Source organism: Delftia sp. WSY_16 (assembly GCF_043104415.1).
GTDB lineage: Bacteria > Pseudomonadota > Gammaproteobacteria > Burkholderiales > Burkholderiaceae_C > Comamonas > Comamonas tsuruhatensis.
The window spans coordinates 221,777-274,161 of the sequence record NZ_JBICKS010000018.1 but is presented as its reverse complement, the minus strand read 5'-3'; the positions used below and the strand labels follow the sequence as shown (position 1 = coordinate 274,161).

Sequence of the window (52,385 nt, the reverse complement as noted above, 5' to 3'; positions counted from 1 at the left end):
CGGTTGCCGTCGTCTGAGAGGAGCAGCTTCTCTTGGCGATATCGATACGCAGCCAGCAATCTCTTGCCGCCCCATCCTGCCGACATCCCGTCATAGCGGCTGCCCAGGCGTTCCCCCTGCCGCCTAGCCACCAACCCCAATACAGCTTTTTTCTCCTGCGCCCGACCGCCGCGAGCAAGCGTGCTCCACGCCAGGATCACTTCAGCAAGATCATCGTCCTCGCAGTAAAGGTAGGCAGTCGGCACTCCGAGGATTTGCGCAATCCGGTGAGACTTTTCCACGGGTGGCCGCCATCGTCGTATCCAAGCCGAAGACAACCATCCTGGCTCGGCTTCCGTTCTACGAATTCCGTAGAGACGCCCCTCGCCGATTCAACGAGCATCGCAGGATGCCTCATCATCCCGATCATTCAACGGCTGCTTCTGCCGCGCCTCGGCTCGCCGACCTCGCCATCGACGCCGTCCTGCACATGGGCGCCGCGCTGGATGTGCTGGACCTGCACGCTCGCCACAAGGTCACGGCCATCAATTGCGTGTGCCGGGACCTGCTGCGCATCTACTACGTGAAGGCCGATCAGGCGCAGTCGCTGGAGCCGCAGGACAAGGAATTGCTGGGCCTGTTGCACGACACGGCGGTGAACCTGGGCTATGCCATCGAGGTGGTGGACCACCTGAATGGCGACGAGGCCGACGACCCCATCCTCTATGCCGTGAGCTATCTGCTCAAGGCGGCCAAGCGGTTTGCGGATGAGGGCTTGTCTGCTGCGGTGTCGTGATGGGTGAGTGCGCGAACATGTTGCCTGCGCTTCACATGCAGGGAATCTGCGTGCGTTGGGAGGCTGCAGTTCGCCGGAGCCATGAATTCGTGCACTGTGGCGACGGAGTTTTGAACAGAGCCATGCTCGTCGCTGCAGGCTCGTACTGATTGGGCTTTTTTTGGCGACGCTAGAGGCTTGGCGTTGGCAACCGTTCCCTATGCAGCTACGCCTTATGTCGGCGCAGAACGGCGAAGCTGCGATGCCGAATCCGTTGGGAAATGTGCTTGTTCTCAGATACCCGAGCCAGCGCTTGAAGCACCTCAGCGTTCACTGGTGCACCTTGCTCCAGCCATTCGATGGCCAAGCCCGGCCAGTAGTCGGAGGCTTCGTAGCCCAGGCCGGCCAGGACGATTTCAACGGGCGATGCACTGCCTGAATAGGCTTGCAGCGGGTGCTCCAGATGCAAAAGCAGGATGCGCGTGTCCATTGGGTTGAATTTCAAAGTTTTGCTGCGGGGCTGCATTCACTGAATCCAGTTGCCACGCCTGGCATGAGTGCGCGTCCATCCGTCATCGATCTTGCCGCCGTTGATCTCGCAGGAAGCTGGCGTCTGCGTCGTGCCCTGCACTCTGGCTCCCGTGTGGTTTGTCATGGAAACGGGGGCGGCAATCACGAGGGTCACCACCCGGCGATCCTTGGTGGCACTCAGGTACGTTGCGCCCGGGGGCAGGCCGGCATTTTTCTGGTACCAGTCAAGACACATGCGCGCTTCTTCCTCCAGCCTGGAGGAGGGCGATACAGCCTGTGGTGCGGGGGCAGACGCGGGCTTGGTGGCGGGCTCGGTCGGCATTGTGTCCCGCAAAGGCCCGGGGGATGCAGGGGGCGGGTCCAGTTGCATGGGCTTGGCGGTGGTGCCTTGCGGGCAAGGGGCATCCTGGTACCAGGTTTTTCCGTCGGCAAGGCATTTCATGACGGCCTGGGCATCGGGGGCCAGGCCGACTGCGGCCGCTATCCACAGCAGGCTTTTCAGCAGAGCGGTCTTGTTTCGGGGTGGCTTGAGGGAAGTGCGCTTTGCAGGTCTGCTGCCGCCAGTGGATGAATGGGCCATTGAGTCTCCAATGAAGTGAACTGGCTGCTGCGAGCCTTTGCCCTCGGCTTTGCCAATGCGCTGCGGGGCTGGAAATGACGGGTTTCCTGACTCTTTTGCGGCCCCGTGCAGCGGTTATACGTCAGCCACTTCAACCCACCAATTCACCTGCCGAGCCAGACTTCCTTGAGCAGGCCTTGTCGGTGGCGTTTGCCATGGACCGCTTGCATTTGAAATAAGTGGTTGCTAAAGTGTCGCCATGCCCGAGAACGACATCTTCAAGGCCCTGGCCGACCCTACGCGCCGCTCCATCTTCGAGAAGCTGGCCGCTGGCAGCATGCATGCCAGCGCGCTGCGCGAGGGGATGGATATCAGCCAGTCGGCCATGTCCCAGCATCTGGCCGTGCTGCGCAATGCGGGGCTGGTGAGCGAGCAGCGGCAGGGGCGCTTCATGCATTACGAGGTCGATCCCGAAGGGCTGGCGCAGATTGCGGGCTGGCTGGCGAAGTACCGCGCCTACTGGCCGCAGCGCGTGGATGCACTCAAGGGCTTGCTCAAGGACATGGACCAATGAACAAGATGAGCGATATGGACACCGGCGATGCGGCCCGCGAGCTGGTGCAGGAGTACGCGCTGGACGCCCCGCCCGAGAAGGTCTGGCGCGCGCTGAGCATTCCCGAGCTGCGCGCGCAGTGGCTGCCGGGCACCGAGCATGCCGAGCCTTTGCGGCAGGTGCCGCAGCAGGAACTGCGCCTGCGGCTGCGCGAGGCGGAACCGCCCTTTCTTGAAAGCACGGTGGACCTGCAGATCAGCCCCGGCGCCGATGGCGGCACGCTGCTGCGCATCGTCCATGTGCTGACCGATGCGCGGGTGCCGCCCGCGAGGGAAGCGGCCAACGACGGCGGCTTCCTGATGTACGCGACCTGATGCACCTGACCTGATACACGTGACCTGATACACGTGACCTGAGGGCCCCGGCAACGGGGCGTGCGGCGCAGGGCCGCAGCCCTTTCTTTTTCACCACCACACACAGGAGTTCGCCCATGCGCGAATCGATGATGCTCGTCCCCATGGTTGTCGAACAGTCGGCGCGCGGAGAGCGGTCCTTCGACATCTACTCGCGCCTGCTGCGCGACCGCGTGATCTTTCTCAACGGCGAGGTGAACGATGCGGTCTCTGCCCTGGTCTGCGCGCAGCTGCTGTTCCTGGAGGCAGAGAACCCCGACAAGCCCATTCACCTCTACATCAACTCGCCCGGCGGGGTGATCACCAGCGGCCTGGCCATGTACGACACCATGCAGTTCATCAAGTCACCCGTGCACACGCTGTGCATGGGCACGGCGCGCTCCATGGGCTCCTTCCTGCTCATGGCCGGCGAGCCCGGCCACCGCATGGCCCTGCCCAACGCCAGCCTGCACGTGCACCAGCCGCTGGGCGGCGTGCAGGGCCAGGCCTCGGACATCCGCATCCATGCCGAGGAAATGCTGCGCACCAAGGACCGCGTGACACGCCTGTACGCCCAGCACTGCGGCCGCAGCTACGAAGAGGTGGAACGCGACCTGGACCGCGACCGCTTCATGACCGCAGAAGAAGCCCGCGAATGGGGCCTGATAGACAAGGTTCTGGACCGACGCACGGTAACCCCCTGAGCCGCAACCGCCACGACGCAGGTTGCCCGCAGCGAAGCGGAGGGTCGCGGACATTCGGGTCGCCTTCTTTGATCTGACCTTTCTTGGCGAATCAAGAAAGGGCAGTCGGCCGCCGGGCCGAAACCCGGCCTCGAAAAACAACCCCCCGGCAGGGGCAAGAAACAGCCCCCTGGCCCACGCCAGAAGCCTGCGAGGGGCACTAACCCCGCCCCCTCATCACCCCCGCCAACAACGGCATCCCCGTCCTCCGAGTGAACTCCTCATAACTGATGGGCGCACTCATCCGCGTATCCGGGCTATTGGCCTGCCAGTGCGCCCAGGCACGCCCCGTGCTCGCGTCGTAGACCAGCTTGAAGATATGGCTGGGCACATGGACCTTGCCCGGCCCGATGGTCAGCGGCTGGCCGTCGAACACCGGCCCGGTGAAGACGTAGACATCGCCCTTGGCGCGCTGGGCGTAGCGGCGCGTGTCCTGCTCGACCTTGCTCCAGACGCCGCCGTTGTGGGTCTGGTCCTGGGGAACCATGTTGGCCAGGCTGAAGCTCTGGGCCATGGCCTCGGGCGAGTACATGTCGCCGGCCGGCGCCATGTGGCCGCGCGAGTAGCCGGAGCGGCGGTAGTCGTCCAGTTCGGCACGCTCGGCGCGGGGCAGGCGGGCATCGGCATAGAACTTGTCGCTGCGCTTGAGGCCCTGGCCCTGCTCCAGCAACTGGCGGTTCAGGCGCTCCACCACGAAGACGGGCGTCTTGGTCTGTCCGCTGTGCAGCACGGCGAAGGCGCTGAAGCACAGCTCGCGCTGAAGGGGCTGGACCTGCAGGGCAGGGGGCTCGCCACCGGGGAAGAAATCGCGGCAGTGCGAAAAGCCCGTGGCCAGGCTGCCGGCAGGCGGGCTGCCACCACCGGAGGCCGTGCCCGAACCTGTCTCCGGCTGCTTGCGCAGGTGCTCCAGCCCGGGGATGGGCAGGGTGGACAGCAGGGGCGGCTCGGGCAGCTTGGGATGCCAGTTCGGGTCCAGGCTGCAGCTGGCGATCTGGAAGGTGCCCGCTGCCGCGACCACGGCGGCGATCACGGAGCGCCACAGTCCGCTGCGGCCGGAGGCTTTCTTCTTGGAGGCGGGGGAGGAACTGCGCTTGCGCGCGGAAGGCTTCTTGTTCTTGACTGTCATTCGGGGGCGGCAGGCGCTGGCCGCAGGGAGGCAAGTCCGCAATGGCGCGGGTTCTGGTTCGGGTCCTAGGAATTCTCCTATGTTTCCAGGCCTCCAAATGTGTCCAGGTGCTCCGAAAGTGAGCCGTGCCCTGCCGGTCCTCAGGCCTTGGGCTGGAGACGGGCCGCCCGGTGTTCGGACGGTGCGCCGAACCAGCACAGCGCCAGCGCCAGCACCGCGATGCCGCCCAGCGAAAGAAAGGCCGCATCAAAGCCGAAGCGCTGCGCGATCCAGCCCGCCAGTGCCGGGCTGGCGGCCGCGCCCAGGCCCTGCAGCGTCATCACGGCGCCCAGGCCTGCGTTGACGTGGCCGGTGCCGCGCAGCGTCTGCGCGACCAGGCCCGGCAGGGCAACGCCCAGCAGCCCGGCGCCCACGCCGTCCAGCACCTGCACGGGGATCAGTGCCCAGTCGGAGTCCCAGGTGGCGGCGACCAGGCCGCGCAGCGGCAGCGACAGCAGGGCCGCCTTGACCAGCAGCCAGTAGCCGCTGCGCTGGGCGTGGCGCCCGGCGAGCAGGGCCATGGGGATCATGACCAGTTGCGCCACGATGATGGTCAGCGCCGTGAAGCCGCTGGGGTTGGCATGGCCGCGCGCCACGGCGGCCTGGCCCAGCAGCGGCAGCATGGCGGCATTGCCCAGGTGGAACAGCAGCATGGCCACGGCCAGCACCCGCAGCGCCGGCGTGCCCGTGAGCACGTGCATCAGGCCGGGTGCGCAAGGCCCGGCCTGCTCTGGGTGCGGCGTGCCTTGCGGGGTTTCATCCAGCCGCATCAGCGCCAGGCAGGCCAGCGAGGCGCAGCCCATCAGGGCCATGAGCACGAAGACGGAAGGCAGTCCCCAGCGCAGGCCCATGGCCCCCGCCAGTGCGGCCGTGGCCACGTTGCCGGCGTGGTTCCAGGCTTCGTTGATGCCCAGTTGCCGGGGCAGGTCCGCATGGCCGGTGATCTGCAGCGTGATGCCCAGCAGGCAGGGGGCGATCAAGGCCGCGACCACGCCGGTGATGACCTGCGATGCCGCCGTCACGGCCAGCGATGGTGCGGTCCAGATGGCCAGGTTGCCCGCCAGCAGCAGGGCGATGGCCGCTGCCAGCAGCCTGCGCTTGCGGCGCGAGGCATCGACCAGCGCGCCCAGCGGCGTGGTGGCCAGCATGCCCGTGATGCCGCCCAGGGCCATGACGTAGCCGATGTCGTCCAGCCGCCAGCCCTGGGCGAGCAGGAAGATGCCCAGGAAGGGGCCCAGGCCGTCGCGCACATCGGCCAGGAAGAAGTGGAGCCCCGGCAGCCAGCGCCGCGCATGGTGGTGTGTGCGGTGCATGGCGGCTTCCTTTAGCGCAAGGGGCCCTTGAACACGAAGAAGGCGCCCAGGCAGATGAAGCCGAAGCCCACCAGGTGGTTGAGGGTGAGCTTCTCGCCCAGGTAGAGCACGGAGAAGACGGCGAACACCACCAGCGTGATCACCTCCTGGATGGTCTTGAGCTCGGCCGCGCTGTAGACCTCATGGCCGAGCCGGTTGGCAGGCACGGCGAAGCAGTACTCGGCCAGCGCGATCAACCAGCTCACCAGGATGACGAGGTACAGCGGCCGGTTCTCGAACTTCAGGTGCCCGTACCAGGCGAAGGTCATGAAGATGTTGGAGATCAGCAGCAGCAGGACGGGGGCGATCTTGGGGGACATGGCGGGTTCGGTGAAAGCGGGAGAGCAGGGCAGCAGGGAAGCAGGAAAGCAGGAAACCAGGAAGGGGCAGGAACCCGCCCGGCCCCGGGGGCCGGGCGGTGGCGTCAGCGCGCGCGGTCGTACAGCGGCTGCAGGTCCGACAGGCTGGCACCCATGCTGATGGCCTCCAGCGAGGTGCCGTGCGCGTTGCGCGTGCCCAGGCCCGAGGCGGCAAACAGCTGCCCCGGCTGCAACGGCTGCTGCAGCGCATGGGGGGCAAAGCGCACGATGGCGCCGTCGGACAGGATGACGCCGTTGGCATCGCCGCGCGGGCCGGTGAGAACGGCCTCGATGCGGCCCTGGGCCTGCTGCGTCTGCAGTCCGGCCATGCGCAGGTGCGGGGGCATGGGGCGGGCGCGGCCGGGCTCCGGTGGCTGTTCATACACGGTCTGGCCGGTGGCGGTGTTCACGATGGCGTCGGCCTTGACCGCACCACCGGCCTCGCTGCGGCCGATGATGCGCACCGTGTCGCCCACCTTCACGGCGGTCGTCAGCGCATCGGCCATGTGGGGCGGGAACCGGACCACCGTGCCATCGGTCAGGCGCAGCCCGTCCACTTCCCCGTAAGGGTTGGTGAGCAGCCGGGCGACTGGGCTCTCGAGCACGGCCTGCGCGTGCGGCATGGCCGCGTGGGGCGCGCCAGGGCCGTGGGCAGGCAGGGGCGGGGCGGCATGCGCGTTCAGTGCGCTGGCACCCAGCCACAGGGCGGCGGAAGAAAGGGTGAGACGGGTCATGATGGCTCCTGGGTTGGCGATGGACATGCACAGTCCAATGCAAGCGCCATGCCATCCGGAAACCTCATGAAATCAAGGGCTTGCGGTCGCTGATGCGGGCCATGTGTCCGAGATGGCGACAGGGGGTGTCACCCATCCGGACACCGCAGGCGGCGCCTGTGCCCGCTGCTGCCTCAACCCAGGCCGAACTCCGCGAGCTTGCGGTACAGCTGCTGGCGCGACAGGCCCAGGCGGCGTGCGGCCTCGGCACGGTTGCCCATGGTTGCGGCCAGGGCGCGCGTGACCATTTCACGTTCCAGCTGGGCGACGGCGGGGGCCAGCGGCCCGTTCCAGTCGATGGCGGGGCCGTTCGCCGCCGCAGGCTGCAGGCCGATGTGCTCGGGCCCGATGACCGGCCCGGGGCACAGCAGGGCCGCGCGCTCCATGGCGTTGCGCAGCTCGCGCACATTGCCGGGCCAGTCGTGGGCCAGCAGCAGGCGCGCGGCGTCGGCACCCAGGCGCTTGGGCGAGGCGCCGCCGCCTTGGCGCAGGAAATGCTCGGCCAGCAGCAGCACGTCGCCCAGGCGCTCGCGCAGCGGCGGCAGGTGCACGGGCACGACCTGGAGCCGGTACCAGAGATCCTCGCGAAAGCGCCCCTGCCTGACAGCGTCCGGCAGGTCGCGGTGCGTGGCCGCGATGATGCGCACGTTCACGGGCAGCGCCCGGCTGGCGCCCACGGGCGTGATCTCGCGCTCCTGCAGCGCCCGGAGGATCTTGGCCTGCGTGGGCAGCGGCATGTCGCCCACTTCATCGAGGAACAGCGTGCCGCCCTGCGCCTCGCGAAAGCGCCCGGCGCGGTCGCTGACGGCGCCCGTGAAGGCGCCCTTCACATGGCCGAAGAGTTCGCTTTCCATCAGGTCTGCCGGAATGGCAGCGCAGTTGACGGCCACGAAGGGGCGTTCCGCCCGGACGCTGTTGCGGTGCAGGGCGCGTGCCACCAGTTCCTTGCCCGTGCCGGTCTCGCCCAGCACCAGCACGGTGGCGTCGCTGTCCGCCGCCAGGCCGATGCGCTTGAAGACCTGCCGCATGGCCTCGCTGCCGCTGACCAGTTCACCATCGTCATGCATCTGCGGCTGGCCGGCTTGGCCGTCCCCGCAGTCCTGGGCCGGCCCTGCGCCTTGCAGCGCGCGGTCCAGGGCCTCAACCAGGGCGGTGCGGGCGATGGGTTTGGTCAGGTGGTCGAAGGCGCCCAGGCGCATGGCCTCGATGGTGTTGCCGCCGCTGGCGTAGGCCGTGAGCATGATGCAGGGCGCCCGCGAGAGGCCGCGGGCCTTGCGCAGGAAGGCCAGGCCGTCCTCGCCCGGCATGCGCAGGTCCACGATGGCCGCATCCACGGACCCGGCCTGCAGGATCTGCAGCCCCGCCGCCACGGTCGGGGCCTGGCTGACCCCATGGCCCAGGTCGCCGAGCATCTCGGCCAGGCTTTCACGGAAGGCCGTGTCGTCGTCCACGATCAGGATGCGGGCCATGGAAATTCCATTTCTATGCGGGTGCCTTGTGCAGTCTTGCCTTGTGCAGTCTTGGCCAGGGCGATCCGGCCGCCGTGGGCCTGGACGATTTCGCGCACCAGCGCCAATCCCAGTCCGGTGCCGCCGGGGCGTGCGGTGGTGAAGGGCTCGAACAGCGTGTCGCGCAGTTCGGCCGCGATGCCGGTGCCGTCATCGGCAATCCACAGCCGCAGGCAGCCTTTGGCGTCCCGGTCCGCGCCCAGTTCCACCCGGCCGCCGTCCGCCGTGTGCGCCAGGGCGTTGAGCAGCAGATTGTCCAGCGCGCGGGCCATCTGTGCGGGGTCCAGCAGCGGGCGGCGCCCTTCCCGCAGGTCCCGGGCAAGGCCGGCGGACACCGCCGTTGCCAGCTGCACGCCGCTGGCCTGGGCCATTTCTGCATGGGCCTGGAGCCTTTCGTCCAGCAGCTGCTGCAGGTCCACGGGCTCCGGGTGCACGCGGAAGGGCTGGGTCAAGGCCAGCAGGCTCGATACCAGGTCTTCCAGGCGCGCGGTCTGTGCCAGCACGGCCTCCAGGGCGCCCTGGCTGCGGGCCTGCCGCAGTGGCTCGGGCGCGGCCAGGGCGTTCTCGGCCTTCATGCGCATGGTGCCCAGCGGGTTGCGGATCTCGTGCGCCAGGCCGGCCGACAGCCGGCCCAGGGTGGCCAGCCGTTCGGCGCCGAGCAGTTGCTGCTCCATCTGTGCCGACTGCCGCTGCCAGCGCCGCAGCATTCTGCCCAGCCACAGGCCCGAGACCAGGACCATGCCCAGCAGCAGGCTGACGGCAAGGATGAGGGGGTTGACCACGTCGGCGCTGATCAGGGGGACGCGCATCAGCGTCCAGGCCACCAGGGCGGACGCATCGGCCTGGGCCGGGCAGGCGGCAAAGACCACCGCCTCGCGCAGGCCGGGGCGCAGGTCGGTCACCAGCCCGGCGCTGTCCCTTGCGCGCTGGGCGGTGGAGGCGATGCGCTCCATCTCCGCACTGGGCGCATCGCGCTTGATGCCCGAGCCGTCATAGGTGGGAAACGCATAGGCCACCACGCCGGGGCCCTCGCGCCAGAAGCCGCCCTCCATGCCCGGGCGCTCGCGCAGCGCCAGGTCCAGCACGGCCTGCGCGGCGGACCGGGCCTGGGCAGATGGCGTATCTGCCGTCAGCCCCGCCAGCCCCATGCGCGCGGCCCCGGCCTGCAGCGCGCTGCAGCTGACGCCTGCGGCGTCGCGGGCGCGGGCAATCTGCGGTTCGGTGCCCTGCCGGGTCAACAGCAACAGCAGCCACGCCAGCACCAGGGCGACGGCCGAGATGGTGAGCCAGAGGATCACCAGATCCCGTTGGATGGACTTTTGCGGGGACAGGGCCGGCTCCTGAAGTGATGCGCTGGAACATACACCGAAAGGGGGGCCGCGCCTGGCAGCCAGGGCAGCGTCGTCCTGCGCAGCCGCCGTGAAAGTAACGCCGTGGCGTGCCGGCGTTACGTGACATCGCCCGTAACGCTGCGGGGTGACACGGTGGTGGCTGTGCTTGGGTGCCCAAATAAATCAATAGGTTACAGATGGCTTTGCGTTGGATGAAGACGTCCAGGCCCATGGCACGCTTGTTGCAACAGGATGCAAAAAGCTTGTCGCAGTGTCTGGAAAACCGTGTGCTGCGCCGGCCGCCCCATTGATCGCTGTCTTTCGGAGGAGAAACCATGGCCGCTGTCTCGTTGTCGTTTGCAGGCATGCCCCTGCCGCGACTGCGCGCCTACCCGGAAAGGGCGCGCAGCAAGCCGTTGAACGTGCCCGCGTCGTTTGCGTCTGCCGCCGTGCCGCGCACCGCTGCGCGCGAGGCGGGCGACGGAAGCCCCCATGCGCAGGTGGCGCAGGCGGCGCCGGTGGCGCTGCTCACGCGGGTGAGCGAGGGCGTGCGCATCGTGCGGCGCAGCGATGTGATCGTGGCGCAGGCCGGCGCCTTGCTGCAGCAGGGCGACCGGGTCATCGTGCCGCAGCAGGGCAGCGCGCAGGCGGTGTTCCAGGAGCAGGACGGGCAGGCGCTGCTGGGCAGCTTTGCCGGCGGAACGGATGCCACGCTGGCGTATTTCAGCCGCAAGGCGGATGCCTGCTCGGTGGTCTTTGACCTGGTGGCCGGCCATGTGGACCTGGCGCTGTCGGCCGTGGATGCCGGCATGCTCGGCGGCGGGCCGGCCGGCCGGGGGCGCAGGGCGATCGGATTTCACTGCTATTCACAACCCATTGCAGGCCGTTGAACGAAGGCGCTCACCATGCACGACATCATCGAACCCTCGCACAGCGACATGCCCCTGGATCTGGCCATCTGGCTGCCGCCCCTGCAGGCCTGGCGCAGCGTCTATGGCAACGGTTTCTGCGACGAGGCCATGCAGGCCTGCATGGACCGGCTCAAGGGCCTGGGCATCGATGCCCAATCGCTGGAGCGCGCGGGCGATACGCTGCTGGTTCGCGGGTTCGACCCCCGCACGCTGGCCGACACGGTGCTGCCCGGCCATCATGCCCGGCATGGCTGGATGCATGCGCTGGAGTCCGCCCTGGTGAGCGAGCCCGTGGTGCACGGCTCGCGCCAGGCCTATCTGCGGGCCGAGGTGCAGGCGCTGGGCTGCGTCTCCTTCGCGGGGCTGCACGAGATACGCGGCAAGGGCCACGCCACGGCGGGCGGCCAGGACATGGCGGTGCGCAGAATGCCCGCCAGGCTCATCAAGGGCTACCAGGCCGACATGCAGCTGGCGGGCCGCCTGCTGGACGATCTGCGGCTGGGCCATCTGGCGCTGGCATTCCAGCCCGTGACGCTGCTGGAGCCCGGGGGCATGGCAGGGGGAGGCAGTGGGACCGGCACGGGCCGCACGCTTTACCACGAGTGCCTGCTGCGCCGCAGCGTGTTCTCTGCCTACGACAACTATGCCGTGCCCCATGCCATCGAGGCGCTGGAGCGGCTGGGCCTGGCCGCGCGGCTGGACCGCAGCGTGCTGTGGTCGGTGATAGGGGCGCTGGAGATGAAGACCGGCCACAGCCTGGGCTGCAATCTGTCGGCCGCCTCGTTCTGCGACGAGACCTGGTGGGAAGGCGTGTTCGACTATCTGGAGGAGCGGCCCGAGATCGCCCAGCGCCTGGTGCTGGAGATCACCGAGACCGGTGTCTTCCCCTGCGAGAAGGCCGCGCTGGGCCTGGTGCGGCACCTGCAGATCCTGGGCGTGCGCGTGGCGCTGGACGATATCGTTCCCCGGCGCGGTGGCCTGGACATCCTGGGCAAGCTGCGCGCCAACATCGTCAAGATCGACAAGTCCGTGCTGGACCAGAGCCTGCAGGCCCGGCCGTCGGCCCGGATGCTGCAGGGCCTGATCAGCCTGTGCGCCGACCGCGGCGCCTGCGTGATCGTGGAAGGCGTGGAGTCCGCCCAGGGCATGGAGGCCGTGGCGCTTGCGGGGGCGCATGGCGTGCAGGGGTTTTTCATAGCCCGGCCATCGCTGCATGGGCTGCTCGACCAGGTGGTGTGCGTGGCCGATGTGCTGGAGGTGCTGCAGGCGTCCGAGGCGCAGGAGGGCGACGCGCTGGACATGGCACTGAGCATGGCCCTGAGCTGGAGTGGCATGGACCGTGTGACGGCTCTTTCGGCTGCCGACAGCGGGACTGGCGGGGCCGTCGGCGCTGTCGGGGCTGTCGGGGCCCCTGCATCGGCGCTGTCCGCCGCCTAGGCGCGCAAGGGCCCGCACCTGAACGCAGGCCGGGCCCGGCCCGCATTGCACCTCACTCCAGCATCAGCGGGCTCGCCCTGCGCCGCGCCATGGCCAGGCGGAACAGGTCCATGAAGCGCGGTGCCACGTTGGAGATGTGAAAGCGCTTGCCCGTCTCGCGCGCGGCCCGGCTGTAGCGCTGGCGCCGGGCCGGGTCGTCGCGCAGCTGGCGGATGGCGCCGATCCAGGCGTCGTCGCTGTCGGGCAGCAGCAGGCCGTTGACGTCGTTTTGCACCAGCTCCGGCACAAAGCCCCAGTTCGAGCCGATCACGCAGCCGCCGCGCGCCAGGATCTCCATCAATCCCCAGTTGGCCACGCCGTAGCGCAGCGGGTAGAGGAACAGGTCCACCGAGGCCAGGGTGCGCGCGAACTCGTCGTACGGCAGCTTGCCCGGGAACTCCACCACCTGTGCGGCCGGGTGGATCTGCAGCAGATGGTCGCGGAAACTGGCCACCTTGCCCTGGTAGCGGCGCTCCACCCATTGCTGTTCGTAACCGTAGGTCACGGCCGTGGGGTCGCCCAGGGCGATGAAGCGCATCTGCTGGCCATCGCCCTCGCGCACCAGGCGGTCGACCAGGCGCATGAAGGTCTCGAAGCCCTTGGAGCTGGACAGGTCGCGCGATGAGAAGGCCACGGTGAAGCGCGCGTCCTGGCGCGGCACCGGCTCGGCCCGCTCGTCAGGGGCCTGGATGTCGAAGCCCTCGAACTGCACGGCCACGCGCTCCTGCAGCAGCGGCGGGAACAGCGAGCGCGCATGGGCGCTGGGCGCGATGGTCAGGTCGCTGCACAGCACCTGGTGGTAGTGCAGCATTTCCATGTTGCGGTCGGCCAGGCGCTGGGACAGGTCGGGCGGGTAGTCGGGCTCGTTGCCGTGCACGCGGTAGCTGGGGAATTCGATGTAGCTGACGATGGCGGCATCGATCTCGCCGTACAGCAGGTTGGGCGCGGCCCACAGCGAGTGGGCGACCACCACGTCGATGCGCTTGCCCTTTTCCTTCTCGAAGGCCTGCAGGCCCTGCAGGAGGCCGCGGCCTATGCGCGCCGAGCGCTCCACCTTGCTGGAGTAGTAGTAGCTTTGCGGGCCGACGATGTCGCCATCGGGCCGGAACGACAGCAGGTGGTCGCACTGGCTGGCGTAGTTCTCGGCATGGCCGGGCATGGTCATGAACCAGCTGTCGGCCGCGCCGCTGGCGCGAAGGTGGCTGCACAGCAGGCTGTACTGGCTGGGGTAGACGGCGCTGACGAAGATGATGACCGGCTTGTCCTGCATGTTCGTGGAGGTCTCCATGGCGTGGGGGGATGGGATGTGTCGGAGGGCGTGCTCAGCCCGGCACGGGCACTTCGGGCTCGCCGTCGCTGATCTGGTACTTGCGCATCTTTTCCCAGAGCACCTTGCGGCTGATGCCCAGGTGCTGGGCCGTGTTCTGGCGCTTCCAGTCATTGGTGTTGAGCGCCGCGATGATGCGGTTGCGCTCGTCCATGTCCCAGTTGCTGCGGTCGGCCAGCAGGGGCTCGGCGGCGCCGGCGTCCGGCGGGAAGGTGGTGGCCGACAGGGCCTGGGCGTGCTGCAGGATGCGCTGCGTGGCGCCGTCGGCGTTCCAGTCGCGCGTCTGGCGGGCGGCCACGCCGATGCGCTCGGCCAGGTTGCGCAGCTCGCGCACATTGCCGGGGAAGTACATCTGGGCCACGGCGTCGAGGATGAAGAAGGGCGGCTCGCCCAGCTCCTTCATCGTGGCCTCGCCCACCACCTTGTGCAGGATGGCGTGGAAGATGGCCAGCTTGTCGGCCTCGCCGCGCTCCTCCAGGCTGGGGATCTGCAGCTCGATCACGGCCAGGCGGAAGAACAGGTCGGCGCGAAAGCGTCCCTCGCGCACCAGCCCGCGCAGCGGCTTGTTGGTGGCCGCCACCAGCCGGAAATCCAGCCGCACGGCGGCGGCCGACCCCAGCCGCGTGATGGCGCGCTCTTCCAGCACGCGCAGCAGCTTGACCTGCTGGTACAGCGGCAGGTCCGCGATCTCGTCCAGGAACAGCGTGCCGCCGTTGGCCTGCTCCAGATAGCCCTTGTGGGCATTGACCGCGCCCGTGAACGAGCCCTTGGCGTGGCCGAAGAACAGGGACTCGAACAGCCCGTCCGGGATGGCGCCGCAGTTGACCACCACGAAGGGGCCCTGGCCGTAGCGGTTGTTGCGCTCGTGCAGCCGCTCGGCAATGCGCTCCTTGCCCACGCCGGTCTCGCCGATGATGAGCACGCTGTGCTCGCAGTCGGCAAAGGTGTCCACGTCGCGCAGCAGGCGCTGCATGCAGTCGGCCACGGCGATGATGTCCTCCGAGCGCTGCACCTGGCGCTGGTTGCTCTGCATGCGCCGCAGTATGCGCACCAGCATGGCCCGCAGCTCGGCCCCCGTGAAGTCGAAGGGCAGCACATGCGAGTACTCCATGGCATAGGTGCCGGCGTTGGCGTCGCGCTGCTTGGCGCTGACCCACAGCACGGGCATGCCGAAGGTGCCCTCCACGCCCTGGCGCGTGAAGCGCGCGCCCTCCAGCACCGAGACGCTGACCACGGCGATCGCATTGCCCAGCTCGCTGGTGTCGGCGGGCAGGGTCAGCCCGTCGGCGCGCACCACGTCCACGCCCAGGTTGAGCACGCAGCGCTCCACCCGCTCGGCGATGTCGGCCTGGCCTTCCCAGACATAGATGACGAGCTCGTCCAGATTCACGTTGCATTCCCTCGTTGTCGATTCATGGATTGGATGGCCTGTGCAGTTCAAAAAACCAGTTGCGCCGTGTCGCAGCCGATGGACAGGGCCTTGATGTCGGTGCGGCCCACCTCCAGGCCCAGCGTGTCCTTGAGCACCGTGGTCAGCAGCCCGCCCACGCCGTTGAGGATGGGCTTGAGCACGCCCGTGATCAGCGGCTTGAGCAGGGTGCACAGGGCGCCGGTGCAGGTGAGGTTGTTGTCGCGGTTGAGCAGGGACTGGATCTCGGGGCTGTTGGCGTTGATCGCGTACAGGTACTGCGGGTGCGAGGTCAGCAGCTTGGTCACGTTGTGCTTGACGCAGCCGTTCCAGTTGAGCAGCGAGCTGAGCAGGCCCGCGCAGCTCTGGTAGCCGTTGTCGTAGGTGGAGATGCCCAGCACATCCAGCAGTCCGCCGGGCACGCTGGTGTAGGAGTTGAGGGCGGCCGAGAACGTGCCGCTGGGCCAGCTGGAGGAGGGACAAGCGAACAGGAAGCAGGATGTGGCGATGGCGTTGTTGAACGTGAAGTTGGAGGTGAGCAGCTTTGGCATGTAGTCCGGGTCGCCGGGCACACCGCGCCCGTTGAGCAGCAGGTTGGTCACGCTGGTCACGTTGTACAGGCCGTTGACCTTGGCGGCATCCAGGTAGGACTCCAGCAGCCGCGTGGTGATGTCGGTGGGCGTGGTGCCCGGCGGCTGCAGCAGGCCGCTGAGCAGGTTGAGCAGGCCCGTGACGATGTTGTCGACCGTGTCGCCCAGCGCCAGCTGGTTCACCTGCGTGGAGCGGTTGGTCTTGGACCAGTTGGGGTCGGCCGGATCTTCGTAGCCCGGCTCCATGCCCAGGCCCGTGGTGGAGTCGGTGTACTCCAGGGCCGGCACCCACAGCTTGCCGGTCAGCACGGGCAGGTGCAGCAGGGTGATGAGCTGCTCGTCCTGCAGGCCCTTCTCGCAGCTTTGCTTGTTGGCCGGGTCCATCTTGCCCACACAGGCATTGAGGATGGAGGACTTGACCGACAGGTCCATGGTCTGCGGGCTGGCGCTGCACTGCAGCGCCGTCAGCGTGCCCGTGGCGTTGGTGATGTCCACGGCAATGGGCAGCTTGACCTGGGTGCCCAGGATGTCCTTGACCAGCCATTTGAGCGCGCCGCCCAGCAACTGGTCCGTGTCCACGTTCAGGTTCAGCCGGATCTGCGCGCTGTAGCCCTGCGTGCCGACGGGGCCCACGGCAATGGTGGGCGGCTGCACGATGGTCAGCTGGGCCTTGATGAGGCCGGCCACATCGAGCTGGTTGGCCTGCAGCGCATGGCCGTTGGCGCCGATGGCGATGGCGGTCTTGAGCACGTCGCCGATGCCCAGCTGCACGTCCATGGCCGCGTTCAGCGGATCGGTGCGGCCGGCGCCCAGGAAGGCGAACAGGCCCTTCTGGTCATCCAGGCTGCCCAGCGGGATCTTGATGGTGCTCAGCCCCGCGTTGATGATCTGGGTCTTGAGCGCGTTGAGCTGCACGGCCAGCGCGTTGTCGGTGATGGCGCTGATGGAGGCATCGATCACGTTCAGCAGGGTGACGCTGGCGATGTTGGCCAGGCCCTCGGGCGACAGCGCGCGCAGCTGCTCTATGCCCAGGTTCACGCCCAGGGCCTTGAGCAGGCCGGCCGGGCTGATCTTGGCATCGGCCAGGCCCTTGGAGTCCAGCAGGGTCAGCATGCCCACGTCCAGCCCCACCAGGCCCAGCAGCCCGCCCAGCGGCGTGTCCTTGTTGAAGCGCAGCAGCTGCGAGCCCACCTGGAAGGACGCCACCGAGTCGTTGCGCATGGCAATGGCCTCGGCCACCACCAGGCGGCTCCAGGTGCCGGGAAAGATGGTGGGCGAGGTGCCGCCCACCGTGACGCGCGCCGCGTTGAGCGGGCCGGAGGCGGCGTCGAAGAAGCGGCCGCCGCTGGACTGCCTGGCCGGGTCCGCCGGGTTCCAGTTGCCGCAGCTGACCAGGGTCTGGGCGCTGCTGCGGGTCAGGGGAACCGGCCAGTTGGCCGTGATGCTGTCCTCGCCCGCCGTCACGCAGGCGGCGCGGTTGCTGCGCTCGGCATTGATGGTCTGGGCGGCCTGGGTGGCTGCCAGATCGGCAATGCGCTGCAGGTCGCGCTTGGCGTAGTACATGTAGCCCAGGTCCACGATGCCGAGCAGCAGGAACAGCACCGAGCCCAGCAGGGCGAACTGCACGAGCAGGCTGCCGCCTTGCCGGCGCCCTTGCCGGCGCGTTCTGGGGCGTCGTACGGATGCGGGGAGGTGGGTGAGCATGCTCTGGTCCTCCTGTCTTAGCTGCCGGGGGCGAGCCTGATCAGGCTGCGGGCCTCCAGGCGCGTGGGTTCGCCCAGGGTCTGGCTGCCCACCTGCAGGCCCTGGCCCAGCACGGGGGGAAGCATGTACACCACGCTCAGCGTGGCCTGGGAACTGGTCCAGTCGATCTGCACCTGGGTGGGCGCCGTGCCGGGCGGAATGCCGCTGGCCGTCAGGCTCTGGTTCACCACGTCGGTGGTGGCCTGCAGGATGTTGGCGCGCTCGGCCGGCTTGGCCGGATTGAAGCCAGCCATCCCGCCGAAGGCCAGATGCTGGACCATGCGCGCGCCGTCGCCCGTGGCGCGCGCCACCGACTGCTGGGCCTGCAGCACGCGCCAGTACACGAACATGCCCATCAGCAGCATCACCATCACCCCGGCGATCAACGCGAACTCCACCGCCGCCACGCCGCGCTGCCGCCTGTGCAGCCCTGCCGCGAAGGTATCGCCGGTGTCCTGCATGAACTCGGCCGATGCAGCAGGGCGTGCCCCACGCAAGGCATGCCCCAACCCAGGGACACCGAGGAAGGGCCTAAGCCGGCCGCGCCGCCCCGCCCCGAGGGTGTCGCCGGTTGCCCGGATGCCCCCCTCCCGCGAAGCGAGAGAGGGGGAAGGCGCGAAGCGACTCAGGGGGAGCTTCATAGCCCCCCCCTGTCCACCATGATGCTGGCGCTGGCGGTCAGCGTCGTCGGCATGACCAGGCCGAAGCCCGGCAGGGCGGGTGCTATCGGGCTGGTTCCATAAGGGATGGTGAAGCCCACGCGCACCATGCAGCGTTCGGCCACCAGCACGCCGCAGGTCAGCGTGGCCGAGCACAGCTCGCTGTTTTGCAGCCTGCAGATGCGCACGTCGATGCTGCCTGCCGTGGGCCTCAGGTCGGCCGGCAGCCAGTCCAGCCGCTGCTGCACCAGGCTGCGGGCTGCGTCCAGGCGGGCGCTGCGGCTGGTCTGGTAGCGCAGCGTGGCCCGCGCGGCGTCCTCGGCGGCGGCCTGCATGGATTCGCGCACCAGGAACGCCAGCCCGTAGCTGATGCAGGCGTACAGCAGGGCGAAGAACACCGGGAAGATGATGGCCCACTCCAGCGCGTACACCCCCCGCTGCCGCAGGCTGGCAGGCCGGTGGGGGTGGTGAGCGCGGAGTGGGCGCCGGATCATGGTCGTTCCTCAAGCTGCTGGCCGGGGCGGGCTCAGTTCTTGCCGCCGGCTTCGACGCCGGTCTTGTACAGGGCGGGGATTTCCGTCTCGAAGCTCTTGAGGTAGCGCGCATAGCTGCGCCGCGCCTGCTCGCCGTCGATGGGGCGGGCACGCTGGCCCGGCTGGCTGTGCTGCATTCCCAGCAGCCGCAGGGTGCCGCCGCCGATGTCGATCTCGCGCCGGGGCACGTACATCACGGTTCCATCGGGGTTGGTGTAGAGCGTGTAGCCGGCCAGGATGGAGTCGGTGGAGGGCTCGGCGAACACATGGGGCCGTGCATCCACCTGCTCGGGCGGGCTCTGCACTTCGCCAAAGGCCTGGGCGTGTGCCGGGGCCGTATGGGTCAGGGCCAGTGTCAGGGCCAGGCCGGCAGCCGGCAGCCAGGGCGCCAGCGCTGCGGCGGCTGCGCGGCGGGGCAAATGCATGCGGTGTGTGTCTGGCATGTCGTGGTCCTCAAAGTGGCGAGGCCGGTGCTGCGCCAGCGGCGCCGGACGGCTCGGACAGAAGAATGCGCCGGGTGATGCCGGCCGGCAGGGCGCTCGCGTCGGTGGCGGGCCTGGGCACGGGCTCCACGCCCCGCGCCAGCCGGGTCCCGGGCGCGGGCGCTGCGGACAGTTGGCCGCCGCGCAGGCGCACCGCCTCGTTCACGCTGGCCAGCTGGGACTGCAGGGTCTGCAGCGAGGTCTGGTCGATCATGGGCAGGGCGCCCTTGGCCTGGGGCTGCGCCAGCTGGCGCAGCAGCTGGGAGGCCTGGGTCTCGTTGCCGCTGGCCAGCCAGAACAGCGCCATGTTCAGCTGCACCCGCGCGTTGGCCGGGGCCAGCTGCGAGGCCTGCATGATGGGCATCTGCGCGGCGGCCAGCTGGCCGTCGAGCATGTGGGCGTAGGCCAGGTCGCTGAGGACGTTGGCGTCTATGGGATTGAGCTGGCGCGCCTTCTCCAGCTGTTCCACGGCCTGGCCATACTCGCCCTGGCTTGCGTGCAGCAGGCCCAGGCCGCGCCGCGCGCGTGCCGTGGTGGCGCCCTGCAGCAGCGCCTGGTAGGCCTGCCGGGCCTGCTCGGCCTGGCCGGTGTTGCGCAGCGCGTCGGCCCGCATCAGGCGCGATTCCGGTTGCGTGCCGTATTGCTGCTCGAAGGCCTCGGTATGCGCCAGCGATGCATACCACTGGCCGGCCTGCTGCATCTGCGTGATCAGGTCCAGATAGGTCTGGGCGTTGTCGACCTGGGTGGCCTGCTGGGCGTTTTGCAGCTGCTGCTGTGCCTGGGCTGCGGTCTCCTGCTGCGAAGAGGTGGCGCCGTAGCCTTGCGGCCCTTTGCCGGCGCAGCCGGCCAGGGCCAGGGCCAGGGCCATGGCCAGGGGGGCCAGGGCTGTCCGCGCTGTCAGTGCTGTCAGCGCTGGCGTCCGCCCGGCGGGGGTGCCTTTGTGGTGTCGCATGCCTAGCGTCCTCCCATGGTTGTCAATGCCCTGATCACGGCCAGGAAACCGGGGCCCGCCGTGATGACCAGCAGTGCGGGCAAAAGCGTGAGGACCATGACGCCCGTCATCTTGACGGTGATGGAACCTATCTTTTCCTTGAAGCTGGCCTGGCGCTTTTCGCGCAGCCGGATGCTGAATTCCTTGAGCGGCTCCTGCACGGCGCCGCCATGCTTGTCCACCTGCACCAGCAGGTTGACGATGGCGCTCATGTCGTCGTCCGCGCTCATGTTGACCATGCGCTGGAAGGACTGCTCGCGCGTGCGGCCGGTGTTGTAGAGCTGGTTGGCCAGGGCCAGCTCGCCGCTGATGACGCGCAGCACGCCCTTGAACTCCGAGGCCAGGATCTGCAGGCTCTGGTCCACGCTCAGGCCCACGCCCTGCAGCAGTCTCAGCAGGTCCACGAACAGCGGCAGTTCCTCGACCACCTGCTCGCGCCGGCCCTTGGCCCGCGAGCGCAGAAACCACTTGGGAAGCATGAGCCCCAGGCTCACTGCCACAAAGCCGTAGACCAGCGCAGCGTTCTCGCCGGGGCGCAGCACACCCAGCGCCAGCAGGGGCAGGACCACGCACAGCACCATGCGGCTGGCCACATAGGCCATGCTGCCGTTGCGCGTGCCCACGCCGGCCTGGTCCAGCAGCTTGCGGTCCTCATCGGCCAGCAGGGCCTTGGCCACGCCCCATTGCAGCCAGGCCGGTGGCGGCAGGTTGGCCGCCACCGCCTGCGGGGAATCGGACGAACGCACGTTGATGGACAGCGGGTTGAGCAGTTGCGCGTCGTTGGCCTGCATGGCGCTCTTCGTGGCCGCCTTCGTGGTCGATGCCGAGTCGCGCGCCTGCAGGATCCTGGCGACCTGGCTGGAGGCGCGTGCCGAGCGCCACAGCCTCCACACCAGGGTGGACGCCCACAGCACCAATCCCAGGGCGCCCAGGCCGATGCTGGCGATCCACAGTTGCTGCGTGTTCATGCGTGGCTCCTTGCGCAGACGGGTGGGCGGGCGTGTGCTTGTGCCTGTGCTGTCATGGGTTCACCTCAGCTTGGCCAGCCGGTACAGGAGAAAGGCGCCCAGGGCTTCCAGGGCGGCGGCGACCAGGACCATGGTCTGGCCGCTGTCGTCGTTCCACATGCGCATGAAATAGCCCCGGTTGATCACCATGATCAGCGTCCCCACCACCAGGGGCAGCAGGGCCAGCACCCAGGCCGACATGCGGATCTCGGAGGACAGCGCATGCAGTTCGCGCTCGGCGGACTGGCGGTCGCGGATGTAGGCCGACACGCGCTCGAGCACCAGGTCGGCGCGGCCGCCATAGCGCACGCTCATGCGGAACACGGCGGCCAGCAGGCCGAATTCGGGCAGGCGCCAGTTGCGCTCGAGCTGGCCCATGGCCTGCCCCAGATCGGGCGAGGCACTGAGCATGGCCGCCGCCTGCTGCAGGGCATCGCCCAGCGGATCGGGGACGTTGTTCAGCGCCATCTGGAAGGCCGCATGGGGCGAGTTGCCGATGGAGATCAGGCGGACCATGTTGTCCAGGAAGCCGGGCAGCTGCTGCAGCAGCCTTTCGCGGCGCTTGGCCTGCCGCCGCCAGATGCCCAGGCCCAGAAGCACGGCATAGAGCACGGCCACCACCAGCCCTGCCGCCGCTCCTGCCTGGCTGGCAGCCAGCAGGGCCAGGACCAGGCCGGTGATGGCGAACAGGGCCAGGGTGTTGGATGAGATGCCCCAGGACTGGATGCCCAGGCGCTGGTTCAGCCATTGCACCGCGGCAGGCGCCGGCGCAGGCTGCGGCGCGGCGGGCTTGTAGACAGGCTCGGCCATGGCAAGCGCGGGCGCAATCGCCTCCCTGTGGCCTTCGACGCTGCGCTGCAGGTGCAGCTTGATCGACTGCTCATGCTCCTTGCGGCGCCCGCGCATGATCACCCACAGCGCCAGTGCCAGCAGCAGGCAGGCCAGCGCGCCGAGGATGAGGATGACGGGTGCCAGGCCTGTCATCGCACGCCTCCGCTGCCGGCCTGCTGCTGCGAGCGCCACCAGCTCAGCAGCTTGGGCGAGTGGGGCGAGATGCCCAGCGAGACCCAGTGGTCGATTTCCTGCCCGTCGCCGCCGACCTGGGGCTCGTAGCGGTACAGCTCCTGCATGGAGATCATGTTGTCGGTCATGCCCGTGACCTCGGTCAGCGACAGCAGGCGCCGGCGGCCGTTGGACAGGCGGCCGATCTGCACGATGAAGTCCACGGCATTGGCGATCTGGCGGCGCAGGCTGACCTCGCTGCCCTGGAAGCCCGCAAAGCCTGCCAGCATCTCGGCCCGGTACAGGCACTCGCGCGGCGAGCTGGCGTGGATGGTGCCCATGGAGCCGTCATGGCCGGTGTTCATGGCCTGCAGCAGCTCCAGCACTTCGCCGCCGCGCACTTCGCCGACGATGATGCGGTCGGGCCGCATGCGCAGGCTGTTGCGCAGCAGGTCGCGGATGCTGACGTGGCCCGAGCCGTCGAAGCCGCCGGGGCGGCTTTCCAGCCGCACCACATGGTTGTGGTTGAGGGCCAGCTCGGCCGTGTCCTCGATGGAGACGATACGCTCGCTGGAGGGGATGAAGCTGGCCAGCGCGTTGAGCAGCGAGGTCTTGCCCGAGCTGGTGCCGCCGCTGACCAGGATGTTGCAGCGCGCCTGCACGGCCATCTCCAGGATGCGGCAGATGTCGTGGTTGAAGGTGCCCAGCTGCACCAGCTCGGAAGGCGTCAGCGGGTCCTTGCGGAACTTGCGGATGGAGACCGAGGGGCCGTCGATGGACAGCGGCTCGATGATGACGTTGATGCGCCCGCCATCGGGCAGGCGGGCATCGACCATGGGGCTGGATTCATCGAGACGCCGGCCCAGCGGCGCCAGGATGCGGCGCACGATGCGCAGCACATGCTCGTCGTCCTTGAAGTGCAGGGTCTCGCGCTGCAGCACGCCGCCGCGCGAGACGTAGATGTTGCCGTGGCCGTTGATGAGGATGTCCTCGACCCGGGGGTCCTCCAGCAGCGGCTGCAGCGGTCCCAGTCCCGTGAGTTCGCGCGTGAGGGCGCGCGCCACCTGCAGCGCCTCCTGCTCGTTGACGGGCACGGAGTGCAGGCGGATGAAGCTGTCCAGCTCCATCAGCACGAACTGCGCGATGGCAGCCTGCGACCAGCGGCCGAACTCGGCGCCCAGCTCCTCGATGCGGCTGAGCAAATGCTCGTGCGTGCGGTTCTTCAGGTCGAGGAACAGCGCGCTTTGCTCGAACTCGCTGGCCTGTGCGTCCGCCAGATGGGAATAAGCCGTGGTCGTCATGGTGCGTTCAGCTTCTTGTTCGGTGGAAGAAACGGTTCAGTCCGCGGGCGGGCGCGGCCTGATCGCCCGCATGGGCCTGGTGGTGGGTGGTGATCAGCAAGGTGGCGAGCTTGTCCACGGCCTGCACATAGGGCTCCCGCTGCAGGCGGCTGGGCAGCAGCTGGCCCTGGTTGACGGCCTGGGCCAGCTCCCGGCGGCGCTCGGGGATGGTGGCCAGCAGCGGCAGCTGCAGCTGCTTGGCGATCTGCTGGGCCTCCAGTTCGAGCTGGCTGTCGTGCCGGCTGACGATGAGGTGCATGCGATCGCGCTCGATCTTTTGCTCGTCCAGCTGCCGCAGCAGTTCGGTGGTGGAGACCACGCTGGCCACGCTCTGGTCGCAGACCACCCAGACCTGGCTGGCGCGCAGCGCCACGCGCATGGCCAGGTGGGTGGGGACGACGGCGCCCAGGTCGGCAATCACGTGGCGGAAGTACTGGCGCAGGCGCAGCAGCAGGGCATCGACGTCGGCATACGAGACATCGCGCAGGCGGCTGGACTGGCGCGGCAGCGTGAGCATGCGCAGGCCGCTTTCGTGGCGTGACAGGCCGGTGGAGGCCAGGCGCCGGTCGAAGCGGCGCAGGTTGTTGACGGCCTCGATGAAGTCGAAGTCGCTTTGCGTTCCCATGTACAGGGAGCAGTCGCCGCTGGGATTGCCCAGGTCGATGAGCAGGCCGTCCAGCGTTTCGTTGCTGATTTCGCTGGCGCTGATTTCCTTGCCCTCGATCCGGCCGTGCAGGCGCTTTTGCAGATACCAGGCCAGGTGCGAGACCAGCAGGCTGCTGCCCAGGCCCGCGCGTGCGGACAGGATGGCCGTCAGCGGCGCGCTGGGCGCGCTGGACTGCGGTGCCGGCATGCGCTTGATCAGCTCGCGCACGGTCTGCAGCGCGGTCTGCACGGGCGCGTCCACGTCCAGGAAATCCTGCACGCCGGCACGCAGGGCGGCCAGCATGCACTGCGGGTACTTGGTGCGGCCCACAGCCACGCAGGGCAGGTGGGGGTGGGAGATGTGCAGCTGGGAGGCCAGATGGGCGGCCTCGTCGGTGGACAGCGGGTCGAAATGCACAAAGATGGCATGCGGCATGAAGCGCTGTACCTGCTCCGTGATGTTGTCCTGGAAGCGCGCCACGTGCAGCCGTGTGCCGTCCAGCATGCGCTGCATCCAGGACTGGGCCAGCGCGCTTTCGGGCGTGCCGGCATGGATGAACAGCAGCTCCATCTCCAGCACATCGTCGAGCGGCTGTGGCGGCTGGCGCAGCGCGGCAGTCGATGCAGCGGCGGACGCCGCTGCGGCATGGGGCGGCGCCATCCTGTCCGGTGGCGCCTTGTCCAGCAGCGCCTTGTCCAGCAGCGCTTTTTCCTGGGCCATCGCGTCGGTGGCGGGCTGCAGCTTGCCGGCCAGCGAGGTCGAGGAACGCAGACCCAGCAATGTCTCCAGCGAGGTGGGTGAGCCGATGGCCGGCGAGCCTGTGGCGTCCACAGGCGAATCGGTTGCGGTGGGCTTGCTTGTCATGTCGTCAGTACGAGAAACCGGGTACGGCGGTGTCTTGGTTCATTCCGCCGGCGAGGTAGGGCAGCCAGACCTTGCCGGCGTTGCGCTGCTCGGAGCGCGCGCCCGGCAGCAGGGCTTCGAGGTTGGTGCTGGCGGGCAGCGGGTGGACCAGGCGCGGGGTGACGATGATCACCAGCTCGGTCTCTTCCTGCGTGTAGTTGAGGTTCTTGAAGAAGGTGCCCAGGATGGGCAGGTCGCCCAGCACGGGCACCTTGCTGACGTTGGAGGTGGTGGCGCGGCTGACCAGCCCGCCGATGACGAAGCTCTCGCCATCGGCCAGCTCCACCGAGGTGTCCGCGCGGCGCGTGCGGATGGCGGGCACGGTGACGCCGCTGATGGTCACGCCGCTGTTGAAGTCCAGGTCGCTGGCCTCGGGCGAGACCTTCAGGGCGATGCGCTCGTCCGACAGGATGGTGGGCGTCAGCTGCAGCTTGATGCCGAATTCCTTGTACTGGATGGCAATGTTGCCGTCGCGCGCAGGCACGGGAATCGGCAGCTCGCCGCCGGCCAGGAAGCTGGCGTTCTGGCCGGTCTGTGCCAGCAGGGTCGGCCGGGCCAGCACGCGGGCCATGCCGTTGCCCTCGAGGATGCTCAACTGCGTGACGATGCCGGCGCCGCTGAAGGCCTTGCCGAAGGTCATCACCAGGCTCATGGCGCTGGCAATGGCCGAGGAGGTGTTGTTGGACACGCTGCCCGATCCCGTGTTGCCCGAGCCCGTGCCGCCCGACCCGGTATTGCCCGTTCCCGTGCCCGTGCCGTTGGTATTGGTGCTGATGCTGCCGACCACGCCGGGGCTGAAGCTGCCGAAGCTGAAGCCCTGGTTGTTGCGCCCGCCGCTGTAGATATTGACGCCTACGCGCTTCATGGCGGATTTCTTGAACTCCACCACCTGCACGTCCACCTGCACGGTGTTGCTCCTGACATCGATCTGCGCGTTGTCCACCAGCGGCGTCTGGGCGGGCGCGCCCAGGCGCAGTTCGGCCACGGCCTGGGCATGCTCGGGGACCGAGGCCAGCCGCTTTTCCAGCAGCAGGTGCTGGCCTCTGACCTGAACCTCCCAGCGCTGGGGAACGCCGCCCTTGCGGGGCCACACCACCAAGCTGGTGCTGCCCTGGGCCTTGGGCGTGAGCAGCAGCTCGGTTCCGCCGGAGCCGGAGCCGGCACTGGCGCCGGAGCCCGGCGTGGCGCGCAGCAGTTTCACATCCAGCACATTGGGGTCGCCCACGGCGATGCGGACCGGGGCGTCGGCCAGCGCCATCAGGTGCTGGCGCCCGGCCACCAGCTGCAGGGATTCGCCAGGAAGCATGTCGCCGGCACCAGGGTTGGCCATGCCCTGGCCGGCAGCGGTGTCCGCTGGGGCAGACACTGCTGGCGTCAAGGCCAGCAAGGCCATGCTGCCGCACAGCGTCCAGACCGCCCTCTGCAGCGGCGTGGCCCCGGCCGTCGAGATGTTCTTGCACTTCATGGCATCTCCCTCTTGTTGTGTGTTGTCAGTAGTTCACCATCTGCACGGCCGCTCCGTTGTGCAGCTCCACCGTGCGTTCGCGCGGGGCCCGCTGCGGCTGGGGCCGCACGGCGGGCGCGAGGGCCGTCATGGGCTGCGCGGCCGGCTTGCGGATGTTCCTGGCGTCGGCGCCGGTGGCCAGGTCCTGCATGCGCAGGCCGGCGAAGGCGCGGTCTGCACCCTCCAGCGTCTGGTCCTTCCTGAGGCGGCCGGCCACCGGCTGCAGCGCGCCGGGCAGGGCGGCGAAGAGCTTGGGATCGGGCACGGACAGGTCGTCGGGGTTGCGCAGGGCCAGGGTGAGCTGGCCGAATTTCTCGGCCAGCGTGAGGCGCTCCACATCGTCCAGCGGCACGGCCAGCACGGCCGATTGCACGTTCTCCGGGCGCTGGCCTGCCTGATCGCCGGCGCTGGCGCGGCGCAGCGGCGAGCCTGACGACTCCTTGTCCTGCTGTGCCTGGCGCTGGGCCGCCGACAGGGGCGGGCGCTCGACGCTGCCGGCGCCATAGGCCAGCACGCGGCTGCGCGCCAGCAGCAGCCGGGTCTGCGCGTCCACGGGCGCCTGGTCGGACTTGCCGTCCAGCGTGAAGTAGACATCCACAAAATCACCGGGGCGCACATGGTGGCCTGCGGCCATCTGCTCCCGGATGGCAATCGCAACGGCCCGCTGGCCCGGCTCCAGTTGCAGCGCCAGGCCGCTGAGCAGTTGCTGCTCGAACAGCGGGGTGCCCGGTGTGAGCGGCATCAGCGTGGTGCGGCCCAGCACGTCGTCGGTTGCGGCAAAGCTGCCCGGCACGGGGGCAGGCAGCTGGGCCAGCTTCACATCGTCGCTGCCGATGCGCTGGCCTGCGGCAATGGCCTGGGCCACGACCACGACGGCGTGCAGCTGGGCCGGTTCGGGGGCCGGCTGCGACGAGGCCGCGGGGGAGGGGGCAGCCACGGGGCGTGCGGGCTGGCTGCCCAGCATCCAGGCAAGGCCCGCGAGCACGATGGCAAGCCCCACCAGCAGTCCGGCAAGAATCTTGGTGAGGTTCATGGCTGGGACTCCTGGTGCAAGTGCGTTGCGACGGTGTTCAGGGCCGGGGGCTGCCCTGGCGCTTTCCTGCCATGGCGGAGAAGCTCCTCCAGGGCAGGAAAGCGTCCAGGCAGCGCACGGCCATGGCGTGTGGCGGAGCCGGTCCATGGACGGCGTGGAGGCAGGCAGGTGACAGGCATGGGCATCTCCGGTTCAGACAAGTGGCTGGCTGTGGCGCCAGGCCAGGGCGATGGCCGCAATGGCCATGTAGCCGGCATAGGGGATGGAGCGCTGGGGCTGGCGCGGTCCATCGGTGGCGCCTGCGTGCCGGGGCGTCGCGCCAAGGGGCGCCAGGCGGGCCGTCCAGGACAGGGCGGCGCTGGACAGGGGCAGCCGTGCCTGCAGCCACAGCCCGGTGGGGCTGTCCCGAAGGTGGCGCAGCGACAGAACCAGTACACCGTGCAGGCCGGCCAGCAGGCTGCCGCCGGTCCAGATCAGCAGCAGGTCGAAGCCCCACCCGAACCACAGTCCCGCGACCGCGCCGAACTTGACGTCGCCCGCTCCCATCCAGCGCAGTGCATAGAAAGGAAGCAGTACGGCAAACCCCGCCAGCATGCCGGCCAGCGCGTTCCAGGCCGAGACCTGGAACGGCTGGGCCCCACTGGCCAATGCGCCAGCGCCTGTGGCCAGGCCGAGCAGCACCATCCAGTTGCGCACGCGGCGGATGCGCAGATCCATGGCCGCAATCGTTGCGAGCCATGTGATGCAGACGCATAGCCATAGCGAGGTCGGCTCCATCTTCAGGGCGCAAGACCTGTGAGCTTGGTGGCCAACCGGTTGAACAGTCCGTTCAGATCGGTGCCCAGCGCGGTGGCGCCCACGACGATCCCCACGGCAATCAGCCCGGCAATCAGTCCGTACTCGATGGCGGTGGCGCCTTCCTCGTCTTTCCAGAAGTTCTTGATCGTTTCGGTCATGTCATGGTCCTTTCGGTTTGCAAGTTGCCTCGGGGCCGGTGGCCGGCATGGCGATCGCGCATCGGGCCGACCCCTTGCGGGCCCACTCGGATCGCGCCGGAGCCGGCGCTCAGGGCGTGAAGCCGGTGAGCTTGGTGGCGATCCGTGTGAACAGGCCGTTCAGATTGGTGCCCAGCGCAGTGGCGCCCACCACGATCCCCACGGCGATGAGGCCGGCGATCAAGCCGTACTCGATGGCGGTGGCGCCTTCCTCGTCTTTCCAGAAGTTCTTGATGATGTCGGTCATGGCATCGTCCTTTCGGTTGCAAAAGCCCATCGTTGTCGATGGCAGCGGCTGGCGATGGGCCCAAGCCGGCCGCTGCACGGGAACCCCTGCTTCCCACTTCACCACTGCTGTCGCGCGGCGGTGGTTTGAAAAGCGTCTGAAATGGGGCGCAACTGCTGCTCAAGGCGCAGCTGGATTCGTTGGGGCATGGCGCTGGCGGACAGGGTGGCCACGGCAGCGTCGATGGGGTCGGGGCGGGTGCGCGAGGGGGCCTGGCCGGGAGCCATGCCGGGCACCGTGCCGGGCGAGGGGTCCGGCGTGCCGCCACCTGCTGGAATGGGTTTTTGCGTGCTGAACAGCGCGTTCAGCCATTGGTCGGGCGGGTCCTGCGGCAGCAGGCGGCCGGTGGTGCGCGCCAGGCGCAGTTCGTTGATGCGCTGGTCGTAGATGGCGTCGGCCTCGTCCAGCAGCAGGCGCTGCATGTCCAGCTGGGCGTCCAGCACCTGGGCCAGGCTGCCGCGGCCGACTTCGAGCAGGCGCCGGCGGCCCTCGAAGGCGGCGCGCGCCTCGCGCACGGCGTCGGCCAGCTGGCTTTCGCGCTGGCGGCCGGACTGGGTGCGGCCCCAGGCGGCGGAGGCGGTCTCGCGCACCTGGCGGCGCACGGTTTCCTGTTGCGCTTCCTGGGCCTGCAGTTCGTTGATGGCCTTGAGGATGCGGTCGCGCAGCTCGAAGCCGTTGCCGAAGTTCCAGCTCAGCTCCACGCCGTAGCGCGTGCCCTCGGCATAGAGCACGCCGCTGGGGTCGCGCGTGTGGGCCACCACGGCGGCCAGGGTGGGAAAGCGCTGGGATTTGCTGCGGTCGACTTCGGCGCGGGCCTTCTCGATCTGCTGCTGCATTTCCTGCAGCTCGGGGCTGACGGCTTCGGACGCCTGCAGGGCCGAGTCTTCGCTGGCCGGCATCCATTGCTCGGGCACATTGAGCTGGGGCAGCCAGCCGGCCTGGGGCGTGAAGCCGAAGTAGCGCGTGAAGCGGGCCAGCGCATCCATGCGCTGCGACTCCAGCGCATGCTGCTGGGCCAGGGCGCCGGCCTGGCGCGAGGCGGCCTGGCGCAGGTCGTTGCGGCCCACGGCGCCCAGTTCGGCGCGGCGCTCCTCGATGCGCGCGAGCTGGCCGATGATGCGTGCCGACTCGGCCGCCACGCGCGCCTTGTCCTCGAAGCGGTGCAGCTCCAGCAGGGCGGTCAGTGCCTCCAGCAGCACGTTCTGGCGCGTGCCGTAGAGCACGCTGCCCTGGGCCGCCTCCTGCGATTCGGCCGAGCGGATGCCCGCGCCGATGGCTCCGCCATCGAGCAGGGCCATGCGCACTTCGGCATTGACGGCGGTGTACGACTCGCGGCCCCGGCGGAGCTTGGCATCGCCCGTGTTGGTGCCCACCTTGAAGGTGGGCCAGCGCGCGCCGCGCGCGGTGTTCACGTCATGCCCGGCCGATTCCAGCGCGGCGCGCGCCTTGCGCACGTCGGGGTATTCGTCGAGCAGGGCGTAGAGGGCATCGAGCAGGCGGCGCTGCCCGCTGTCGCTGGCCAGGGTGCCGGGCGTGAGCTGCTGGGCCAGGCGCAGGACCACGGCGTCGGGTACCGGGACGGATGCGGGTTCGGGTGAAGGTGCGGGTGCGTGAGCGTGAGCGGATTCCGCCGTGCCCGCCGCAGCCGTGGTGGCCAGGTCCGGTTCCTCGGCCGCCATGGGCGCGGCCTCAGCCTGCAGCGCCTGCAGGGCCGATACGCAGCAGGCAGCGGCCAGCAGCTGGCGCAGCCGGGCGTGCCAGCCTGTGGTGGGAGTGGACGGGCGGCCTTGCATCAGGGCTCCCGGAAGGCTTCGCTCTGGATGCGCAGCACGGGCCGCAGCAAGTACCAGATAAAGGGTTCGTGGCCCAGCAGCAGGTCGAGCTCGGCCTGCATGCCGGTGGTGATGCGGTTGTCGGTGCGGCCCACCCAGGGCTGCTCCAGGCTGGCCTGGATGCGGAAGTACGAGGGCGAGTCGGCCAGGTTGGGGTCGCGGTCGGCATCGGCAGCCACCAGGGTGACCTGGCCGGGCACCGAGCCGTAGCGCAGGAAATCGTAGGCCGAGATCTTCACCCGGGTGGGCTGGCCGGTGCGCACGTAGCCACGGTCGGCGGGGCTCAGGCGTGCTTCGACGATGACCTCGTCCTTGTCGGGCACGACTTCGAGGATGGGCTCGCCGGGCTTGACCACCCAGCCTGCACCCGAGCTGCGCAGTCCCTTGACGAAGCCGCTGGTGGGCGCCAGCACGGCGGTGCGCGTGCGCTGGGTCCGGGCGCGCACCAGGTCTTCGTTGAGGCTGGCCAGCTCGCGTTCGGTCTGGGCCAGTTCGTCGGAGGCGCGGCGGCGGAAGGCGCCCTGGGTCTCCTGCAGCTTGGCCTGGGCCTGCTCGATCTTGGCGCGGTTGCTGAACAGCGTCTGGCGCGATGCCGCCAGCTCGGCGCGCACCTGCTCCAGCGCCCGCTGCTTGTCCAGCACTTCCAGCTGGCCGATCAGCTGCTCGGCGGCGAGCTGCCCGGCAATGGAGGCTTCCTGCTGGTGCAGGCGCAGATTGGTCTCCAGCCCCTCGATGCGGGCCTGGACCTGGGCCACGTCGCCGCGCGCCTGCTGCAGCTGGGCCTGGGCCGCGGCAATGCTGCCCTGGTGTTCCAGCGCGCGGGCCGAGAAGGCGCCCAGCTCGGCCTGGACCACCTGCGGGTCCAGGTCGGCCGGGAAACTGGTGCGCTGCAGCGGCCTGCCCTGGCTTTCCGCGCCCAGCCGTACCTTGACCGCCTGGGCCGTGGCCATGCGCGCCGTGAGCTGTTCGAGGTTGAGGCTGTTGCCGCCCAGGTCGATCTCCAGCAGGGGCTGGCCCTGGGTCACGGCCTGGCCTTCGCGCACATGGACGGCGGTGACGATGCCGCCTTCCAGATGCTGCACGGTCTGCACGCGGTCGGAGGGGATGACCTGGCCGCTGGCCACCACCACGTTCTCCACGGGATAGAACAGGCCGGTGATCACCAGCGCGGTGACCGGGATGGCGAGCAGCCACTTGCCGCGCGCCAGGCCTGCCCAGCGCGATACGGGGGGCGTTGCGGGTGGCGTTGCGCCGGATGCATCCGCGCCGGCCCCGGCCGGCCCGGCCTCGAGCGGGCGGGATGGCTGGTGCGACTGGCGAAGCACCAGGGGCAGATCATCGTAGCGGCCGGCTCTCATGAGGCAAGCTCCGGCGCCACGGCGGGCTGGTCGGGGTGCGGGGCCTTGTCGGCGGGTGCGGGGGCCGCTGCGGGCACGGCGGCCTCGCGTGCCGTGCCGAACAGCTGGGGCAGCAGTTGCTGGGGCGAGCCATGCTCGATGCCGCCATCGCCGCGCACATGGTAGAGGTGCTGGGCCATGGAGGCCACGCGCAGCGAGTGCGTGACGACGATGACCGTGTGCTTGAGCGCAATCTGCCGCAGTGTCTGCAGCAGGGCGGTTTCGCTCTCGAAATCCAGGTCGTTGCTGGGCTCGTCCAGGATCAGCACGGAGGGGTTGCGCAGGAACAGCTGGGCCAGGGCCAGCTTGCGCAGCTCGCCCGCCGACAGGCCCGCGCCGCCTTCGCCCAGCACCGTCTGGTAGCCCTGGGGCAGGCGGCTGATGAAGCCATGCGCGCCCGAGATCTGGCAGGCGGTGACGATCTTGTGGTCGTCGGCATCGGGATTGACCATGCGCAGCCCGTCCACGATGGGGCCGCTGAACCAGTACACCTGCTGGGCCAGGCAGCCTATCCAGCGGCCCAGCTCGGCGCGCGGGAACTGGGCCATGTCGTATTCATCGATGAAGATGCGGCCCTGCGTGGGCTGGTAGAGCCCTGCCAGCAGCTTGGCCAGGGTGGACTTGCCGGCGCCGTTGCGCCCCACGATGGCGTGCAGCCCGCCGGGGCCGATCTCCAGCGACGCCTGCTCCAGCGCCACATGGCCGCCCGGGTAGTGGAAGCTGGCCTGGTCCAGGCGCAGCCGGCCCTGGGGACGCGGCAGGTCCACGGTCTCGGCCGTGATTTCGACGGGCTCCTCCAGCACGGACTGCAGGCGGCGTGCGGCCTCGTTGGCCTGGGCCAGCGAGCGCCAGTTGCTGGCCAGTTGCGAGATGGGGCCCAGCGCCTTGCCCGACAGCAGGTTCACGGCCATCAGGCTGCCGATGCTCATCCACTGCGCATTGATGGCAATGGCACCCACGGTGATCACCGCGATGGAGAACAGCGTCAGCAGCACGGTGCTGGCTTCGCGCGCGTTTTCCATCTCGCCGTTCTTGCCGAAGCTCTCGGCCAGCCAGCGGTCATAGCCGTTTTGCCAGTTCTGGCGCGCGGCGGCGTCGTAGCCCAGCACCTTCAGCGTGGCGCGGGCGTTGCAGACTTCGGCCGTGCCCCGGTCCAGCATGCGGGCCTGGGCGATTTCCTCCACGCGGCCGCTGCGCACCTCGTCGGCCCACCACCAGGCCAGCACGCCCATGATGAGCATGGCCACCAGGATCACCGGCAGCACGGGCCAGGCAATGATGCCGATGACCACCAGGGCCAGCAGGGCCATGGGCAGGTCCAGCAGCGAGGTCGCCAGGCCCCCGGACATGCCCGAGCGCATGGCGCTCACGTCGCGGAACAGCTGCAGCCACTGGCTGGAAGAGCGCTGCTCCAGCGCGGCCAGCGGGTGGCGCAGCATGGAATGCATCAGCGCCTGGGAGACATCGCGGTCGATCATGGCGCCGGCTTCGCGCAGGGCGCGGGCGCGCCGGCGGCGCAGCCACCATTCCAGGCCCAGGAAGCACAGCACGCCGGCCACCATGGCCGTGAGCGTGGCCGTGCCGCCGCGTGCAATGACGCGGTTGTAGACCTGCAGCAGGAAGATGGATGGCAACAGGCCCAGCACACTGATGGGCAGGGACAGCCACGCGGCACGGCGCAGCTGGTGAGCGGCCCGGTCGAAGGACTCGGCGATGGCAGTTGCAAAAGCCCCCACCGTCTCCGTTCCCGACGGCATCGCCGTGGCCTTGGCCAACTGGCGGGGAAGAAGGTATCGGATCATGTTCTGATGGGCTTAGTAAACGTCTTTACAAAATGTAAAGGCGCTCGTTTCCCAAATACTGTAGCGAGTTATATACAGTCCTCTATAAGTTTTATTCAATCAATAATGCATGTTCATTTGATTTTGATGTGGATCAAAGCGGATGGCGGGGCTGGATGCTATTAGGTGGGCCCCGTGTCCACTGAAACTGTCTCGTATGGCATCTGCGGCCAGGGCCAGATTGGTAGTGGCGCGGCCTGCCAACAAAACCGTGTCGCCTTTATGGGTTGTGCGAAGAAGTGAACAGATCAATTGATTGAGATCGTCATACCAATTGACGTGCAGAAGATCTGCCAGCGCCGCCGCCAGCTGCCGCAGCGGCTCGCCGTACAGCAGTACGCGCCGGGCCTGGGCCGCGCGCACCAGCGGCTCCAGCGCCAGCTGTGCAGTGTCCATGCTGACCTGGCCCGGCTGTATGCCGGCCAGCACGATCAGCCTGCGGCTGACATGGGGGGCGTGCTCCTGCAGCTGCGAAAAAGCAGCATGCATGGACAGTAAGTGGTTGCTCAGGCTATGGTCCAGCAGGCAGATTCCACTAGGCAGCAGCTGCGGCTGGCCGGCGCCGATCAGCGGCCGCCAGTGCGCGAGCGAGGCCTGGACTTGTGCAGGCGCATAGCCCAGCGCATGCATGGCGGCCAGCGCGGCCTGAGCATTGCGGGCCATGTGGTGGCCATCCGATTGCAGGGAAATCCCGAGGCGCCGGTTGTCTATGCTTATTTGCAGATTTCCATTGTGAAACCCCATTTCACGGACCTGCGCATTGGAATGCGGCCCGAAGGTGATGAGACGCATTCCCATGCGTTGTGCATTCTCAATAATGCACGGGTTTTCACCTATGTCTTGTTCGATCACCAATGCACTGCCTTTGTGCATGTGCTGCATGGCTTCCACGACTTCCTGCAGCGCCTCGTATTTGCGGCAGGCGGACAGACCGGCCGGTCCGCACTGCTCGGAATCACCAGTACTGGGGATGTCATTAATTGAAAGATTAGTAATAACCAGAATGTCTGGATCAATCAGCGGCAGATCTCCACGCAGTGCCTGCAATGGCAGCTCCAGCAGGGCGCAGGGCGCTGCCTCGCTCCAGTTGATCATCTGCAGCGCCGTGCCCTGGGACAGCAGGGCGTCGCCCCGTGCATCGCCGCCGTCCTGCAGGCATTGGCGCAGCATGCCCAGGGTGGATGTCTTGCCCACGCAGCCGCTGACCGCGATCACGGGCGCCTGGATGCGGCGCCGGGCGGCCTGCGCCAGGCTGCGCAATCCTTCCTGTATGTCGGGCACATGCAGCACGGGCACGCCATGGTGCAGCAGGCCCTGCGGGCTGCTGCTGATCAGGGCCGAGGCCCGCAGCGTGGGAAGCGCGGCGGCCTGCACGCCCAGGGCCATGCCGGCACGCCGCACCAGCACGGCGGCGCCGGGCTGATGGTGCAGGCGGCTGGCGTCCAGCCCCGCGCAGCAGGTGCCGGTACCTCTGCCTTGCGCTGACGGGGCATCCAGCCAGCGTCCGTTCATCAGCTCGGCCAGTGCAGGGCCTTCCCAGGACATGGACGGGTACAGGGTCCCGGCCGCGGGCGAGAAAGCCGGCCGGCCCGCGGCCTCGCCGTCGCGCGCCCCCGGCAAGCAGGCCCTGGCAGGGCTGCCGTCCGCATCCGGGCCATTGCCGGCCTGCGCAGGCACGGCCTCGCCTTCGCCTTCGCCTTCGGTTTCGTGCTCCGGTTCGGTTTCGGCCACGGCGTGGCTGGCAGCCGAACGCAGTGCCTGGGCCAGCGCGTCCAGCAGCTCCAGGCCGGCCAGGCTGGATGCCAGCAGCCAGGCGATTTCGCGCGGGGACTGCAGCACCTGGCGCAGGCTGGCGTCGGCAAAGGCGGCATGGCGGCGCCGGGCGGGCGGCAGGTACAGCGCCTGTTCCGGCCAGATGGCGCGCTGGGCCAGGGCCTGCAGATGGCGCTGCAGGCCGATCTGCCACTGGCGCAGCAGGTCCGTGGGCTGTGGCTCCAGGCCAGCGTCGAGCTGCAGGCTTTCGACCAGTGCAATGCCTATCCAGCGAGCGCAGGGGTCGTCGGCTTGCCCGCCAGGGCGGTCATTGGGGCTGCCGGGCATGTGCAGCAGCGGCGGCAGCGCGGCCTGCAGGAAGGCGGCGGGCAGGACGGCCGTCTCGGGCAGGGCGCTGCGCGCCGCACGCAGCGTGGGGCTGTCGCTGGTGGGCGGGCGGGAGCTGGCATAGGCATGCATGGCCAGTTCGGCCCAGCTCAGCAGGGGCTGGCCGCTGCGGGATGCATCGGCGTGGGCCGCAGCCTCGGCCTTGGTGGCGCTGGCCGACGCGGCCGCGGTGGACAGCAGGCTTTCCGCCAGCGGGTCCATCAGCGCCGGAATGCGGGCGCGGGCCTGGCTGTCGGCCCCCGGCCCCAGCACAAAACTGTTGCGCAGGTGGCGGGCCAGCACCAGCATGGCCAGCGCGCCGGACAGGCAGTCGCCGGGCAGCGGCTGCAGCCGCTGCTCCACGTGGCCCATGGCCAGCGCAATGGCCTGCGCCAGTGCGGCGCTGCCCGCATGGCGCTGGGCCTGCAGCAGGGCGTAGGTCACGCCCAGGTGGTCGCACACGTCTTCGCAACCGGGCCAGCTCCCTTCCTTGCCCTGTTGCGCCAGCAGCTGCTGGACCGCGGCGTGCACGGGCACGAGGTGTGGCCACAGGCGCTGCTGCGGCGGGTCGGTTCGCGGCACGGCCAAGGCGGGATGCTCACCGCTGATGTACATGCCGCGCAGGTGCAGCAGCAGGCAGGGGGGATGCAGGGGGCGTGGGAGGGGGGGCTCATCATCGGGTGCGTCGGCAGCCCCACCCTGGGGCGGATCGGGCAGCAAGGGGTGCAGCAACTGCGCGCGCTCCAGGCTGGCATCGGCCAGGGCAAGGGAGCGCAGGGGCATCTCGGTCCAGGCACGGCAATCGGGCAGGGGACTGTCCGCCTCCAGGGGTGTGATGTCCTGGACCCAGTCGATGCGCAGATCGACCTCATCGCGCTTGCGGGCCCAGGCCCACTGGCGCACGCGGGTCGCCCCCTCGCGCCAGGCGGCCTCCAGCGTGGTGGCGCGTACATGGAAGACGGAGGCGGCCTTGTTCTCGGCCGCCACCGTGAAGAAAAGAATGCAGCCGGGGTAGGGCTCGGGCAGCAACACCATGTGCCGTGCCAGGTACTCCAGGCCATTTGCCAATTGCTGCGACAACATGCTCTCGGCCTCGGTCAAGGTCAGTGGGAGGCTGCGCTTCCCGTGGGGACGGGACGCCGGGCTGCGGTGCGCTGACCGCGTACGGATCTGTTCTTTCATGGCGGCCCGGCGGCAGGCGAGTGCGGAGCGCGGCGGCTCAGCGGTAGTCGAATTCCACGCGCCGGTTGCGCTGGTGGGCGTCTTCGCTCGTGCCTTCGTCGGCCAGCCGCTCCTTGCCGTAGCTGACGGACTCCACGCGGGCCGGATTCACGCCCAGCAGCTGCAGGCTGTTGCGCACCGCGTCGGCACGTTTTTGGCCGAGCGCCAGGTTGTATTCGATGCCGCCGCGCCTGTCCGTATGGCCGCGCAGCATCACCGAGCGGCCGGGATTGCTGCGCAGCCACTGCGCATGGCTTTCCACGATTGCCCGGTCGCTGCTGCGGATGGTGTAGGCGTCAAAGTCGAAGTAGACGATGTGGGCGACATTGGCGGGACCGCGCTGGTCGGCCTGGCTCGTGGCCACCACGGGTGCGACGCCGGAGCTGGCCGGCGCAGGCGCCGGGGCCTTGCCGAAGGCGTAGTGGTGTTCGGAACGCTGCGTGCTGGTGGTGGCGGTGGAACCGCAGGCGGCCAGGCCTGCGGCCAGCAGCACGATGGTGCACAGCCTGAGAGTGTGTGACATGGAAAATCTCCTGGGACGTGCGCCGCCACCGCGAGGCGGCGGCGCAGGGAAGGAATGCGGCGCCCGCAGGCGCCGCTGCAGCTCACAGCAGGGCGTTGTGGTGCAACTGCTGCGTCAACACGCTGGCTGCTGCATCGGCCGTGCTGCTGGCATGGCTGCTGATGGAGGTGGCAATCGGATCCAGCTCGGCCGCAGAGGCCGTTGCCGCTTGCGAAGTGCCGCCCAGAAGGCCTCCGAGCAGTCCGCCACCGGACGATCCCCCCAGCAGCCCGCCCAGCAGGCCACCGCCACTGCTGCCGCCACACAGCAGTCCGCTGACGATGCCGTTGTCGCCGACGACCGTGTTGACCACACCGCTGACGATGCCGTTGTCGCCAGCCACGGTGTCGAGCACGCCGCTGACGATGCCGTTGTCGCCGGCCACCGTGTCCAGCACGCCGCTGACGACGCCGTTGTCACCGGCCACGGTCTCCAGCAGGCCGCCGACCAGTCCGGTGTCGCCCGTGAGGCCGCCCAGCAGGCCACCGTCGCCGCCGAGCAGCCCGCCGACGATGCCGTTGTCGCCGGCCACGGTCTCCAGCAGGCCGCCAACGATGCCGTTGTCGCCGGCCACAGTGTCGAGCAGGCCGCCGACCAGGCCGGTGTCGCCCGTGAGGCCGCCCAGCAGGCCACCGTCGCCGCCGAGCAGGCCGCCAACGATGCCGTTGTCGCCGGCCACGGTGTCGAGCAGGCCGCCGACCAGGCCGGTGTCGCCCGTGAGGCCGCCCAGCAGGCCACCGTCGCCGCCGAGCAGGCCGCCAACGATGCCGTTGTCGCCAGCCACGGTGTCGAGCAGGCCGCCGACCAGGCCGGTGTCGCCCGTGAGGCCACCCAGCAGGCCACCGTCGCCGCCGACCACGCCGCCAGCCACGCCGCCAACCACGCCGCCCAGTAGGCCGTCGCCTCCCGTCAGACCGGCCAGCACGCCGTTGACGGTGCCGATCACCGGCTGCAGTGCCTGGCCCTGGACCTGCGTCAGGCCGTTGGCCAGGTCCGTCACCACGCCCAGCGGGCCGCCGTTCACCTGGGTCACGCCTTCGACCAGGCCCGTGACCACGGACAGGGCGCCGGTGCCGGGGTTGATCACCGCATCCAGCACCTGGCCCACAGGCGCTCCGGCCGTGCCGCCGAGCAGGTCATCGACGGTGTTCTGCACCGTGGTGACCAGGCCTTCGCCGCTGCCTGTGCCGCCACCCGGAACCAGGCCGCCCAGCAGCCCGCCGACCAGGCTGTCCTCGCCGAGCACGCCACCCAGCAGGCCGCCGTCGCCGCCGAGCAGGCCACCGACCAGGCCGTCGTCGCCGAGCACGCCACCCAGCAGGCCGCCGTCACCGCCCAGCAGGCCGCCGACCAGGCCGTCGTCGCCGAGCACGCCACCCAGCAAGCCGCCGTCACCGCCGAGCAAGCCACCGACCAGGCCGTCGTCGCCAAGCACGCCGCCCAGCAGGCCGCCGTCACCGCCGAGCAAGCCGCCGACCAGGCCGTCGTCGCCGAGCACGCCGCCCAGCAAGCCGCCGTCACCGCCGAGCAAGCCACCGACCAGGCCGTCGTCGCCGAGCACGCCGCCCAGCAGGCCGCCGTCACCGCCGAGCAAGCCACCGACCAGGCCGTCGTCGCCAAGCACGCCGGCCAGCAGGCCGCCGTCACCGCCGAGCAAGCCGCCGACCACGCCGTCGTCGCCGAGCACGCCACCCAGCAGGCCGCCGTCACCGCCCAGCAAACCACCGACCAGGCCGTCATCGCCAAGCACGCCACCCAGCAAGCCGCCGTCACCGCCGAGCAAGCCACCGACCAGGCCGTCGTCGCCAAGGACGCCGCCCAGCAGGCCGCCGTCACCGCCGACCACACCACCCAGCAGGCCATCGCCGCCGGTCAGGCCGGCCAGCACGCCATTGACGGTGCCGATCACCGGCTGCAGTGCCTGGCCCGGGACCTGCGTCAGACCGTTGGCCAGGTCCGTCACCACACCCAGCGGAACTCCGTTGACCTGGGTCACGCCTTCCACCAGACCCGTGACCACGGACAGTGCGCCGGTGCCGGGGTCGATCAGCGCATCCAGTACCTGGCCCACAGGCGCTCCGGCCGTGCCACCGAGCAGGTCGCCAACGGTGTTCTGCACCGTGGTGACAAGGCCGTCGCCGCTGCCTGTGCCGCCGCCCGGAACCAGGCCGCCCAGCAGGCCGCCGACCAGGCCGTCTTCGCCAAGCACGCCACCCAGCAGGCCACCGTCACCGCCCAGCAAGCCGCCGACCAGGCCATCGTCGCCAAGGACGCCGCCCAGCAGGCCACTGTCACCGCCCAGCAGGCCGCTGACCAGCTCGCCGATGCCGCCTTCACCCAGGCCGCTGCCCAGGCCGGCAATCAGGCCGTTGAGGGTTCCGATCACGGGCTGCAGTGCCTGGCCATCGACCTGGGTCAGTCCATTGACCAGTTCGGTCAGCACGCCCAGGGGGCCGCCGTCCACGCTGGTCAGGCCTTCCAGCAGGCCGGTGACGACCGAGGCCGTTCCATCGGTGGGATTGGCCAGCGCGTCCAGCAGTTGGCCCACAGGGGCTGCGACGGTGCCGCCGAGCAGGCCGTCCACCACGTCCTGGACCGTGGTGACCAGGCCGTCACCGCTGCCGCCTCCCGTGCCGCCCGGGATCAGGCCGCCCAGCAGGCCGTCGACCAGTTCACCGATGCCGCCTTCACCCAGGCCGCTGCCCAGGCCGGCAATCAGGCCGTTGAGGGTTCCGATCACGGGCTGCAGGGCCTGGCCGTCCACCTGGGTCAGGCCGTTGACCAGCTCGGTCAGCACGCCCAGGGGGCCACCGTCCACGCTGGTCAGGCCTTCCAGCAGGCCGGTGACGACCGAGGCCGTTCCATCGGTGGGATTGGCCAGCGCGTCCAGCAGTTGGCCCACAGGGGCTGCGACGGTGCCGCCGAGCAGGCCGTCCACCACGTCCTGGACCGTGGTGACCAGGCCTTCTCCCGTGCCGCCACCCGTGCCGCCGCCGGGCACCAATCCACCCAGCAGGCTGCCGACCAGTCCGCCGAGCCCATCTTCGCCCAGGCCGTTGCCCAGGCCGGCAATCAGCTCGTTGAGCGTGCCGATCACCGGGGCCAGGCCTTCGCCGTCCACCTGGGTGAGGCCGTTGACCAGTTCGGTCAGCACACCCAGGGGGCCGCCCTCGACATTGGTCAGGTTCTCCAGCGCGCCGGTCACGGTGGACAGCAGTCCGTCCGTGGGATTGGCCAGGGCATCCAGCAACTGGCCCACAGGCGCTGCCACCGTGCCGCCCAGCAGGCCGTCCACGACGTCCTGCACGGACGTGACCACCCCGCTGTCAGGCGTACCGGGCGGGTTGCCCGTTCCGCCGCCCACCAGGCCGCCCAGCAGGCCACCCACGCCGGCGAGCAGGCCGCCCAGCGCGCCGTCTTCGTCGAGCAGGCCGCCGAGCACGTTGTCCACTACCGTGCCGATGGAGCCGCCGGAGCCCGCTTCATCCAGGCCCTTGAGCAGCTCATTGAGGGTGCTGATCAGGGGCTCCAGGCCCTGGTTCTGGATGTTGACCAGGCCGTCCACCAGCTCGGTGAGCACGCCCAGCGGCCCGCCATTGGTGCTGGTCAGGCTCTCCAGCAGGCCTGTCACCCCGGACAGCGTGCCGCTGCCGGGATTGACCAGCGTATCGATCAGGTTGCCCACCGGGCCGGCGACCGTGCCACCGGACAGCGCACCCACCACGTCCTGCACGGAGGTGATCAGGCCGTGGCCGTCCGTGGGATCCGTCGGATTGGTGGGGTCCGTGGGATTGGTCGGATTGGTCGGGTTCGTCGGGTCCGTGGGATTGGTGGGGTTGGTCGGGTTGGTGGGATCCGTGGGGTTGGTCGGATTGGTGGGGTTCGTAGGATTGGTCGGGTTCGTGGGATCCGTGGGGTTGGTCGGATTGGTGGGGTTCGTAGGATTGGTCGGGTTCGTGGGATCCGTGGGGTTGGTCGGGTTCGTGGGATCCGTGGGGTTGGTCGGATTGGTCGGATTCGTGGGGTTGGTCGGGTTCGTGGGATCCGTGGGGTTGGTCGGATTGGTCGGGTTCGTGGGGTTGGTCGGGTTCGTGGGGTTGGTCGGGTTCGTGGGATCCGTGGGGTTGGTCGGATTGGTCGGGTTCGTAGGATTGGTCGGGTTCGTGGGATCCGTGGGGTTGGTCGGATTGGTGGGGTTCGTAGGATTGGTGGGGTTCGTAGGGTTCGTAGGGTTCGTCGGATCCGTGGGATTCGTAGGATTCGTAGGATTCGTCGGGTTGGTGGGATCCGTCGGATTGGTCGGGTTGGTCGGGTTCGTGGGATTGGTCGGATTCGTGGGATCCGTGGGGTTGGTCGGATTCGTGGGATCGGTCGGCACCGGGGGGGCTGGGTCGTCGTCGTCGTTGCTGGCTGCGGCGATCAGGCCCACGCCGCCCGCGCCGATCAGGCCGGCCAGCAGGAAGTCGCTGAGCACGGAGCCGCCGGCTGCGGCTGCGGCGCTTTCCTTGGTCACGATCAGGCCCACGGCGTCACCGTCACTGGCGGGCGCCACCTGGACGTTGCCAGATGCCAGGTCCAGCACCATGGCGCCTGCGCCATCACCCTCGCGCTGGGCCAGCGTGGCCTGGGTGCCGCCCTCGAAGGTGCCGACCAGGGTCTGGCCGTCCTTGCCCTGGAACAGCGCCTTGGCGCTGCCATCGGCGGGCACGATGATCTTGTCGCCGACCTGCAGGGCACTGCCCGGCTGGGCCATCAGGGTTTCCCCATTGCGCACGATCTGCACGCCCGGGCTGACCTGGGACAGCGTGGCGGGAGGCGTGCCCCGGGGCATGACCGCTGCGGCTGCGCCGGGCTGCATGTTCGACGTATTGAGCTGCGCAAGCACAACGCTGGAGGGCTGCGGGTCACCGAACTGCACGGGGCTGACGGTGGTGTTGCCGGTGGGCTGCATCGATTGGGCGGTCATTTACTCTCTCCAGACAAGGGTTGAGACGACAAGGTCAGACGGTGGCTTGGAAGCCGTGAAAAATCTGTCGAGCCCTTTTGTGCAACATGCATGCCACGTGCACGCTGCAGGTCCGGATGGCCTAGGAATCATCCTAAGATATTGATTTGTATGGATTTATCTATTGATCACAATGTCTCATCAAGGGTCTGTTACGGCACACGTTACGTAACGCTGCCGGGTCTGCTCCGTTACTCGGGCGCCGGTGCCGCGCCATGTTTCATGGCCCTTGACTCGCGGGCCCATGCAGCGGGGCAAGATGGCTTTCGCCTATAAAATCGCTGGCTTTTGGCTGCAGGCGTGTATCGGCGCATGCAGTAAGCCCAAAAGCGAACAGGCCCGTCTTCCAACTTTCATTGCGTAGAGAGCGCCCATATGCTGATTTCGTCCAGAGTTCCGTCGCGAGTGCCGGGTCGTACCTATTTGCGGATAGCCCGGCCCGTGGCCATTGCCGCCTTCAGTCTGGGGGCGGCTTTGTGCGGGGCGTTTGCCCATGCATCGCAGGAGGCGGTGGACGAGGTCTCACGGCTGCTGGAGCAGGGCAAGGCGCCCCAGGCCGCCAAGCAGGCCGAGGCCTATCTCAAGCAAAACCCGGCCGATGTGCAGATGCGCTTTCTGCAGGGCGTGATCGCCGCGGAGCAGCGCCAGAACGCCCAGGCCATCAAGATCTTCACGGCGTTGACCCGTGACTACCCCAGCCTGCCCGAGCCCTACAACAACCTGGCCGTGCTGTACGCCGCCGAAGGCCAGGAACGCAAGGCCTCGGAAGTGCTGGAGCAGGCCATTCGCACCAACCCCAGCTACGCCACGGCGCATGAGAACCTGGGCGACCTGTATGCGCGCATGGCCAGCGATGCCTATGCCAAGGCCTTGCAGCTGGACGGATCGCGCCAGGCCATCCAGCCCAAGCTGGCCCTGATCACGCAGATCTTCCCCAAGCAAGGTGGCGCCCAGGGAAAGACGGTCCAGGCTGCAGCTGCCTCGACCAAGGTCGCCGATGCCAAGGCGGCCGATGCCAAGGCCCGCGAATCCGACGCCAAGCTGGCCGAGGCCCGCGCCGCCGAGACCAAGGCGGCAGAGGCCAAGGCCGCCGAATTCAAGGCCGCTGAAGTGAAGGCGGCCGATGCCAAGGCAGCGCAGGCCAAGGCCGCAGAAGCCAAGGCCGCAGAGGCCAAGGCAGCGGAGGCCAAGGCAGCGGAGGCCAAGGCAGCGGAGGCCAAGCTGGCCCAGGCCAAGGCAGCGGAGGCCAAGGCAGCGGAAGCCAAGGCCGCCGAGACCAGGCTGGCCCAGGAGAAGGCTGCCCAGGCCGCACAGGACAAGGCGCGCGCTGCCGAGGAAGCCAGGCAGGCTGCGGCCAAGGCCGCCGCCGTGACCACCGCTGCGGCCCCTGCCGCCGCCGCTGTGGCCGCCGCCGAGCCCGCCAAGGCAGCGCCTGCCGTCGACGAGAAGAAGGCGGCCCAGTCGGCCGCAGCGCAGGAAGTGGAGGCCGCCGTCAAGGCCTGGTCCACCGCCTGGGCCGGACAGGACATGGACCGCTACCTGGACGCCTACAGCGACCACTTCTCCCCGGCCGATGGCAGCAGCCTGGCCAAGTGGAAGGAACAGCGCCGCCAGCGCATTGTCGGACGCACCACCATCGTCGTCACCGTGCGCGACCTCAAGGTGACCGTGGACGGCGACAAGGCCACGGCCCAGTTCCGCCAGTACTACGCATCGGGTGCGCTCAAGACCACGACCCGCAAGACCCTGCGCATGCAGCGCGAAAAGGGACAATGGCGCATCACCCACGAAGGAACCGGTTCCTGATGCCTGAAAGAGCGCGCCCCCTGGCACGGTCATCCGCCGGCTTGCTGCGCCTGCATGCGCGGGCCGCCGGCGTGGCCGTGCTGCTGGCCGCTCTGTCCACGATGTCGTTCGGCACGGCGGCCTACGCCAAGCCGGCCAAGGCCTCCAAGACGGCATCCGCCAAGCCTGCAACGGGCAAGACCAGCAAGACCGGCAAGGCCGGCGCAGCCAGGCTGCGCTCGGCGTCGGGCAAGACGGCCGTGGCCGCCGCTGCGGTGGCGGCCACGGCAGGCGGCGCTGCTGCCACGGCAGGCCATGCCAAGGCGGCGGCCGGCTCGCAAAGCCAGGCGGAGGCCCGCCTGCTGGCCATCATCCGCCAGGTGGAGCAGCGGGATCTGGATGGCGCCCTGAAGGCGGCCGCCGATCTCACCGCCGAAGTCCCCAATTTCCGCGCAGCCCAGCTGGTGTATGCAGACCTGCTGCGCTTCAAGACCGGCCGTGCCGGCGAGGTGCTGGCGGGCACGCCCGTGGCTGCGTCCGCCGCTCCCAGCCATCCGGGCCAGGGCGTGCTGGTGCGGCACAACCTGTCCGTGGGCAGCGTCACACGGCTGGAGGGTCCGGCCAGTCCCGCGCAGGCGCAGCTGCAGGATCTGCAAAACGAACTCAAGCGCCGCCTGCAGGCGGACAGCGGCGCGCCGCCTGCGGGTTCCGTTCCCGGCGAGTTTTTGATGCTGGGCGCATCCGTGCGGCATGCCATTGCCATCGACGCCAGCAAGTCGCGGCTGTACCTGTTCGCCCATGAGGCAGGCGGGCTGCGGCTGCTGGGGGACTTCTATGTCTCCGTGGGCAAGCTGGGCACCGACAAATGGCAGGAAGGCGACCAGCGCACGCCGCTGGGCATCTACTTCGTGGGCCGCCACATTCCCGGGCCCCGTCTGCCGGAGTTCTATGGCAAGGGTGCGCTCACGGTGAACTTTCCCAATGACTGGGACAAGGCCGTGGGCCGCTCGGGCAGCGGCATCTGGCTGCATGGCTCGCCGCCCGACCAGTTCTCGCGGGCGCCCGAGGCCAGCGATGGCTGCCTGGTGCTGGCCAACCCCGATCTCACCTTGCTCATGCAGACCGTGGACCGGCAGACGCCGGTGCTGATCCGCGAAAAGCTGCAATGGGTGGCCCCCAAGGCCCAGGCCCAGCAGAAGGCGGCAGACGCCTTCGTGCGCGTCATCGACGACTGGAAGAGCGCCTGGAACGGTGCGGACCCGCGCAAGCTGGCCGCCCTCTACGCGCCCGACCTGCTGCAGTCGCCGGCCTCGCGCACATCACAGGAGCGGCTGGCCGCCTACCTCAACCGCCCCGGCGTGACGCTGCAGGACCTGTCCATCTATTCCTGGAAGGACGCCAAGGGCGAGATCCGCGTGGTCAACCTGCGCGCCAGCAGCAAGTCCTTTGCCGAAGGCCTGCCGCTGCGCCAGTACTGGCGCAAGACGGGCGGGCGCTGGCAGCTTTTCTCCGAGGACGTGATGGGCTGAGCCTGGCGCAGCTCAGGTGTTCTCGTTGTGGCGGTTGCTGTCGAAGCGGCGCTCCGCATCGAACAGATGCTGTATCAGCACATGCGAGGTCATGTTCACGCCGATGCCGCCAATCATGGCCGGCAGCAGGTACAGCGCCGTGGACAGCTCGGAGACGAAGAGGGTGTTGTCGGACAGCGAAGGCGTCGCCTTGGCCGCCGAGGCCAGGCTTTGCAGCAGGTAGACATCCACCCCCGCCATGGCCACCAGGGCCAGCCCGAACAGCAGCACCGTGGTGCGCGAGATGCTGCGCTTGGCCAGCAGGGCGGCGTAGATGGCGCAGGGAAGAACGACCGAGAAAACCACCAGGCTCCAGAATCTGGCTTCGGTGAAGACGGTGGTGCTGATGCGCAGGGCATTCATCGGTGCGGTCTTTCGGTGCGGTCCTTCGGTACCTGTGGGGCCCTGCGGTTCCCTGTCGGCCGCCCAATATGCCGCGCTTGCGTAAACGCCCGGTGAACCCGGCGCAAACCGGTGGTTGCACATGCAACCAGGCGCACCGGTCGCAGTCTTGTCCGCTTCGGCCCTGCCTGGCCCGATGCCGTCCCCCAGGGGGTCACGACTGCCGCACCAGATAGGCCGGCAGCTGCGCCTCGGGCAGCACGGACAGGACCTTGAGCTGCAGCTGGGCGCGCTTGCGTGCCTGGGCCAGGTAGTCCTGCAGCGCCTGCGCGGCCCGCTCGTACTCACCATCCCACAGGGCGTCGATGACCTGGCGGCAGTTCTCGAGCAGGGGCGGGTTGGGCGACTGCGGGAACATGCGGTCAAAGGTGCTGTGGATCAGCCACGGCATCTGGCACTGCTGCAGCATGCCCACCAGCTTGTGGTTGGGATGCCGTGCCAGCAAGGCGCCGTGCAGGTGCTGCTCCAGCCGCAAAAGCTCCTGCGCTTGCGGTGCGGCGGGGGCGTGCAGGCGGCGGCGCAGGTCTGCGAGCATATCCCTGTCCAGGCGCGGGCCGCTTTCGCGCAGCGCCGCGGGCGCCAGCAGCGCCAGCAGCTCGAAGTCCTGGTTCACCGCGCGTGCCGTCAACGCCGCCACGCGCCAGGAGGCATAGGTGCTCTTGTCCACCAGTCCCCGGTCCACGAGCCGGCTCAGCACCTCGCGCAGGGCCACGCGGTTCACGTTGAAGTGCTCCATGGCCGCGCTTTCGTCGATCTGGAAGCGCCCGAAGATCATGGCGATGGAGATGGTCTGCTCCAGCTCGTCGTGGATGCGCTCGCTTTCCGAGGGGATGTGGATGGTGGCGTTGCCCTCCTCCAGGCCCAGGGCCCGCGCGTCCAGCGGCAGGCGCTGGGGCTGCACGGCCTGCCCGGGCCGGGCCACCAGGTAGCCGCGTCCGTCGAAGGTGCACAGCAGCCCTTCGGCATGCAGCAGCTCGAAGGCCTTGCGCACGGGTATGCGGCTGGTGCCGAAGACCTTGGCCACCGGCCCCTCCAGCAGCACCAGGCCGGGCTCGATCCGCTGCTCGACGATGGCCCCGCGCAGGCGCTGGCGTATCAGTTCATAGCGCAGCCGGCGTTCGCCGGGATCGCCGGATTCACCGGATTCGCCGGGGCCTGCTTCCTCGTCGCGGGCAAGCTGCGTGGGTGCTGGGGTGGCTCTTGTCATTCCTGCTTCATCTGCATGTACCTGTGCACCGGCCGCCGCAAAGGGGGCCGGTATCCGGCAGGACTATAAGGGGCGGGCGCGGCGCAGCAGCGTGGCCCATTGGCGCACCAGGTAGTTGTGCTCGTCCATGACGGTGTTCCAGACGGCGATGTGGCCCAGGCGCTGCTCGTAGGAACCGCCGTCGCGCACGCTGCCGCGCGGGATCACGACCTGGCCGTCGGTGCCCCGCAGGTCCTCGGCGGCAGGCAGGCCGGCGTACCAATAGTCCCATTCGCTGGCGCGCAGGTGCTCGCGGCTGCGCAGCGGGTTGGAGATGTAGTAGCCCTGCCGTGCCATCGCCGCACCGGGCCAGCCGGACTGCCACCAGTTCAGGTAGCGGTAGGCGGCATCCAGCGTTTCGCCCCTGGCCTGGCTGGAGATGCCCAGGCCGCCGTACCAGGCCCGGTATCCTTCGCGCGGGCAGGCCAGCCGGTAGTCCAGCCCCGCCGCGCGGTAGTGGGCGATGGCCGGCGACCAGTGGCTTTGTATGGCGACGCCGGCATCGATCATCAGCCGCGCCGCATCGGCGTAGTTGCCCCAGAAGCCCCGGAACTGCTCCGACTCCTGCCGCTGCAGCAGCAGGGCCATCATCTGGTCGATCTCCTCCAGTCCCAGGTTGCTGATGTCGCCAAAACGCATGTCGCCGCCGGCCTGCAGGGCCAGGGCCGCATCCAGCGCGCCGATGGCCGCATCCGCCTGCAGGGCCGCACGGCCACGGCAGGCGGGAGACAGCAGCCACGACCAGCTCTCCTCGGTCTGCGCGAACAGCTCCGGCACGGCGGCGGGCAGGTAGACGAAGCTGTCGGCGTTGTGCGTCAGCGGCAGCATGCTGATGCGCGATGCGGGCGTGCCGCCCAGGGTGCCATCGGCCTGCACGTACAGGCGCATGGCCGGGTTGCAGCCCGCGCCCAGGGCCGCCTGCGGCGTGATGCGCCCGGTCTTGGGCAGGGCGTTGACCTCGTCCCAATGCGCCAGCCTGCCGATGTCTATGGGTTGCAGCGCCCCTGTCGGCCACAGGCAGTCCAGGCTGTGGAACCATTGGTCGTAGAGATCGAAGCTGTCCTGGCGCATGACGGCCTGGCGCTGCGCGTCGAAGCCGTCGAGCACCTCGAAGCGGATGCGCAGGCCCAGGTCCTGCTCGGCGCGGCGGCGCATGGCCTCGGTCAGCGTCACCGAGGTGCCCAGTACCCGCAGTTCAGGCATGTTCTTGCGCATGGGGTGTTCCTTGTCAATGGAAGGCGGCCGGGCCGGGTGCGGCGCCGGGTTGCGCCCCATTGTCCTGCGCGAAGAAACGCTGGAACGACTGCCAGGAGTCGTCCACCTGCTGCCCGTTGAGCCCCGAGGCGATGAAGACCAGGCGCGAGCGGCCGTCGCCACCGGGCCATTCGGCCAGATGCTCGGGCGCATGCATCAGATGGCCCATGCCGTGCAGCACCGTCGGCTGCCCCTGCGGCCATCCTTCGGCGGCCACGGCCACGAGCCCCTTGAGCCGCAGCACCCGCTCGCCATGGCGGTGCAGCAGCCAGGTCAGCCACAGCGTCAGCGCACACCAGTCCACGGGGCCGTCGAGTTCCAGGCAGAAGGCCTGGATGCTGCCGTGCGGCTCCTGGCCCTTGCGGCTGCGAGGCGTGCCTGCAATGGCGCGTGCCAGCCAATTGCTCTCCTGCACGGGCTGCTCCTGCCAGGCCGGCAGCGCCTGGCGGCTGTTGCCGAGCACGGCCAGCGGATTGAGCCTGGCAAGCTGCGCGCACAGCGCCTCGGCGTCCTGCGGCCGGGCCAGGTCGGTCTTGCTCAGGTACAGCCGGTCGGCGGCGGCGACCTGGGCCTGCCATTCGGGCCGCTGCGCATGCGTGGCCGCGTGCAGGGCATCGACCACGGTGGCGACATGGGCGGGCCTGAAGACCTGGCGCAATTGCGCGTCCCCAATGAGGGTGGCGATCACCGGGCCGGGCGCGGCAAGGCCCGTGGTTTCGATCAGCACGCGCTGGAACGCAGGCAGCTCGCCGCGCTCGCGGCGCTGGTGCAGCCGCCACAGCGCCTCCTTGAGTTCGCCGCGGATGGCGCAGCAAATGCAGCCGTTGTCCAGCAGCACCGTGTCGGCGTCGATGCGGCCCACCAGCAGATGGTCCAGCCCCACGGCGCCGAATTCGTTGATCAGCACGGCGGTATCGGCAGCGGGAGAGTCCTGCAGCCATTGCCTGAGCAGCGTGGTCTTGCCGCTGCCCAGAGAGCCCGTGAGCACGCCCACGGGCAGGCGTGCATCGCCGGTCATGGCGCCTGCTCCGGTTGCGGCCAGGGCATGGCCAGCGGATCCAGCTCGCGTGCCAGCAGTCGCTCGGCCGCGGGCCACAACGCACCGAAGTCGGGCACCAGGACGCTGGCGCCCGTAGGCCCCTGCAGCAGGTAGGACTGGCCGTGGAAGTCGCTGAGCCGCAGCCGCCACAGCGCCAGCAGCCGGTTGGCGCGCGCAATCTGAATCAGCCGCTGGCGTCGCCCGGCCGATCCGGCCGGCGCCTGGCTCCAGTGGCCGGAGCCCTGCAGCAAACCGCACATTCCACACATGACAGAAACCCTTTCGGTTGCGAATGGAGCCGCCTGCGAAACTGGCGCAGCCAAAGAGCAGAGACACCGAGGAAGGGCCTATGCCGGCCGCGCCGCCCCGCACCGAGGGTGTCGCCGGCTGCCCGTACGCCCCCCTCCGAAGAGAGGGGGAAGGCGCGAAGCGACTCAGGGGGTGCTTCTTTTCACGGCATGACATCGCCGGAATTGGGCCCCAGCGTCTGCCCCACATACAGATTGCCGCCGGGGTCGGAGGCCAGCAGCACGGCCGTGGGCGCCACCTCGTCGGCGCGGCCGAAGCGGCCCAGCGGCAGGCTGGCCTCCTTGGCGCGCTTCCAGTCCGCGCTGATGCCGTCGACCAGCGGCGTGGCGATGGGGCCGGGGGCAATGGCGTTGACCAGGACATTGTCGGGTGCCACTTCCAGCGCCAGCGACTTGGTGAAGCCGATCACGCCGGCCTTGGCCGCCGCATAGTGGCTCAGCTCCACGCCGCCCTTGATGCCCAGCTGCGATGCGATGCTGATGATGCGTCCCCAGCGCTGGGCCTGCATGTGGGGCACTGCGCGCCGCGCGCACAGGAAGACGCTGCGCAGGTCCACGCGCAGCATCTCGTCCCACATCGCGGTGGACATGTCGGCACAGCGCGACTGGGTGAGCATGCCGGCGTTGTTGACCAGGATGTCGATGCCGCCGAAGGCCTGCACGCAGCGGTCGATGATGCGGTGGGCCGTGGACTCGTCGCCCACGTCGCCGATGACGGTCTCGGCCTGCGTGCCCAGCGCGCGGCAGCGCCGGGCCACGTCCTCGGCCCGCGCGGCATCGATGTCGGCCAGCAGCAGCCGCGCGCCGGCCTGCGCATAGGCCAGGGCAATGGCCTCGCCGATGCCGCTGCCGGCGCCTGTCACGACGGCGCGGCGGCCGTCCAGTGGCTTGGAGGTGTTCATGTCGAATGTCCTCAACTGGGCCAGCGCACGGTCAGGCCGCCGTCGGCAATGATGGATTGGCCGGTGACGTAGGAGGCCTCGTCGCTGGTCAGGAAACGGATCAGGGCAGCGATTTCTCGGGCCTGCCCGACACGCCCCAACGGAATGCTTTTTGCCGCCTGCGCCAGGCCCGCCGGGCCCAGCGAGTTGACCGGGTCCAGCGACTGCGGCGTCTCGATCAGGCCCGGAATCACGGCGTTGCAGCGTATGCCGCGCGGTGCCAGTTCCATGGCCACGGCGCGGCACAGCCCGGGCACGCCTGCCTTGGCGGCCGCATAGTGGGCATGCTGCTCCCAGCCGTAGACGCCGCCTGCAATGGAGGAGACGGCCACCATGGCCCCGCCCGCCGCCATGTGGCGCGCGCTGGCCCGGAAGGTGCGCATGACGCCGCCCAGGTCGATGTTGATGACCTCCTGCCACTGCGCATCGCTCATCTCGACCAGGGCCGCCTGGCGCAGCAAACCTGCATTGGCGACGGCGAAGTCCAGCCGGCCGAAGCGGTCCACGGCGACGCGGGCCAGGTGCTCGACCTGCTCGGCATCGCCCACATCGACCGCCTCCATCACGCACCGCCCGCCCGCGCGCTCGACAAGGTCCCGGGTCTGGCCGGGATCGTGCGGGTCCTGCGGGTAGTAGCTGCCGGCCACGGCAACGCCGGCCTGCGCGTAGGCCACGGCCAGCGCCTGGCCGATGCCGCTGGCAGCGCCGGTGATGAGGGCGACCTTGTTCCTGTCGATCTGCGGGTGCATGGCGGCCTCACTTCACGGTCTGGGGATCGACATGGGGTGCCAGGAACATCAGCAGTCCCGAGGCTGCGCAGGGAATGGCTCCCCAGTACAGCGCCGCCTGTGCCCAGTCCGCCCCCTGCGACAGCGTCCAGGTCACGCCGAAGCCTGCCGCGATGGCGCCCACCTGGCCCATGGCGTTGACGAAGGAGCTGGCCGTGGCGCGGATGTGGCTGGGAAAGCTCTCGCCGATCAGGAAGAGGG

At 69.1% G+C, this 52,385-nt stretch carries 46 protein-coding genes and 1 pseudogene (1 of these 47 cut by a window edge); 8 read left to right on the top strand and 39 right to left on the bottom strand.

Features of this window, described 5'->3' with window-relative positions; genetic code table 11:
• Positions 1-281 (bottom strand): annotated as a pseudogene (locus ACF8O7_RS09495) (hypothetical protein); the annotation flags it as partial.
• Positions 282-388: 107 nt separating this feature from the next.
• On the opposite strand from ACF8O7_RS09495, the gene ACF8O7_RS09490 reads away from it, so the two are divergent.
• Complete coding sequence (locus tag ACF8O7_RS09490; protein ID WP_051170597.1) at positions 389-775, top strand: hypothetical protein; 387 nt, start codon at positions 389-391, stop codon at positions 773-775.
• Positions 776-980: 205 nt separating this feature from the next.
• Here the strand turns inward: ACF8O7_RS09490 and ACF8O7_RS09485 are convergent, their stop codons facing one another.
• On the bottom strand, positions 981-1,280 hold the full coding sequence (locus ACF8O7_RS09485; RefSeq protein ID WP_016450331.1) for a hypothetical protein: 300 nt from the start codon (positions 1,278-1,280) through the stop codon (positions 981-983).
• Positions 1,281-1,865 (bottom strand): DUF4124 domain-containing protein, encoded by a 585-nt coding sequence (locus ACF8O7_RS09480; protein WP_126313043.1) that lies wholly within the window; start codon positions 1,863-1,865, stop codon positions 1,281-1,283.
• A gap of 238 nt (positions 1,866-2,103) precedes the next feature.
• On the opposite strand from ACF8O7_RS09480, the gene ACF8O7_RS09475 reads away from it, so the two are divergent.
• From ACF8O7_RS09475 to ACF8O7_RS09465, 3 genes are all read left to right on the top strand, one after another.
• A complete protein-coding gene (locus tag ACF8O7_RS09475; RefSeq protein WP_016454521.1) occupies positions 2,104-2,418 on the top strand; it encodes a helix-turn-helix transcriptional regulator in 315 nt (104 codons plus the stop codon).
• Complete coding sequence (locus tag ACF8O7_RS09470; RefSeq protein WP_126313044.1) at positions 2,415-2,771, top strand: SRPBCC domain-containing protein; 357 nt, start codon at positions 2,415-2,417, stop codon at positions 2,769-2,771. Before ACF8O7_RS09475 ends, ACF8O7_RS09470 begins: the two co-directional genes overlap by 4 nt.
• Positions 2,772-2,887: 116 nt before the next feature.
• Complete coding sequence (locus tag ACF8O7_RS09465) at positions 2,888-3,493, top strand: ATP-dependent Clp protease proteolytic subunit (protein WP_013803771.1); 606 nt, start codon at positions 2,888-2,890, stop codon at positions 3,491-3,493.
• A gap of 199 nt (positions 3,494-3,692) precedes the next feature.
• Here the strand turns inward: ACF8O7_RS09465 and ACF8O7_RS09460 are convergent, their stop codons facing one another.
• From ACF8O7_RS09460 to ACF8O7_RS09435, 6 genes are all read right to left on the bottom strand, one after another.
• Positions 3,693-4,658, bottom strand: a complete 966-nt coding sequence (locus ACF8O7_RS09460; RefSeq protein ID WP_016450334.1) for a DNA/RNA non-specific endonuclease — start codon at positions 4,656-4,658, stop codon at positions 3,693-3,695.
• Positions 4,659-4,798: 140 nt separating this feature from the next.
• Positions 4,799-6,010: an MFS transporter gene (locus ACF8O7_RS09455; RefSeq protein ID WP_126313045.1), complete on the bottom strand. Its 1,212-nt coding sequence runs from the start codon at positions 6,008-6,010 to the stop codon at positions 4,799-4,801.
• Between the two features lie 11 nt (positions 6,011-6,021).
• The gene (locus ACF8O7_RS09450) at positions 6,022-6,369 is read right to left on the bottom strand and encodes a DMT family protein (protein ID WP_126313046.1); all 348 of its coding nucleotides are present in this window, start codon (positions 6,367-6,369) and stop codon (positions 6,022-6,024) included.
• A 104-nt stretch (positions 6,370-6,473) separates the two neighbouring features.
• On the bottom strand, positions 6,474-7,142 hold the full coding sequence (locus ACF8O7_RS09445) for a hypothetical protein (protein WP_126313047.1): 669 nt from the start codon (positions 7,140-7,142) through the stop codon (positions 6,474-6,476).
• A 173-nt stretch (positions 7,143-7,315) separates the two neighbouring features.
• Positions 7,316-8,650, bottom strand: a complete 1,335-nt coding sequence (locus ACF8O7_RS09440; RefSeq protein WP_126313048.1) for a sigma-54 dependent transcriptional regulator — start codon at positions 8,648-8,650, stop codon at positions 7,316-7,318.
• Positions 8,635-9,987 (bottom strand): PAS domain-containing sensor histidine kinase, encoded by a 1,353-nt coding sequence (locus ACF8O7_RS09435; protein ID WP_126313049.1) that lies wholly within the window; start codon positions 9,985-9,987, stop codon positions 8,635-8,637. The genes ACF8O7_RS09440 and ACF8O7_RS09435 overlap by 16 nt, the downstream gene beginning before the upstream one ends.
• A 368-nt stretch (positions 9,988-10,355) precedes the next feature.
• Here ACF8O7_RS09435 and ACF8O7_RS09430 point away from each other — a divergent pair, with 368 nt between their 5' ends.
• Together ACF8O7_RS09430 and ACF8O7_RS09425 are read left to right on the top strand one after the other, a co-directional pair.
• Entirely contained in the window at positions 10,356-10,910 is a 555-nt protein-coding gene (locus ACF8O7_RS09430) for a hypothetical protein (protein ID WP_043792335.1), read from the top strand.
• Positions 10,911-10,925: 15 nt separating this feature from the next.
• Complete coding sequence (locus ACF8O7_RS09425; protein WP_017406374.1) at positions 10,926-12,368, top strand: EAL domain-containing protein; 1,443 nt, start codon at positions 10,926-10,928, stop codon at positions 12,366-12,368.
• A gap of 52 nt (positions 12,369-12,420) precedes the next feature.
• On the opposite strand, the gene ACF8O7_RS09420 is transcribed toward ACF8O7_RS09425, so the two are convergent.
• From ACF8O7_RS09420 to ACF8O7_RS09315, 22 genes are all read right to left on the bottom strand, one after another.
• Positions 12,421-13,695, bottom strand: coding sequence for a glycosyltransferase (locus ACF8O7_RS09420; RefSeq protein ID WP_392443191.1), 1,275 nt, complete (start codon positions 13,693-13,695; stop codon positions 12,421-12,423).
• A 34-nt stretch (positions 13,696-13,729) separates the two neighbouring features.
• Positions 13,730-15,124, bottom strand: coding sequence for a sigma 54-interacting transcriptional regulator (locus ACF8O7_RS09415; protein ID WP_016450343.1), 1,395 nt, complete (start codon positions 15,122-15,124; stop codon positions 13,730-13,732).
• Between the two features lie 47 nt (positions 15,125-15,171).
• Entirely contained in the window at positions 15,172-17,436 is a 2,265-nt protein-coding gene (locus ACF8O7_RS09410) for a TadG family pilus assembly protein (RefSeq protein ID WP_126313050.1), read from the bottom strand.
• 17 nt (positions 17,437-17,453) lie between these two features.
• Positions 17,454-17,972, bottom strand: a complete 519-nt coding sequence (locus ACF8O7_RS09405) for a TadE/TadG family type IV pilus assembly protein (RefSeq protein WP_227472670.1) — start codon at positions 17,970-17,972, stop codon at positions 17,454-17,456.
• Positions 17,973-18,112: 140 nt separating this feature from the next.
• Positions 18,113-18,628 (bottom strand): TadE/TadG family type IV pilus assembly protein, encoded by a 516-nt coding sequence (locus ACF8O7_RS09400; RefSeq protein WP_026062699.1) that lies wholly within the window; start codon positions 18,626-18,628, stop codon positions 18,113-18,115.
• A 32-nt stretch (positions 18,629-18,660) separates the two neighbouring features.
• On the bottom strand, positions 18,661-19,110 hold the full coding sequence (locus ACF8O7_RS09395; RefSeq protein ID WP_026062698.1) for a DUF3613 domain-containing protein: 450 nt from the start codon (positions 19,108-19,110) through the stop codon (positions 18,661-18,663).
• 10 nt (positions 19,111-19,120) lie between these two features.
• Positions 19,121-20,101 (bottom strand): hypothetical protein, encoded by a 981-nt coding sequence (locus tag ACF8O7_RS09390; protein WP_280048374.1) that lies wholly within the window; start codon positions 20,099-20,101, stop codon positions 19,121-19,123.
• A 2-nt stretch (positions 20,102-20,103) separates the two neighbouring features.
• Positions 20,104-21,108 (bottom strand): type II secretion system F family protein, encoded by a 1,005-nt coding sequence (locus tag ACF8O7_RS09385; RefSeq protein ID WP_034368021.1) that lies wholly within the window; start codon positions 21,106-21,108, stop codon positions 20,104-20,106.
• A gap of 60 nt (positions 21,109-21,168) precedes the next feature.
• Positions 21,169-22,131: a type II secretion system F family protein gene (locus tag ACF8O7_RS09380; RefSeq protein WP_016450673.1), complete on the bottom strand. Its 963-nt coding sequence runs from the start codon at positions 22,129-22,131 to the stop codon at positions 21,169-21,171.
• Positions 22,128-23,450, bottom strand: coding sequence for a CpaF family protein (locus ACF8O7_RS09375; protein ID WP_016450674.1), 1,323 nt, complete (start codon positions 23,448-23,450; stop codon positions 22,128-22,130). The genes ACF8O7_RS09380 and ACF8O7_RS09375 overlap by 4 nt, the downstream gene beginning before the upstream one ends.
• Before the next feature lie 7 nt (positions 23,451-23,457).
• Positions 23,458-24,999: a pilus assembly protein CpaE gene (locus ACF8O7_RS09370; RefSeq protein ID WP_280048372.1), complete on the bottom strand. Its 1,542-nt coding sequence runs from the start codon at positions 24,997-24,999 to the stop codon at positions 23,458-23,460.
• 4 nt (positions 25,000-25,003) lie between these two features.
• Positions 25,004-26,503, bottom strand: a complete 1,500-nt coding sequence (locus tag ACF8O7_RS09365) for a type II and III secretion system protein family protein (RefSeq protein WP_126313054.1) — start codon at positions 26,501-26,503, stop codon at positions 25,004-25,006.
• A 25-nt stretch (positions 26,504-26,528) separates the two neighbouring features.
• Positions 26,529-27,575: a Flp pilus assembly protein CpaB gene (gene cpaB / locus ACF8O7_RS09360; protein ID WP_016450677.1), complete on the bottom strand. Its 1,047-nt coding sequence runs from the start codon at positions 27,573-27,575 to the stop codon at positions 26,529-26,531.
• Positions 27,576-27,767: 192 nt separating this feature from the next.
• On the bottom strand, positions 27,768-28,352 hold the full coding sequence (locus ACF8O7_RS09355; protein ID WP_126313055.1) for a prepilin peptidase: 585 nt from the start codon (positions 28,350-28,352) through the stop codon (positions 27,768-27,770).
• Positions 28,353-28,354: 2 nt separating this feature from the next.
• Positions 28,355-28,531 carry a Flp family type IVb pilin gene (locus tag ACF8O7_RS09350; protein WP_016454539.1) on the bottom strand — a complete coding sequence of 59 codons (177 nt, stop codon included), beginning with the start codon at positions 28,529-28,531 and terminating at the stop codon, positions 28,355-28,357.
• Between the two features lie 109 nt (positions 28,532-28,640).
• Complete coding sequence (locus tag ACF8O7_RS09345; protein ID WP_016450680.1) at positions 28,641-28,817, bottom strand: Flp family type IVb pilin; 177 nt, start codon at positions 28,815-28,817, stop codon at positions 28,641-28,643.
• A gap of 98 nt (positions 28,818-28,915) precedes the next feature.
• Positions 28,916-30,649 (bottom strand): TolC family protein, encoded by a 1,734-nt coding sequence (locus ACF8O7_RS09340; RefSeq protein WP_126313056.1) that lies wholly within the window; start codon positions 30,647-30,649, stop codon positions 28,916-28,918.
• On the bottom strand, positions 30,649-32,046 hold the full coding sequence (locus ACF8O7_RS09335; RefSeq protein ID WP_016450682.1) for an HlyD family type I secretion periplasmic adaptor subunit: 1,398 nt from the start codon (positions 32,044-32,046) through the stop codon (positions 30,649-30,651). Before ACF8O7_RS09335 ends, ACF8O7_RS09340 begins: the two co-directional genes overlap by 1 nt.
• A complete protein-coding gene (locus ACF8O7_RS09330; protein WP_016450683.1) occupies positions 32,043-33,887 on the bottom strand; it encodes a peptidase domain-containing ABC transporter in 1,845 nt (614 codons plus the stop codon). Before ACF8O7_RS09330 ends, ACF8O7_RS09335 begins: the two co-directional genes overlap by 4 nt.
• A gap of 99 nt (positions 33,888-33,986) precedes the next feature.
• Complete coding sequence (locus ACF8O7_RS09325) at positions 33,987-37,148, bottom strand: Mur ligase (RefSeq protein ID WP_126313057.1); 3,162 nt, start codon at positions 37,146-37,148, stop codon at positions 33,987-33,989.
• A gap of 136 nt (positions 37,149-37,284) precedes the next feature.
• Positions 37,285-37,809 (bottom strand): OmpA family protein, encoded by a 525-nt coding sequence (locus tag ACF8O7_RS09320; RefSeq protein WP_016450685.1) that lies wholly within the window; start codon positions 37,807-37,809, stop codon positions 37,285-37,287.
• Positions 37,810-37,891: 82 nt separating this feature from the next.
• On the bottom strand, positions 37,892-42,814 hold the full coding sequence (locus tag ACF8O7_RS09315) for a hypothetical protein (protein WP_392443186.1): 4,923 nt from the start codon (positions 42,812-42,814) through the stop codon (positions 37,892-37,894).
• A 480-nt stretch (positions 42,815-43,294) separates the two neighbouring features.
• On the opposite strand from ACF8O7_RS09315, the gene ACF8O7_RS09310 reads away from it, so the two are divergent.
• Both ACF8O7_RS09310 and ACF8O7_RS09305 read left to right on the top strand, forming a co-directional pair.
• Positions 43,295-44,659, top strand: coding sequence for a tetratricopeptide repeat protein (locus ACF8O7_RS09310; protein ID WP_392443184.1), 1,365 nt, complete (start codon positions 43,295-43,297; stop codon positions 44,657-44,659).
• Positions 44,659-46,167, top strand: coding sequence for a murein L,D-transpeptidase family protein (locus ACF8O7_RS09305; RefSeq protein WP_126312399.1), 1,509 nt, complete (start codon positions 44,659-44,661; stop codon positions 46,165-46,167). The genes ACF8O7_RS09310 and ACF8O7_RS09305 overlap by 1 nt, the downstream gene beginning before the upstream one ends.
• A gap of 12 nt (positions 46,168-46,179) precedes the next feature.
• Here the strand turns inward: ACF8O7_RS09305 and ACF8O7_RS09300 are convergent, their stop codons facing one another.
• The 8 genes from ACF8O7_RS09300 to ACF8O7_RS09265 form a co-directional block, all read right to left on the bottom strand.
• The gene (locus ACF8O7_RS09300; protein WP_016449810.1) at positions 46,180-46,569 is read right to left on the bottom strand and encodes a hypothetical protein; all 390 of its coding nucleotides are present in this window, start codon (positions 46,567-46,569) and stop codon (positions 46,180-46,182) included.
• A gap of 193 nt (positions 46,570-46,762) precedes the next feature.
• Entirely contained in the window at positions 46,763-47,815 is a 1,053-nt protein-coding gene (locus ACF8O7_RS09295; RefSeq protein ID WP_016449809.1) for a GntR family transcriptional regulator, read from the bottom strand.
• A gap of 63 nt (positions 47,816-47,878) precedes the next feature.
• Positions 47,879-49,069, bottom strand: coding sequence for a PotD/PotF family extracellular solute-binding protein (locus tag ACF8O7_RS09290; protein WP_016449808.1), 1,191 nt, complete (start codon positions 49,067-49,069; stop codon positions 47,879-47,881).
• A 13-nt stretch (positions 49,070-49,082) separates the two neighbouring features.
• Positions 49,083-50,126, bottom strand: a complete 1,044-nt coding sequence (locus tag ACF8O7_RS09285; RefSeq protein ID WP_126312400.1) for a GTP-binding protein — start codon at positions 50,124-50,126, stop codon at positions 49,083-49,085.
• The gene (locus ACF8O7_RS09280) at positions 50,123-50,416 is read right to left on the bottom strand and encodes a hypothetical protein (RefSeq protein WP_016449806.1); all 294 of its coding nucleotides are present in this window, start codon (positions 50,414-50,416) and stop codon (positions 50,123-50,125) included. The genes ACF8O7_RS09285 and ACF8O7_RS09280 overlap by 4 nt, the downstream gene beginning before the upstream one ends.
• A gap of 182 nt (positions 50,417-50,598) precedes the next feature.
• On the bottom strand, positions 50,599-51,357 hold the full coding sequence (locus tag ACF8O7_RS09275; RefSeq protein ID WP_070080603.1) for an SDR family NAD(P)-dependent oxidoreductase: 759 nt from the start codon (positions 51,355-51,357) through the stop codon (positions 50,599-50,601).
• A gap of 11 nt (positions 51,358-51,368) precedes the next feature.
• A complete protein-coding gene (locus ACF8O7_RS09270) occupies positions 51,369-52,145 on the bottom strand; it encodes an SDR family NAD(P)-dependent oxidoreductase (RefSeq protein WP_126312401.1) in 777 nt (258 codons plus the stop codon).
• A 7-nt stretch (positions 52,146-52,152) separates the two neighbouring features.
• Positions 52,153-52,385: the end of an MFS transporter gene (locus tag ACF8O7_RS09265; protein WP_016449803.1), read on the bottom strand. 1,213 nt of this gene lie beyond the right edge of the window; the window shows 233 of its 1,446 coding nt (coding positions 1,214-1,446); its start codon lies beyond the right edge, outside the window; its stop codon occupies positions 52,153-52,155.

Bases quoted from the DNA above. Each gene is read 5' to 3' on its own strand.
- ACF8O7_RS09330 (WP_016450683.1), bottom strand. From the start codon at position 33,887: ATGATCCGATACCTTCTTCCCCGCCAGTTGGCCAAGGCCACGGCGATG.
- ACF8O7_RS09485 (WP_016450331.1), bottom strand. From the start codon at position 1,280: ATGCAGCCCCGCAGCAAAACTTTGAAATTCAACCCAATGGACACGCGC.
- ACF8O7_RS09490 (WP_051170597.1), top strand. From the start codon at position 389: ATGCCTCATCATCCCGATCATTCAACGGCTGCTTCTGCCGCGCCTCGG.
- ACF8O7_RS09410 (WP_126313050.1), bottom strand. From the start codon at position 17,436: ATGCTCACCCACCTCCCCGCATCCGTACGACGCCCCAGAACGCGCCGG.
- ACF8O7_RS09465 (WP_013803771.1), top strand. From the start codon at position 2,888: ATGCGCGAATCGATGATGCTCGTCCCCATGGTTGTCGAACAGTCGGCG.
- ACF8O7_RS09395 (WP_026062698.1), bottom strand. From the start codon at position 19,110: ATGCCAGACACACACCGCATGCATTTGCCCCGCCGCGCAGCCGCCGCA.
- ACF8O7_RS09455 (WP_126313045.1), bottom strand. From the start codon at position 6,010: ATGCACCGCACACACCACCATGCGCGGCGCTGGCTGCCGGGGCTCCAC.
- ACF8O7_RS09385 (WP_034368021.1), bottom strand. From the start codon at position 21,108: ATGAACACGCAGCAACTGTGGATCGCCAGCATCGGCCTGGGCGCCCTG.
- ACF8O7_RS09290 (WP_016449808.1), bottom strand. From the start codon at position 49,069: ATGCGCAAGAACATGCCTGAACTGCGGGTACTGGGCACCTCGGTGACG.
- ACF8O7_RS09470 (WP_126313044.1), top strand. From the start codon at position 2,415: ATGAACAAGATGAGCGATATGGACACCGGCGATGCGGCCCGCGAGCTG.
- ACF8O7_RS09285 (WP_126312400.1), bottom strand. From the start codon at position 50,126: ATGACCGGCGATGCACGCCTGCCCGTGGGCGTGCTCACGGGCTCTCTG.
- ACF8O7_RS09480 (WP_126313043.1), bottom strand. From the start codon at position 1,865: ATGGCCCATTCATCCACTGGCGGCAGCAGACCTGCAAAGCGCACTTCC.
- ACF8O7_RS09375 (WP_016450674.1), bottom strand. From the start codon at position 23,450: ATGACGACCACGGCTTATTCCCATCTGGCGGACGCACAGGCCAGCGAG.
- ACF8O7_RS09475 (WP_016454521.1), top strand. From the start codon at position 2,104: ATGCCCGAGAACGACATCTTCAAGGCCCTGGCCGACCCTACGCGCCGC.
- ACF8O7_RS09350 (WP_016454539.1), bottom strand. From the start codon at position 28,531: ATGACCGAAACGATCAAGAACTTCTGGAAAGACGAGGAAGGCGCCACC.
- ACF8O7_RS09445 (WP_126313047.1), bottom strand. From the start codon at position 7,142: ATGACCCGTCTCACCCTTTCTTCCGCCGCCCTGTGGCTGGGTGCCAGC.
- ACF8O7_RS09300 (WP_016449810.1), bottom strand. From the start codon at position 46,569: ATGAATGCCCTGCGCATCAGCACCACCGTCTTCACCGAAGCCAGATTC.
- ACF8O7_RS09340 (WP_126313056.1), bottom strand. From the start codon at position 30,649: ATGCAAGGCCGCCCGTCCACTCCCACCACAGGCTGGCACGCCCGGCTG.
- ACF8O7_RS09460 (WP_016450334.1), bottom strand. From the start codon at position 4,658: ATGACAGTCAAGAACAAGAAGCCTTCCGCGCGCAAGCGCAGTTCCTCC.
- ACF8O7_RS09370 (WP_280048372.1), bottom strand. From the start codon at position 24,999: ATGACAAGCAAGCCCACCGCAACCGATTCGCCTGTGGACGCCACAGGC.
- ACF8O7_RS09280 (WP_016449806.1), bottom strand. From the start codon at position 50,416: ATGTGTGGAATGTGCGGTTTGCTGCAGGGCTCCGGCCACTGGAGCCAG.
- ACF8O7_RS09400 (WP_026062699.1), bottom strand. From the start codon at position 18,628: ATGATCCGGCGCCCACTCCGCGCTCACCACCCCCACCGGCCTGCCAGC.
- ACF8O7_RS09275 (WP_070080603.1), bottom strand. From the start codon at position 51,357: ATGAACACCTCCAAGCCACTGGACGGCCGCCGCGCCGTCGTGACAGGC.
- ACF8O7_RS09425 (WP_017406374.1), top strand. From the start codon at position 10,926: ATGCACGACATCATCGAACCCTCGCACAGCGACATGCCCCTGGATCTG.
- ACF8O7_RS09325 (WP_126313057.1), bottom strand. From the start codon at position 37,148: ATGTTGTCGCAGCAATTGGCAAATGGCCTGGAGTACCTGGCACGGCAC.
- ACF8O7_RS09335 (WP_016450682.1), bottom strand. From the start codon at position 32,046: ATGAGAGCCGGCCGCTACGATGATCTGCCCCTGGTGCTTCGCCAGTCG.
- ACF8O7_RS09315 (WP_392443186.1), bottom strand. From the start codon at position 42,814: ATGACCGCCCAATCGATGCAGCCCACCGGCAACACCACCGTCAGCCCC.
- ACF8O7_RS09355 (WP_126313055.1), bottom strand. From the start codon at position 28,352: ATGGAGCCGACCTCGCTATGGCTATGCGTCTGCATCACATGGCTCGCA.
- ACF8O7_RS09450 (WP_126313046.1), bottom strand. From the start codon at position 6,369: ATGTCCCCCAAGATCGCCCCCGTCCTGCTGCTGCTGATCTCCAACATC.
- ACF8O7_RS09380 (WP_016450673.1), bottom strand. From the start codon at position 22,131: ATGACAGGCCTGGCACCCGTCATCCTCATCCTCGGCGCGCTGGCCTGC.
- ACF8O7_RS09430 (WP_043792335.1), top strand. From the start codon at position 10,356: ATGGCCGCTGTCTCGTTGTCGTTTGCAGGCATGCCCCTGCCGCGACTG.
- ACF8O7_RS09390 (WP_280048374.1), bottom strand. From the start codon at position 20,101: ATGCGACACCACAAAGGCACCCCCGCCGGGCGGACGCCAGCGCTGACA.
- ACF8O7_RS09440 (WP_126313048.1), bottom strand. From the start codon at position 8,650: ATGGCCCGCATCCTGATCGTGGACGACGACACGGCCTTCCGTGAAAGC.
- cpaB (WP_016450677.1), bottom strand. From the start codon at position 27,575: ATGAACCTCACCAAGATTCTTGCCGGACTGCTGGTGGGGCTTGCCATC.
- ACF8O7_RS09295 (WP_016449809.1), bottom strand. From the start codon at position 47,815: ATGACAAGAGCCACCCCAGCACCCACGCAGCTTGCCCGCGACGAGGAA.
- ACF8O7_RS09345 (WP_016450680.1), bottom strand. From the start codon at position 28,817: ATGACCGACATCATCAAGAACTTCTGGAAAGACGAGGAAGGCGCCACC.
- ACF8O7_RS09420 (WP_392443191.1), bottom strand. From the start codon at position 13,695: ATGGAGACCTCCACGAACATGCAGGACAAGCCGGTCATCATCTTCGTC.
- ACF8O7_RS09305 (WP_126312399.1), top strand. From the start codon at position 44,659: ATGCCTGAAAGAGCGCGCCCCCTGGCACGGTCATCCGCCGGCTTGCTG.
- ACF8O7_RS09270 (WP_126312401.1), bottom strand. From the start codon at position 52,145: ATGCACCCGCAGATCGACAGGAACAAGGTCGCCCTCATCACCGGCGCT.
- ACF8O7_RS09320 (WP_016450685.1), bottom strand. From the start codon at position 37,809: ATGTCACACACTCTCAGGCTGTGCACCATCGTGCTGCTGGCCGCAGGC.
- ACF8O7_RS09365 (WP_126313054.1), bottom strand. From the start codon at position 26,503: ATGAAGTGCAAGAACATCTCGACGGCCGGGGCCACGCCGCTGCAGAGG.